Raw genomic sequence first — 51,827 nt, 5'->3', positions numbered from 1 at the left:
TCGGGGCGACCCTCCGCCTTGCGATCGCACGCACCAGACGCCGCCGGGCCTGCCCTTCGGGCAGACGACGCTACTTTCGAAACACGCCCTAGCCGCGAGGGGCTCGCCCAGGGGCTCGCCCAGGGGCTCGCCCAGGGGCTCGCCCAGGGGCCCGTCCGCCACCAGGTCGCCCGGCCGCCGTCGGTGCACGAGGCGGGCGGGTCCCGGCGCGTCTCAGTAGCCGAAGTCCTGCGTCCACCAAGGGCCGCCGGAGCCGAGGTGCACGCCGACGCCCAGGGTCTTGAAGTCGCAGTTGAGTATGTTGGCGCGGTGACCGGGGCTCTTCATCCAGGCCTCCATCACCGCCGCCGCGTCGGCCTGGCCGCGGGCTATGTTCTCGCCGCCGAGGTCGGATATGCCGGCCTTCCCGGCGCGGTCCCACGGGGTCGCGCCGTCCGGGTCGGTGTGGTCGAAGAAGCCGCGCGCCGCCATGTCCTGGCTGAACCTCTGGGCGAGGTCGGCCAGCGAACTGTTCGCGGAGACGGCGCTGCAGCCGACCTTGGCCCGTTCCTCGTTGACGAGCTTCAGCACCTCGGCCGCGGCCTGGATCTCCGCCGAGACCGTCACCGGTGACGACTTCGCCGGGGCCTTCGTGGCCACCTTGGAAGGGGTCTTCTCCGGCTTCTTCGTCGGCGTCGTGGCGCTGGGCTTCTCGGTGGTCGCCGATGCGCTCGGCGACGCCTTCGAGGCCGACGGGGAGGGCGTGGCCGAGGTCGGGGCGGAGGCCGAGGGCGGGGCGGGGCGGCCGGCGTCGCGGCTGGTCGACGTACTGTCGCGGTCGGTCTCCGCGGAGCCGGAGGTGCCGCCCTGCTCGGAGGCCGAGTTGGTGGGCGAGTCGGCGGCCTGGACCCGGTCGCCCGCGCCACCGCCTCCGCCCAGCCGGTAGCTGTCGAGGCCGGGCACCACACCCGTGGCCACCGCGACCGTGCCGAGGGCGACCGCCGCGGACATCCCGAGCAGGCCGGTCCTGACCGGCGTCACGGCCTTCCGCTTGCGACGGCGACCCGCACCGCCGCGACCACCGGCACCGTGTGCCGAGCCGCGGCCCGGCGTGAAGCCGTCGGTCGCGAAGCCGTCCGACGTGAACCCGTCCGACGTGAACCCGTCCGGAACGAATCCGTCCGAAGCGAAGACCGCGGTGTCCTCGGCGGCCGCGCGGCCTTCCTCCGGAGCGAACAGGTACTCCTGGCTCCGGGCGACCGTCTCGGCGTACGCCTCCGGGTTCAGGTAGGGCGCGATGCCCATGGTGGGGTGGTCGCCGCCGTACACGTCCCGCCGTGAGCGGCCCTCCGGGCGCGAGCCGTCGGTGTGGCCGGCCGCCGTGGCGCGGCCGGCGGCGGAGCGTCGGTGGCGTCCCATGTTCTGGCCTTCCTCGTCCAACTGGTCCGGGCGGAGTCCCCGGTCTCCCGGTGCCCGCGGGGCTCCCGTGGTCGACCGGCGCCGATGGGGCGCATGACTCCTCATGGTCGACCTGACCCACTCGAACGAGTGAGTTTCATATGAGATTCATTGGGTGGGGACGGTACCGCATGCCGCTGGGGGAGGAAGTGTCCCGAGTGACATTGCCTGGTTAGGTTGCCTCCATGAGCGAGGATGTACGGCTGGTCGCCTGGGTGCGCGGACGCGTCCAAGGTGTGGGTTTCCGCTGGTTCACGCGGGCGAAGGCGCTGGAGATCGGCGGCCTGAGTGGTTTTGCTCTCAATTTGGCCGACGGACGGGTCCAGGTGGTCGCCGAGGGCTCCCGGAAGGGCTGCGAAGAACTGCTCGACTGGCTCCAGGGCGACGACACGCCCGGCCGCGTGGACGGAGTCACAGAGATATGGGACACACCTCGCGGCGGCTACGACGGCTTCGCGATCCGCTGACGATCGCGCGCGAAACAGCCCCGCCGACACGGAGGCGAGTGCCTCCGGCAGCCGCGCCCGACAGAAAGAGGCAGGTGGTGCCGAGAATCGCTTGCGTCGGCAGGCTCCGCACGCAAGGATGATCGCCACGCCCCGAGGGTCCCTAGGAGTCGTCGCGCCGCCGTTCCGCGCCGCGCACGCAAGGGTTGCCCGCCGATACGGGGCGTGATCGTGTTGACCGTCAAACTTTTTGGTGAGACGCTGAAAGCACCCCCCGCACCTAGCTGTTTGGCATGGATGAACGGCAACACCAGCAAGATCCGGTCAACACCGCGGGTGCGAATCCCTCACGACCCACACCGCTTCGGTCGGTCACTCATTGTGGAGGACCATCCATCATGGCAAAGGCGCTTCTCGGTTACGTCGGCGGCTCCGACCCGCGACTCCTCGCCGAGATGCGACGGCTCCAGCAGCGCGTCCAGGACCTGGAAAACGAGCTCGGACGGATCCAGGCCGAGAACGACGCTCTGACGGCTGCCGCGTCTCACGACAGGTTCATGGAGAGCATCGACGCACACCAGGCGGAGCCTGCGCTCACCTGACCGCTGCACTGCTCCACAACAGCAAACGCAGTGGTCGGGCGGCTCATGAAACCGCGTCGGACCGCTAAGTCTGCAAGAGAGTCTGCAAGGGACGCTTCGGCGTCCCTTCTTTCTTCCCCCGTGCGTCCTTTCAGCGCTTTCCCGTCTGGTCTGCCCTGCGTCCTCCCGGGTGAAACCGCGGGTTCATGGAGTGAGACATCGCCGGGCGGTAAAGTCCAGCGGCGTGCACCTCAAGGCCCTGACCCTCCGAGGGTTCAAGTCGTTCGCTTCCGCGACCACACTCCGGTTCGAGCCGGGCATCACGTGTGTCGTGGGACCCAACGGCTCGGGCAAGTCCAACGTCGTGGACGCGCTCAGCTGGGTCATGGGCGAGCAGGGCGCCAAGTCGCTGCGCGGCGGCAAGATGGAGGACGTCATCTTCGCCGGCACCACCGGCCGCCCCCCGCTGGGCCGCGCCGAGGTGTCCCTCACCATCGACAACTCCGACGGTGCCCTGCCCATCGAGTACGCCGAGGTCACCATCACGCGGATCATGTTCCGCAACGGCGGCAGCGAGTACCAGATCAACGGCGACACCTGCCGGCTCCTCGACATCCAGGACCTGCTGTCCGACTCCGGGATCGGCCGCGAGATGCACGTCATCGTCGGCCAGGGCCAGCTCGACTCCGTGCTGCACGCCGACCCCATGGGCCGCCGCGCGTTCATCGAGGAGGCCGCCGGCGTCCTCAAGCACCGCAAGCGCAAGGAGAAGGCGCTCCGCAAACTGGACGCGATGCGGGCCAACCTCGCGCGCGTGCAGGATCTGACGGACGAACTGCGCAGACAGCTCAAGCCGCTGGGCCGGCAGGCCGCCGTCGCCCGCCGCGCCGCCGTCATCCAGGCCGACCTGCGCGACGCCCGCCTGCGCCTCCTCGCCGACGACCTCGTACGGCTGCGCGAGGCGCTCACCGCGGAGATCGCCGACGAGGCCGCCCTCAAGGAACGCAAGGACGCCGCCGAGCGGGAGCTGCGCGAGGCCCTCCGGCGTGAGGCCCTGCTGGAGGACGAGGTCCGGCGGCTCGCCCCCCGGCTCCAGCGGGCCCAGCAGACCTGGTACGAGCTGTCCCAGTTCGCCGAACGCGTCCGCGGCACGGTCTCGCTGGCCGACGCCCGCGTGCAGAGCGCGACCTCGGCGCCGGTCGACGAGCGGCGCGGCCGCGACCCCGAGGACCTTGAGCGCGAGGCCGCCCGCGTCCGCGAGCAGGAGGCGGAGCTGGAGGCCGCCCTCGAAGCGGCCCGGTACGCCCTCGACGACACCGTCTCCCACCGCGCCGACCTGGAGCGGGAGCTGGCGGTCGAGGAACGGCGGCTGAAGGACGTCGCCCGCGCGATCGCCGACCGGCGCGAGGGACTCGCCCGGCTGCACGGTCAGGTCAACGCCGCCCGTTCCCGCGCCGCCTCCGCCCAGGCCGAGATCGACCGCCTGGCCGCCGCCCGCGACGAGGCGCAGGAACGGGCGGTCACGGCGCAGGAGGAGTACGAGGCCCTGAAGGCGGAGGTCGACGGGCTGGACGCGGGCGATCAGGAACTGGGCGAGCGGCACGACGAGGCCAAGCGGCGGCTCGCCGAGGCCGAGACCGCCTCGACCGCCGCCCGCGAAGCGGTCACCGCGGCCGAACGCAGGCGTGCCGCCACCCAGGCCCGCCACGACACCCTCGCCATGGGCCTGCGCCGCAGGGACGGCACGGGCGCGCTCCTCGACGCGAAGGACCGCCTCACCGGCCTGCTCGGCCCCGCCGCGGAACTCCTCAGCGTCGCCCCCGGACACGAGGTCCCGCTCGCCGCGGCCCTCGGCGCCGCCGCGGACGCCGTCGCCGTCACCACCCCGTCCGCCGCAGCCGAGGCCCTCCGCCTCCTGCGCAGACAGGACGCGGGCCGGGCGGCACTCCTGCTGGCGGGCGCACCGCAGGAGCCGCCCGCAGGGCCCGCCACCGCAGATCCGGAGCGTGGCGCCGCCGAGGGACTGGTGGGTACGGAACCGTCGTCGGGCCGGGACGAGGGGCCGGGGGCGCCGGGTACCGGCACCGGCCCGGCGGAGCACCCCGGCACCGGACCCGCCGGCAGCACGCCGGCCCCGGCCGGAGCCACGGACGTCGACGCCGGCGGGGGTGCTTCCGCCGCCGTGCCGCCGGCCGCCGTCGACGGGACCGCCCGCGCCGGGGTCGTGAGGCCCACCGCGGCCGGCCACCTCCTCGCCGCCGACCTGGTCCGTGCCCCCGCCGAGCTGATGCCCGCCGTACGGCGGCTGCTGCGGGGCGTGGCCGTCGTCGGGACGCTGGAGGACGCCGAGGAACTCGTCCACGCGCGGCCCGAACTGACCGCCGTCACCGCCGAGGGGGATCTGCTCGGCGCGCACTTCGCGCAGGGCGGGTCCGCCGGGACGCCCAGTCTGCTGGAGGCGCAGGCCTCCGTCGACGAGGCCGCCGCCGAACTGGAGGAGCTGGCGGTGCGGTGCGAGGAGCTGGCCGAGGCCCAGCGGGCGGCGGGGGAGCGGCGCCGGGAGTGCGCCGCGTCGGTCGAGGAGCTGGGGGAGCGGCGGCGGGCCGCCGACCGGGAGAAGTCGGCCGTCGCCCAGCAGCTCGGGCGGCTCGCCGGGCAGGCGCGCGGTGCCGCGGGGGAGGCCGAGAGGTCCGCCGCCGCGGCCGCCCGTGCGCAGGACGCGCTCGACCGGGCCGTGACGGAGGCAGAGGAGCTCGCCGAGCGGCTGGCCGTCGCCGAGGAGATGCCGGTGGAGGAGGAGCCCGACACCTCCGTGCGGGACCGGCTCGCCGCCGACGGGGCGAACGCGCGGCAGACCGAGATGGAGGCACGCCTCCAGGTCCGCACGCACGAGGAGCGGGTCAAGGGGCTCGCCGGGCGGGCGGACTCCCTGGACCGCGCCGCGCGGGCGGAACGTGAGGCACGCGCGCGTGCCGAGCGGCGCCGGGCCCGGCTACGGCACGAGGCCGCCGTCGCGGGGGCCGTCGCCGCCGGTGCGCGGCAGTTGCTCGCGCACGTCGAGGTGTCGCTCGGCCGGGCCGAGCGGGAGCGGGTCGCCGCCGACGCCGCCAAGGCGCGCCGGGAGCAGGAGCTGGCCGCCGCGCGGACCACCGGGCGCGACCTCAAGGCGGAACTCGACAAGCTGACGGACTCGGTCCACAGGGGAGAGGTGCTCGGCGCCGAGAAGCGGCTGCGGATCGAGCAGCTGGAGACGAAGGCGCTGGAGGAGCTGGGCGTCGAGCCGGCGGGGCTGGTCTCCGAGTACGGTCCGCACCAGCCGGTGCCGCCCTCGCCGCCCGCCGAGGGCGAGGCGCTGCCGGAGGACCCCGAGGACCCGCGCAACCAGCCCCGGCCCTTCGTCCGGGCGGAGCAGGAGAAGCGGCTGAGGGCGGCCGAACGCGCGTACCAGCAGCTCGGCAAGGTGAATCCGCTCGCCCTGGAGGAGTTCGCCGCGCTGGAGGAGCGCCATCAGTTCCTCAGCGAGCAGTTGGAGGACCTGAAGAAGACGCGCGCCGACCTTCTTCAGGTGGTGAAGGAGGTCGACGAGCGCGTCGAGCAGGTCTTCACCGAGGCGTTCCGCGACACCGCCCGTGAGTTCGAAGGCGTGTTCGGCCGCCTGTTCCCGGGTGGCGAGGGACGGCTGATCCTGACCGACCCCGACAACATGCTCACCACGGGGGTGGACGTCGAGGCCCGGCCGCCCGGAAAGAAGGTCAAGCGGCTCAGCCTGCTCTCGGGCGGCGAGCGGTCGCTGACCGCGGTCGCGATGCTCGTGTCGATCTTCAAGGCCCGGCCCAGCCCCTTCTACGTCATGGACGAGGTGGAGGCGGCCCTCGACGACACCAACCTCCAGCGGCTGATCCGGATCATGCAGGAGCTCCAGGAGTCCTCGCAGCTGATCGTGATCACGCACCAGAAGCGCACGATGGAGATCGCCGACGCCCTCTACGGCGTGTCCATGCAGGGCGACGGTGTGTCGAAGGTCATCTCGCAGCGCCTTCGCTGAAACAGCGTGCGGTCTGCATCTAGTGTGACCAGCGTCTTTTCAAGTCTTCAAGAAGTAAACGCAAGCCGTAGATCATGTGGGGGAAAGCTCACAGCTGCCGAACCATTGACTTCGAAACTTGAAGGCATAGTCTCTGCAGCGTTGCTTTTGCCTTCAGGTGTGAGTGGTGTTGTTTCGCATGCCACGGGAACCCTCACCTGAAACGGCTCGCCCCCCCACGCCCGGCAGCGCTGCCGGGTGGCCCGAGGAGAACACGTGACCAGCACAGCGCAGGCACCTCAGCCAGGAGCCAGGACGGCTCACCCCGATCATCTCGGGCACGTCGTCTTCATCGCCGCGGCAGCCGCGATGGGCGGCTTCCTCTTCGGCTACGACAGCTCGGTCATCAACGGTGCCGTCGAGGCCATCCGGGGCCGCTACGACGTCGGCTCCGCGGCCCTGGCCCAGGTCATCGCCATCGCCCTGATCGGCTGTGCCATCGGCGCCGCGACCGCCGGCCGCATGGCCGACCGCATCGGCCGCATCCGCTGCATGCAGATCTCCGCCGCGCTGTTCACGATCAGCGCCGTCGGCTCGGCGCTGCCCTTCTCGCTGTGGGACCTCGCCTTCTGGCGGGTCGTCGGCGGCTTCGCCATCGGAATGGCCTCGGTCATCGGCCCGGCCTACATCGCCGAGGTCGCCCCGCCCGCCTACCGCGGCCGCCTCGGCTCCTTCCAGCAGGCCGCGATCGTCATCGGCATCGCCGTGTCGCAGCTGGTCAACTGGGGTCTGCTCAACGCCGCCGGCGGCGACCAGCGCGGCGAGATCATGGGCCTCGAGGCCTGGCAGGTCATGCTCGGCGTCATGGTGATCCCGGCCGTCCTGTACGGCCTGCTCTCCTTCGCGATCCCCGAGTCCCCGCGCTTCCTGATCTCCGTGGGCAAGCGCGACCGGGCCCGGGAGATCCTCATGGAGGTCGAGGGCGAGGACGTCGACTTCGACGCCCGGATCGCCGAGATCGAGCACGCCATGAACAGCGAGCACAGGTCCAGCTTCAAGGACCTGCTCGGCGGCTCCTTCTTCTTCAAGCCGATCGTCTGGATCGGTATCGGCCTGTCGGTCTTCCAGCAGTTCGTCGGCATCAACGTCGCGTTCTACTACTCCTCGACGCTGTGGCAGTCGGTCGGCGTCGACCCGACGGACTCGTTCTTCTACTCCTTCACCACGTCGATCATCAACATCCTCGGCACCGTGATCGCGATGATCTTCGTGGACCGCGTCGGCCGCAGGCCGCTCGCCCTCATCGGCTCCGTCGGCATGGTGATCGGCCTGGCCCTGGAGGCCTGGGCGTTCTCCTTCGACCTGGTCGACGGCAAGCTGCCCGCCACCCAGGGCTGGGTCGCCCTGATCGCCGCCCACGTCTTCGTCCTCTTCTTCGCCCTGTCGTGGGGCGTGGTCGTGTGGGTCTTCCTCGGCGAGATGTTCCCCAACAAGCTCCGCGCCGCCGCGCTCGGCGTGGCCGCCGCCGCCCAGTGGATCGCCAACTGGGCCATCACCGCGAGCTTCCCGTCCCTGGCCGACTGGAACCTCTCCGCGACCTACGTGATCTACACGGTCTTCGCCGCGCTCTCCATCCCGTTCGTCCTCAGGTACGTCAAGGAGACGAAGGGCAAGTCGCTGGAGGAGATGGGCTGAGCCTCGTACCGAGGCCCCTGGACTCGAGGAGACGGGCCAAGTCCCCGCTGCCCTTCTCCTCGACACCCGTGAGGCGTGCCGCCCCGGCTCACCCGATGAGCCGGGGCGGCACGCTCGCGCGGAACAGCCGCAGACCGCGGCGGCCCTCCTCCAGGTCATGCCGCCCGCCGGCGCGGCGGACGCAGGACGAGACCACGGCGGGCCGGACCGTCCTCCGGCTCGACCCCGACGGCCTGTGCCGGCCCGCCGCGCACTGCCGCGCCGAGGACGCGCCCGCCGAGGTCGAGGAGCGCTGTCCGCGCCTGCGGTTCCGGGCGCGATCCGCGCTGCACAAGAGCAAGCTGATCGGCTGAGGAACGGGCGGGCCGTCACCCGCCCCGGACGAGGGGGTCACGCATACTGGCGTTGTTATGGAAACCGTCATCCTTGCTGTAGTCATCGCCGTGGTCGTGCTCGTCGCGCTCGGCGGGCTCATCGTCGGCAGCCGGCGGAAGAAGCCGCTGCCGCCGCCGCCCCCGGCCGCGCCCGACATCACCGCGCCTCCGGCCGAGCCGCACGTCGGCGACGAGGCCGAGACGCCGCGCGAAGAACCACGCCGCACGATCGAGGAGGTGGACCTCGGCGGCGGCGCACCCACCGCCGTCGAGGAGCCTCCCGTTGTCGAGGCTCCCCGGATCGAGATCCCGGAGCCCACCGCGGGGCGGCTGGTCCGCCTCCGCGCCCGACTCTCCCGCTCCCAGAACGCCCTCGGTCAGGGCCTGCTCACGCTGCTCTCGCGCGAGCACCTCGACGAGGACACCTGGGAGGAGATCGAGGACACCCTCCTCACCGCCGACGTCGGCGTCATGCCCACCCAGGAGCTGGTCGAACGGCTGCGCGAGCGCGTGAAGGTGCTCGGCACCCGCACGACCGACGAACTGCGCGGCCTGCTGCGCGACGAGCTGCTCAAGCTGATCGGCACCGAGGTCGACCGCACCGTGAGGACCGAGCCCGAGGGCCGCAAGCCCGGCATCGTGATGGTCGTCGGCGTCAACGGCACCGGCAAGACCACCACCACCGGCAAGCTCGCGCGCGTGCTCGTCGCCGACGGCCGTACGGTCGTCCTGGGCGCCGCCGACACCTTCCGCGCCGCCGCCGCCGACCAGCTCCAGACCTGGGGCGAGCGCGTCGGTGCCCACACCGTGCGCGGTCCCGAGGCCGGTGATCCCGCCTCCGTCGCCTTCGACGCGGTCAAGGAGGGCAAGGAGATGGGGGTCGACGTGGTCCTCATCGACACCGCCGGCCGACTGCACACCAAGACCGGCCTCATGGACGAGCTGGGCAAGGTCAAGCGGGTCGTGGAGAAGCACGCCCCGCTCGACGAGGTGCTCCTCGTCCTCGACGCCACCACCGGGCAGAACGGCCTCGTGCAGGCCCGGGTGTTCGCCGAGGTCGTCGACATCACCGGCATCGTGCTGACCAAGCTCGACGGCACGGCCAAGGGCGGCATCGTGATCGCCGTCCAGCGCGAGCTGGGCGTGCCGGTCAAGCTCATCGGGCTCGGCGAGGGCGCGGACGACCTGGCGCCGTTCGAGCCGGAGGCGTTCGTCGACGCTCTCATCGGCGAGTGACCGGGGACCCCGACGCGGTAACCGGTGACGAAGAAGCGCCCGCCCCCCGAGGTGCAGTCGGGGGACGGGCGCTTCGCTGTGTACGCCGTGATCCTGATCCGCGCTGCCCAGCCACTTGCTCGGCCGGGCCGGGCCGGGCCGCGCCGCTCGGCCGGAGCTAGGCGCGTGACCGGTGTGCCACGTACGCCAGCGTGCCCAGCAGCAGCCGGGCCGCCGGGGGCCTGGTCGCCGAGTCCAGCGCCGGCGGGCGCAGCCAGCGCACCGGGCCGAGGCCGCCGCGGTCGGAGGGCGGCGCCGTGATGTACGTACCGGGACCGAGGCCGCGCAGGTCGAGGGAGGCCGGGTCGTCCCAGCCCATGCGGTAGAGCAGGCCGGAGAGGTCGGCGGCGGCGCCGGGGGCGACCAGGAACTGGGCGCGGCCCTCGGGGGTGGCGGTCACCGGTCCGAGCGGGAGGCCCATGCGCTCCAGGCGCACCAGCGCGCGAAGCCCGGCCGCCTCGGCCACCTCGATCACGTCAAAGGCGCGGCCGACCGGCAGCATCACGGCGGCGCCGGGGAAGTCCGCCCAGGTTCTCGTCGCGTCGTGGAGGGTGGCGCCGGCCGGCACCCGGGGCGCGAAGTCCAGGGGGTGCGCGCCGGGTCGGCGGCAGTCACCGCGGCCGCAGGAACAGGCGCCGGCCGCGGCGCGCGCGCCCGGCACCACATCCCAGCCCCACAGTCCGGTGAACTCGGCGACCGCGGTGCACTCGGACGAGCGACCGCGCCTGCGCGTGCCGGAGCGGATCTCGCGGATGCCGCCGATCGTGAAGCCCATGCCCCCTCCAACGGGTCCGGCGCGCCGATGGTTACGCAGCGGACGCACGAAGTGACTCTGCGTGCTGACGCCTTCCCGCTGCTGCCCGTTCCAGACAGCGCCTGGAGGCGTCCGGGGTGGTGTGGCGGGCGGCGCGCGCCCCTGAGTGCACCGTTCCGCCCGCCCCGACCGTCCTCTGTCAAGTGAATCGCCTGCGCGCCACCGTGAGTTCATTCGTAGGGGTGGCGAATGGTGGCGTTTCCGGGACCGCCGTGGCTGGAGGCGTGATCGTAGGACTACTTTGAGTGTGCGAGGCCCGTGGGCGCATGCCCATGCGGGTATGCCGGAGGCAAGTCGGCTTCCTGTTCGAAGGGTGAGAACCGCCGGACGGCGGGCCGTATTTACCGGCATTCTGATAAGGCTTGGCGCATCAGAGCGACAAGTGGTCTCAGGGATGGGGGCGTTCCAGTGGGCGGCAACGGCGAAGGCGGGACGGGCGCGGGGAGCGCCGTGCACGCGGACAAGCGCCCGAACGGCCTGCTCGCTTCCTGGTTCGTGCGCAGCGGCTGGTCGAAGGGCGAACTCGCCCGTCAAGTCAACCGCAGAGCACGCCAGTTGGGCGCCAATCACATCTCCACCGACACGTCACGCGTGCGCCGCTGGCTGGACGGCGAGAACCCCCGCGAGCCGATCCCCCGCATCCTGTCCGACCTGTTCTCCGAGCGGTTCGGCTGCGTCGTCTCCGTCGAGGACCTCGGCCTGCGCACCGTGCGCCAGGCACCCTCCGCGACCGGCGTCGACCTGCCCTGGACCGGCCCGCAGACGGTGGCCCTGCTCAGCGAGTTCTCGCGCAGCGACCTGATGCTGGCGCGGCGCGGCTTCCTCGGATCCTCGCTGGCCCTGTCCGCGGGCCCCACCCTCATCGAGCCCATGCAGCGCTGGCTCGTCCCCTCCCCGCCCGCCGCGTACGAGGACACCGACTCCCTCCCGACCAGCCGCGCCCGCGGCCGGCTCTCCCGGCCCGAACTGGAGCTGCTGGAGTCCACCACCGCCATGTTCCGCCAGTGGGACGCCCAGTGCGGCGGCGGACTGCGCCGCAAAGCGGTCGTCGGCCAGCTCCACGAGGTGACGGAACTCCTCCAGGAACCGCAGCCCGAGGCCACCGGCAGGAAGCTCTTCAAGGTCGCCGCAGAACTGGCCGAACTGGCCGGGTGGATGTCGTACGACGTGGGGCTCCAGCCCACCGCGCAGAAGTACTTCGTCCTCGCGCTGCACGCCGCCAAGGAGGCCGGTGACCGCCCCCTCGGCTCGTACGTGCTGTCCAGCATGAGCCGGCAGATGATCCACCTCGGCCGGCCCGAGGACGCCCTGGAGCTGATCCACCTCGCGCAGTACGGCAGCCGGGACTGCGCGAGCCCGCGCACCCAGTCGATGCTGTATGCGATGGAGGCCCGCGCCTACGCCAACATGGGCCAGCCCGGCCGGTGCAAGCGGGCCGTCAGGATGGCCGAGGACACCTTCGCCGACGCCGACGACTGGGACGAGCCCGACCCCGACTGGATCCGCTTCTTCTCCGAGGCCGAGCTGTACGGCGAGAACTCCCACTCCTACCGCGACCTGGCCTACGTGGCCGGCCGCAGCCCCGCGTACGCCTCGCTGGCCGAGCCGCTGATGCAGAAGGCCGTGGACCTCTTCGCCAAGGACGGCGAGCACCAGCGGTCCTACGCGCTCAACCTCATCGGCATGGCCACCGTGCATCTGCTGCGCCAGGAGCCCGAGCAGAGCGCCGTGCTCGCCGAGCAGGCCATGAAGGCGGCGAAAAAAGTGCGCTCCGAGCGGGTCAACACTCGTATCCGAAAGACCGTCGACACGGCCGTCCGCGACTTCGGGGACCTCACCGAGGTCGTCGATCTCACCGACCGGCTCGCCGTGGAGCTTCCGGAGACCGCGGAGGCGGTCTGAGACCCGGCGAAACCCCTGGACCCCGGCCGCGGCCGGCCTTCCCGAACCGCCCGACTCGGCTCCCCCGTGCCAGGTCATCGGAAGGCCGACCGCGGCCGGTTCGTGTTGCCCCGAAGAAGGTTGCGCCACGATAACGATCCACTCGGGGAGCATCAGCCAGTTCATCGAGGCGTAACGCGCGAGGTGCCTTCGTCACGGCGGCGAAACAACGAGGGGCGTCCACCGAAACGGCGCTGCGTCAATCTCATGGCGCATAACCGGCCCACCCCTCAATCCCGCTCTGGCTTCGCCCGCACGGGGCCGTACCAACGACGAGGAGACGCCGATGGCACCAGCCATCACGCTTGCGGCGGACGCACCCACGCTGTCGTCCGCGAACACAGGCTTCATGCTCATCTGTTCCGCCCTGGTGATGCTCATGACCCCGGGCCTGGCCTTCTTCTACGGAGGCATGGTCCGCGTCAAGAGCACCCTGAACATGCTGATGATGAGCTTCATCAGCCTGGGGATCGTCACCGTCCTGTGGGTGCTCTACGGCTTCTCCCTCGCCTTCGGCACCGACTCCGGCTCGCTCATCGGCTGGAACTCCGACTGGGTCGGCCTCAGCAACATCGGCCTGACGGAGCTGTGGGACGGCTACACCATCCCGGTCTTCGTCTTCCTGGTCTTCCAGCTGATGTTCGCCATCATCACGCCCGCCCTGATAAGCGGAGCGCTCGCGGACCGCGTGAAGTTCTCCGCCTGGGCACTGTTCATCACCTTGTGGGTCACGATCGTGTACTTCCCGGTCGCCCACTGGGTGTGGGGCGCCGGCGGCTGGGCCTTCGAGCTCGGCGTGATCGACTTCGCCGGTGGCACGGCCGTGCACATCAACGCCGGTGCCGCGGCCCTCGGCGTGATCCTGGTCATCGGCAAGCGCGTCGGCTTCAAGAAGGACCCGATGCGCCCGCACAGCCTCCCGCTGGTCATGCTCGGCGCCGGTCTGCTGTGGTTCGGCTGGTTCGGCTTCAACGCCGGTTCGTGGCTCGGCAACGACGACGGCGTCGGCGCGCTGATGTTCGTCAACACGCAGGTCGCCACCGCCGCCGCCATGCTGGCCTGGCTGATCTACGAGAAGATCCGCCACGGCGCGTTCACCACGCTGGGCGCCGCCTCCGGCGCCGTCGCCGGCCTGGTGGCCATCACGCCCTCCGGCGGTGCGGTCTCCCCGCTCGGCGCGATCGCCGTCGGCGCCATCGCCGGTGTCCTGTGCGCCATGGCCGTCGGCCTGAAGTACAAGTTCGGCTACGACGACTCGCTCGACGTGGTCGGCGTTCACCTGGTCGGCGGAGTCGCCGGCTCCCTGCTGATCGGCTTCTTCGCCAGCGGCAAGGGCCAGTCCGACGTCCAGGGCCTCTTCTACGGCGGCGGTCTCGACCAGTTCTGGAAGCAGTGCGCCGGTGTCTTCGCGGTCCTCGGCTACTCGCTGGTGGTCTCCGCCGTCCTCGCCTTCCTGCTCGACAAGACGATCGGCATGCGGGTCCCCGAGGACGACGAGGTGGCGGGCATCGACCAGGCCGAGCACGCCGAGACCGCGTACGACTTCAGCGGTGCGGGCGGCGGTGCCGCCCGGACCAACGTCACGGGCCCGGTGGCCGACACTGCCAGCAAGAAGGTGGACGCATGAAGCTCATCACCGCCGTCGTGAAGCCGCACCGGCTCGACGAGATCAAGGAAGCCCTCCAGGCCTTCGGCGTCCACGGCCTCACGGTCACCGAGGCCAGCGGTTACGGTCGTCAGCGGGGACACACCGAGGTCTACCGCGGTGCCGAGTACACGGTCGACCTCGTCCCCAAGATCCGCATCGAGGTGCTGGTCGAGGACGACGACGCCGAACAGCTGATCGACGTCATCGTCAAGTCGGCCCGCACCGGCAAGATCGGTGACGGCAAGGTCTGGTCCCTCCCGGTCGAGACCGCCGTGCGGGTCCGCACCGGCGAGCGCGGCCCGGACGCGCTCTGACAGAAGAACGGAACAGGAGCCACTGGGTGACGAGTACGGACATGCGCAAGGATGCAGAGGACTCGGGACCCAGCGGCTATGCGGCGGCCCGGCTGCGTCTCCTCACCGAGGGGGCGCGGTCCGGGCCGCCGCGCCGTTCCGCCCTCTCCGAACTGACCGACGACTGGCTGGCCGGCCTGTTCACCGCCGGCAGCGAGGAACTGCGGGGCGTCTCCCTGGTCGCCGTCGGCGGCTACGGCCGCGGCGAGCTGTCCCCACGCAGCGACCTCGACCTCCTCCTGCTGCACGACGGCGCCGAACCGCAGGCGGTCGCCGCCCTCGCCGACCGCCTCTGGTACCCCGTCTGGGACCTCGGCCTCGCCCTCGACCACTCCGTCCGCACCCCGGCCGAGGCCCGCAGGACCGCCGGCGAGGACCTCAAGGTCCAGCTCGGCCTGCTCGACGCCCGCCACCTCGCGGGCGACCTGGGACTGACGGCGGGACTGCGGACGGCCGTACTGGCCGACTGGCGCAACCAGGCGCCCAAGCGGCTGCCCGAACTCCAGGAACTGTGCGCCGAGCGCGCCGAACGCCAGGGCGAGCTGCAGTACCTGCTGGAGCCCGACCTCAAGGAGGCCCGCGGCGGCCTGCGCGACGCCACCGCGCTGCGCGCCGTCGCCGCCTCCTGGCTCGCCGACGCGCCCCGCGAGGGCCTCGACGACGCCCGGCGCAGGCTCCTCGACGTCCGCGACGCCCTGCACCTGACGACCGGCCGCGCCACCGACCGGCTGGCCCTCCAGGAACAGGACCAGGTCGCCGCCGAACTGGGCCTCCTCGACGCCGACACCCTGCTGCGCCAGGTGTACGAGGCCGCGCGCGTCATCTCGTACGCCAGCGACGTCACCTGGCGCGAGGTGGGGCGCGTGCTCAGATCGCGCTCGATGCGGCCCCGGCTGCGCGCCATACTGGGCGGCGGCAAGCCCGCGCCCGAGCGGTCGCCGCTGGCCGAAGGGGTCGTCGAGCAGGACGGCGAGGTGGTGCTCGCCCGTGCGGCACGCCCCGAACGCGACCCCGTGCTGCCCCTGCGCGCCGCGGCCGCCGCCGCCCAGGCCGGCCTCCCGCTGTCCCTGCACGCGGTACGGCGCCTCGCCGCGACCGTGCGCCCCCTTCCCACGCCCTGGCCCGCCGAGGCCCGCGAACAGCTCGTCACCCTGCTCGGTTCGGGACAGCCCACCGTCGAGGTCTGGGAGGCGCTGGAGGCCGAAGGGCTGATCACCCGGCTGTTGCCCGACTGGGAACGGGTGCGCTGCCGCCCCCAGCGCAACGCCGTGCACATCTGGACCGTCGACCGGCACCTCATCGAGACCGCCGTGCGCGCCTCCGAGTTCACCCGCCGCGTCAGCCGCCCCGACCTGCTGCTGGTCTCCGCCCTGCTGCACGACATCGGCAAGGGCTGGCCCGGCGACCACTCCGTGGCCGGCGAGATCATCGTCAAGGACGTGGCCGCCCGCATCGGCTTCGACCGCACCGACGTGGCCGTCCTGTCCACACTCGTACGCCACCACCTGCTGCTCGTGGAGACGGCCACCCGCCGCGACCTGGAGGACCCCGCCACCGTCCGCTCGGTCGCCGAGGCCGTCGGTTCCCAGGGCACCCTGGAACTGCTGCACGCCCTGACCGAGGCCGACGCGCTGGCCACCGGCCCGGCCGCCTGGTCCACCTGGCGCGGCTCGCTCGTGGCCGACCTGGTCAGACGCGTCTCGGCGGTGCTCGCCGGGGACGTCCCCGAGGAGCCCGAGGCCGCCGCGACCACCGCCGAACAGGAACGGCTCGCCATCGAGGCGGTCGCCACCGGCGGCCCCGTCCTGTCACTGCGCGCCCAGACCGAGCCCCCGGCCGACCCCGTGGACCGGCCGGCCGGTGACCCCGAGCCGCTCGGCGTGGAACTGCTCATCGCCGTACCCGACCAGCCGGGCGTGCTGCCCGCGGTGGCCGGTGTGCTCGCCATGCACCGGCTGACCGTGCGCACGGCGGAGCTGCGGGCGCTGGAGCTGCCGTCCGGCGTCGAGGGATCCGTCCTGCTGCTGAACTGGCGGGTCGCCGCGGAGTACGGCTCACTGCCCCAGGCCGCCCGGCTCCGCGCCGACCTGGTCCGCGCCCTGGACGGCTCCCTGGACATCGCGGGCCGCCTCGCGGAACGCGACGCGGCCTACCCCCGGCGCCGGGGCGTGGTCGCGCCCCCGCCGCGCGTGACCGTCGCCCCGGCGGCCTCCCACCTGGCCACCGTGATCGAGGTGCGCGCGCAGGACGCGCCGGGCCTGCTGTTCCGGATCGGGCGGGCACTGGAGGACGCGGGCGTGCGGATGCGCAGCGCGCACGTCAGCACGCTGGGCGCGAACGCGGTGGACGCGTTCTACGTCACCGGCCACGCCGGCAGCCCGCTCCCCGGCGACGAGGCGGCCTCCGTGGCACGGAAGCTGGAGGAGATGCTGCGGGGATGACCCGGGCGTCCCCGGGCGCCGGACCGGGTGTTCCCGCCAGGGCGGGGGCGCCCCGCGACGCCTGCGCGAGCGGGCCCGCACGCTCCGCCGTCCCCGCGGCGCACGACGCGCGACGCCGTTTCCGCCCGCCGGACGCGGCGGGCGGGGACGCGTGGACGCCTCGGGTGGGACGACTGTCTTGCGCGGCCGGATACCCTGGAAGACGCTCACACTGCCCCCGACTCCGAGGACCGACGCCGCCGTGTTCGATACTCTCTCCGATCGCCTCTCAGCGACCTTCAAGAATCTGCGCGGCAAGGGGCGTCTGAGCGAGGCGGACATCGACGCCACCGCGCGCGAGATCCGCATCGCCCTCCTCGAGGCCGACGTGGCGCTGCCGGTCGTGCGGACGTTCATCAAGAACGTCAAGGAGCGTGCCCTCGGCGCCGAGGTCTCCAGGGCGCTGAACCCGGCCCAGCAGGTACTGAAGATCGTCAACGACGAACTCGTCACCATCCTGGGCGGCGAGACCCGGCGCCTGCGCTTCGCCAAGACCCCGCCCACCGTGATCATGCTGGCCGGTCTCCAGGGCGCGGGCAAGACCACCCTCGCGGGCAAGCTCGGCCACTGGCTGAAGGAGCAGGGTCACTCGCCGCTGCTCGTCGCCGCCGACCTCCAGCGCCCCAACGCCGTCAACCAGCTCAGCGTCGTCGCCGAGCGGGCCGGCGTGGCCGTCTACGCGCCGCAGCCGGGCAACGGCGTCGGTGACCCGGTCCAGGTCGCCAAGGACTCCATCGACTTCGCGAAGTCCAAGGTCCACGACATCGTGATCGTGGACACCGCCGGCCGGCTCGGCATCGACGCCGAGCTGATGCAGCAGGCCGCGGACATCCGCGACGCCGTCTCGCCCGACGAGATCCTCTTCGTCGTCGACGCGATGATCGGCCAGGACGCCGTCAACACCGCCGAGGCCTTCCGCGACGGCGTCGGCTTCGACGGCGTGGTGCTCTCCAAGCTCGACGGCGACGCCCGCGGTGGTGCCGCCCTGTCGATCCGGCAGATCACCGGCAAGCCGATCATGTTCGCGTCGAACGGCGAGAAGCTCGACGACTTCGACGCGTTCCACCCGGACCGGATGGCCTCCCGCATCCTCGACATGGGTGACCTGCTCACCCTGATCGAGCAGGCGGAGAAGACGTTCAGCCAGGAAGAGGCCGAGAAGATGGCCTCCAAGCTGGCGTCCAAGAAGGGCCAGGACTTCACCCTGGACGACTTCCTGTCCCAGATGGAACAGGTCAGGAAGATGGGGTCGATCTCCAAGCTGCTCGGCATGCTGCCGGGCATGGGCCAGATCAAGGACCAGATCCAGAACATCGACGAGCGCGACGTCGACCGTACGGCCGCGATCATCAAGTCCATGACCCCGGGCGAGCGCCAGGACCCGACGATCATCAACGGCTCGCGCCGCGCCCGTATCGCCAAGGGCTCCGGTGTCGAGGTCAGCGCCGTGAAGGGCCTGGTCGAGCGGTTCTTCGAGGCCCGCAAGATGATGTCCCGCATGGCCCAGGGCGGCGGGATGCCGGGCATGCCGGGGATGCCGGGCATGGGCGGCGGTCCCGGCCGCGCCCGGAAGCAGCCCAAGAAGGCCAAGGGCAAGCAGCGCTCCGGCAACCCGATGAAGCGCAAGCAGCAGGAGCAGGAGGAGGCCGCCCGCAGGGCCGCCGGGGCCCAGGGCGGCGCCCTCGGCCTGCCGGGCCAGCAGGCCGGCCAGGACTTCGAGCTCCCCGACGAGTTCAAGAAGTTCATGGGCTGATCACGGCCGTACGGCGTCGGGGGCGCCCCTCCTCGGGAGGGCGCCCCCTTCGCATGCCCTCTCGTGCCGAGACGCGGGTGCTCCCTTCGCGTTCCCCGCGGGTGCTGACGGCCGTGGTGTGTCGTAACGTCCCGATATGACCAACGCTGCGCCGCCACGGAAGTCGCCCGACAAGCCCTGGCGCACCGAGGGCGCCCCGGAGGAGCCGCCGAAGCCGCCGTCGGGCGGACGACGGCTGCGCGGCGGCTGGTGGAGCCTGATCCTCGCCGCGCTGGTCGTCTTCCTGATCGCGCTGCTCGTGCTGTCGCTCTACAACAAGGGCGACGAGGCGACGATCTCCTACACCGAGTTCAGCAAGCAGGTCGACGCCGGCAACGTCAGCAAGATCTACGCCAAGGGCGACGCGATCCAGGGGCAGCTCAGGAAGGAGCGGGACAACCCGCAGGGCGGCGGCGGGTACACCAAGTTCCGCACCGAGCGGCCGACCTTCGCGGACGACCCGCTCTGGGACCACCTGACCGAGCACGACGTCACCGTCACCGCCGAGCCGGTCGTCCGCCAGCGCAGCCTTCTCGCCAATCTGCTGATCGCGCTCGCCCCGATGGTGCTGCTCGTCGCCGTGTGGGTGTTCATCGCCCGGCGGATGCGCTCGGGCTTCGGCGGGGCGGGCGGCATGCTGGGCCGCAAGGCGCCGCCCCGGCCGGTCGAGCTGGAGCCGGGGCAGGAACGGACGACCTTCGACGACGTGGCCGGCATCGACGAGGTCGCGGGCGAGCTGAGCGATGTCGTCGACTTCCTGAAGAACCCCGACGCCTACCGCAGGATGGGCGCCAAGATGCCCCGCGGCGTGCTGCTCGCCGGCCCGCCCGGCACCGGCAAGACGCTGCTCGCGCGGGCGGTGGCCGGGGAGGCGGGGGTGCCGTTCTTCTCCGCGTCGGCGTCCGAGTTCATCGAGATGATCGTGGGCGTCGGAGCCTCCCGGGTGCGGGAGCTGTTCGCGGAGGCCCGCAAGGTGGCCCCGTCGATCATCTTCATCGACGAGATCGACACCATCGGCCGGGCCCGCGGCGGCGGCTCGGCCATGGGCGGTCACGACGAGCGCGAGCAGACCCTCAACCAGATCCTGACCGAGATGGACGGCTTCTCCGGCTCCGAGGGCGTGATCGTCCTCGCCGCCACCAACCGCGCCGACATCCTGGACCCGGCCCTCACCCGGCCGGGCCGCTTCGACCGGATCGTTAACGTCTCGCCCCCCGACCGCGGCGGCCGTGAGGCGATCCTCGCGATCCACACCCGGGAGATCCCGCTCGCCCGGGACGTGGACCTCGCCCAGGTGGCCCGTACGACCCCGGGCATGACCGGCGCCGAGCTGGCCAACCTCGCCAACGAGGCGGCGCTGCTCGCCGTCAGACGGGGGCAGGACCAGGTGACCCGGAGCGACCTGTCGGAGGCGCTGGAGAAGGTGCAGCTCGGCGCGGAACGCTCCCTGGTGATGCCCGAGGAGGAGCGGCGCAGGACGGCGTACCACGAGAGCGGGCACGCCCTGCTGGGGATGCTCCAGCCCGGCGCCGACCCGGTCCGCAAGATCACCATCGTGCCGCGCGGCCGCGCCCTCGGCGTGACCCTGTCGACGCCGGACGCCGACCGGTACGCGTACACGGAGGAGTACCTGCGCGGCCGGGTCATCGGCGCGCTCGGCGGCATGGCGGCCGAGCACGTCGTCTACGACATGATCACGACCGGTTCCGAGAACGACCTGGAACAGGTCACCGGCATCGTGCGCGGCATGGTCGGCCGCTGGGGCATGAGCGAGCGCGTCGGCCGCATGTCGGCCCTGCCCGGCGACGCCCAGCAGGCCTACGGGCTCTCCGCCGCACCGCAGACCCTCGACGCCATCGACGACGAGATGCGGCGCGTCGTCGACGAGTGCTACGAGGAGGCCTGCCGCAAACTCCGCGACCACCGGGGCCAGTTGGACGCCCTCGCCCGGGCGCTGCTGGAGAACGAGACGCTGGACGAGGCGGACGCGTACCGCATCGCGGGCATCACCAGGCTGACCAAGGACACCGAGACGTAGCACCCGCGGCACGAGGGTCCGGCGGGTCCGGGGTCGCAGGGAGCCGGGGTCTCAGGGGACCCGGGCGATCAGGTACCGGAAGACGTTCGGCATCCACACCGTGCCGTCCGCCCGCCGGTGGGGGTGGAGCGCCTCGGTCACCTCCTTGTCCACCTGTGCCCGGTCCGTCGCGGAGATCGCCGCGTCGAACAGGCCCGTGGACACCAGGCCCTTGAGGGCGCTGTCCACGTCCGCGTACCCGAACGGGCAGGCCACCCGGCCGGAGCCGTCGGGCCGGAGGCCGGCCCGCTGGGCGACCTCCTCCAGGTCGTCGCGCAGCGCCGGGCGCCAACTCCCCGCCGCCCGCAGCGGATCGGCCAGCCTGGTGGCGACCCGCAACACGGACGAGGTCGCGCAGCGCTCCGGCGGACCCCAGCCCACCAGCACCACGGGCGCTCCGCGCTCGGCCAGCGGGGTGGCGGCCGCGAGCAGCTCGCCGAGCCCCTCCGAGTCGCCCGCGAGGCATCCGATGGGCTCGAAGGCGGTCACCAGGTTGTACGCGGGCGTCTTCGCGTCGGCCGCGTCGCCGGGGGAGCCCTCCACGAGGCGCGTGCCGCCCCCCGCGCGCGTGCCGCCCGCCTCCGGAGTCAGGCGCTGCCGGGCGAGGGCCAGCCGCTCCGGGGCCCGCGCCTCGACGCCGGTGAGGACCGCGCCTCTGGAGGCCGCCATCAGCAGGGCCAGCCCGGAACCGCAGCCGAGGCCCAGGAGACGGGTGCCGGACCCCACTCCCAGGCGCTCGTAGACGGCCTCGTAGAGCGGAACCAGCATCCGCTCCTGGATCTCGGACCAGTCACGCGCGCGTGCACCGCGGTCGATGCAGAGCGCGGGCCCCGCATGAGGCAGGTGCTCCCGCACGAGCGTAGGTGTCATGGATAAGCGCCCCAATCCGCCGAGAGTTTGCCGCAGTACCCGTTCAGGTGGCCCCCGTCAGTGCGCCCGCACTCCCTCCCGTATGCCAGGTAACTCCCCACTCGACCCCGCGTCCAGGGGTTGTGGAAGCCCGCTTGCGCGCCGCCCGCGCGTGTGGCGAGATTTCACGTCCCGGCAACGTGGACCCGTACCATCGCGCCATGGCAAAGGCCCCCGTTCTCACCCCGCGGGCGGACGACTTCCCCCGCTGGTACCAGGACCTGATCGCCAAGGCGGAACTGGCCGACAACGGACCGGTGCGCGGCACCATGGTGATCCGGCCGTACGGGTACGGGCTGTGGGAGCGGATGCAGGCGGAGATGGACGCCCGGATCAAGGAGACGGGCACCCGGAACGCGTACTTCCCACTGCTGATCCCGCAGTCCTCCCTCGCGCGCGAGGCCGACCAGGTCGAGGGCTTCGCCCCCGAGCTGGCCGTGGTGACCCGCGGCGGCGGCAAGGAGCTGGAGGAGCCCGCGGTCGTCCGGCCCACCTCCGAGACGATCGTCAACGAGTACTTCGCGAAGTGGGTGCAGAGCTACCGCGACCTGCCGCTTCTCATCAACCAGTGTGCCAACGCGGTGCGTTGGGAGCTGCGGCCCCGGTTCTTCCTGCGCACCACGGAGTTCCTGTGGCAGGAGGGCCACACCGCGCACGCCACGTACGAGGAGGCCCGGGACTTCGCCGCGCGCGTCCACCGCCGGGTCTACGAGGACTTCATGGTGAACGTCCTGGCCATGGACGTGGTGCCCGGCCGCAAGACCGCCGGGGAGCGGTTCGCCGGCGCGATCAACACCCTGACGCTCGAAGGCATGACGGGCGACGGCAAAGCCCTCCAGATGGCCACCAGCCACGAGCTGGGCCAGAACTTCGCCAAGGCCTTCAACACCTCGTTCCTGTCGAAGGACGGCGGGCAGGAGCTGGTCTGGCAGACCTCCTGGGGCTCGACGCCCCGCATGATCGGCGCCCTGGTGATGATGCACGGCGACGACCACGGGCTGCGCGTCCCGCCCCGGCTGGCCCCGGTCCAGGCCGTCGTCCTCGCGATCAAGGGCGACGAGGCGGTTCCGGCCAAGGCCCGCGAGGTCGGCGACCGCCTCAGGGCGGCCGGGATCCGCGTCCACGTCGACGACCGCACCGACATCCCGTTCGGGCGGCGCGCGGTCGACTGGGAGCTGAAGGGCGTCCCCGTCCGCGTCGAGATCGGCCCGCGCGACCTGGAGAACGGCACGGCGATGCTGGTCCGGCGCATCCCCGGGGGCAAGGAGCCGGTCGCCCTGGACGCACTGGCCGGCCTGCTGCCCGCCGTTCTGGAGGATGACCAGGCGCTGCTGCTCGGCCAGGCCCGCGAGCGCCGCGCGTCGCGCACGACGGACGTGTCCACGCTCGGAGAGGCCGTCGAGGTGGCCACCGCCGGCGGCTGGGCCCGCATTCCCTGGGCCACCCTCGGCGAGGACGGTGAGAACGCGCTGGCGGAGCACGCGGCGACCGTACGGTGTCTGGTCGCCGAGGACGGGTCGGTGCCCGAGGCCGAGGACGCGCCCGGTAACGTCGCCGTCGTCGCGCGCGCCTACTGAGTCGACGCCCTCCGCTCCGAGAGCGACCGAAACGTCTCTTGCGCCTCGGCCGGACCCTCTCTCCCCGGCCGTGGACATGACACGGAGTGAGGGGCGTACGTGGCGCTACGCACCGGCTTGGTAGGAGCTGTGAGGCTTCTCCGCAGATCAGCGCACCCGCCCTCGTCAGGACGCATCAGAGGCAACTGACGGGTACGTGCAAATTATTTGGGATGCCCCGGAATCGGAACACAGCGGCACCCCCGCTCGTTGTCATTACGTGAGCACGACACAGACACCACCTGTTCTCGCCGCAGAGCTGGCACAGGCGTGGGCCGACATTCAGCGGTACCACCCCGAGCTGCCGGACCTTGCCGCGCCAGAGTCACTGATCGGGGAGTCGTCGTCCGCCTGCGGTCACGAGCTCTCCTTCGAGCGACTGCTTCATGAGGCAGTCCATGGCATCGCCGCCGCCCGCGGAGTCCGCGACACCTCCCGCGCCGGCCGCTACCACAACCGCCGGTTCCTCGCGATCGCCGAGGAGCTGGGCCTGGACCATCCCGAGGAACCGCATCCCAGCAGCGGCTTCTCGCTGGTGGTCCTCAACCCCGAGGCCAAGCGGCGCTACCGCCCGACCATCGAGCGCCTTCAGAGGGCCCTCAAGGCCCATGTGGTCGCCACCACCGCCGAGACGACCCGTGCCTTCCGCGGCCCGGCAGCCCGGCACGGCTCCTCCGGTGGCGGCGTCCGCGTCAAGGCCGTCTGCGACTGCGGACGCAACGTCCGGGTCGTTCCGTCGGTCCTGGCCCAGGCCCCGATCGTGTGCGGCGGCTGCGGCAAGCCGTTCCGCATCCCGGAGGTCATGGGCGCGGCGTAACCGCGGGCGTGGACGCACCGGCATCTCGTGGCTGCCGGTTCGACAGGCGGCGCGGGGAGCCGTCACCCGACGGCACCCCGCGGCGCAGCGCGCACCCGACGTACGGCCGTCGCGGCGCCGGGTGCTTCCGCGGCATGCCCTGCCGCACCCGCGGCTCAGGAGGGCCCGCGAGGTGTGGCAGAATGGTCAGCTGTACTCGACAGCCGCATAGGACCCCTCTCTCCTCCGGCTGACGCGTCCATCGGGCACTCGGGTACCGCAACCCCACGCGGCAATCTCGCCGTGCCCAACCACGTCAATCCAGGAGAACTCACTCCCGTGGCAGTCAAGATCAAGCTGAAGCGTCTGGGCAAGATCCGTGCGCCTCACTACCGCATCGTCGTCGCCGACTCCCGTACCCGTCGTGACGGTCGTGCGATCGAGGAGATCGGCAAGTACCACCCGACGTACCACCCGTCGGTCATCGAGGTCGACGCCGACCGCGTGGCCTACTGGCTGGGTGTCGGCGCGCAGCCGACCGAGCCCGTGCTCGCCATCCTGAAGAAGACCGGCGACTGGCAGAAGTTCAAGGGCGAGCCCGCCCCGGCTCCGCTGCTCGTCGCCGAGCCGAAGAAGGCGCGCCCGTCGTTCGAGGCCCTCGGTGGCGAGGACACGGGCAAGGGTGAGGCCATCACCCAGAAGAAGAAGGCTGAGAAGAAGGACGAGGCCGCGGCTGAGTCCGAGTCGACCGAGGCCTGAGCAGCATGCTCGAAGAGGCGCTTGAGCACCTCGTGAAGGGCATCGTCGACAACCCTGACGATGTGCAGGTCGCCTCGCGCGACCTGCGCCGCGGGCGGGTGCTCGAGGTCCGGGTCCACCCGGACGACCTCGGCAAGGTGATCGGCCGCAACGGCCGCACCGCACGCGCCCTGCGCACTGTCGTGGGCGCCATCGGCGGCCGCGGTGTCCGCGTCGACCTCGTCGACGTCGACCACGTCCGCTGACGCATCAGCAGCACCGGCTCGGGCCGGGGAGGGCCACTGGGCCGTCCCCGGCCCGCAGTCGTTACGGCGGGCGCACACGAACGCCAGGCATGACAGGCATGACAGGTACGACAGGTACGACAGGTACGACAGGAGATCTTCGACAGTGCAGCTCGTAGTCGCACGGATCGGCCGCGCCCACGGCATCAAGGGCGAGGTCACCGTGGAGGTCCGCACCGACGAGCCGGAACTGCGGCTCGCCCCCGGCGCCGTACTGGCGACGGACCCCGCCGCCAAGGGTCCGCTCACGATCGAGACCGGCCGGGTGCACAGCGGCCGTCTCCTCCTGCGCTTCGAGGGGGTCACCGACCGCACGGCGGCCGAGGCCCTGCGCAACATCCTCCTGATCGCCGAGGTGGATCCCCGGGAGCTCCCCGAGGAGGAGGACGAGTACTACGACCACCAGCTCATGGACCTGGATGTGGTGACGAAGGACGGCGTCGAGGTCGGCCGCATCACGGAGATCTCGCACCTGCCCTCCCAGGACCTCTTCATCGTCGAGCGGGCCGACGGGAGCGAGGTGATGATCCCCTTCGTCGAGACGATCGTCGTCGAGATCGACCTGGAGGAGCAGCGGGCGGTCATCGACCCGCCACCCGGCCTGATCGACGACCGCGCCGAGATCGCCTCCGCGCGCGACGAGGACGGGACCGCCTCCGCACCGGACGAGCAGGCGCGAGAGCACGCCGACGGGACCGGGGACGGCTCCTGATGCGCCTCGACGTCGTCACGATCTTCCCCGAGTACCTCGACCCGCTGAACGTCTCCCTGGTCGGCAAGGCCCGCGCGCGTGGACAGCTGAACGTCCGGGTGCACGACCTGCGGCAGTGGACGTACGACCGCCACAACACCGTCGACGACACCCCCTACGGCGGCGGCCCCGGCATGGTCATGAAGACCGAGCCGTGGGGCGCCGCCCTCGACACCGTCCTCGCCGACGGCTACGAGCGGGGCGCGCACGCCCCCGCGCTCGTCGTCCCCACCCCGAGCGGCCGGCCCTTCACCCAGGAACTCGCCGTCGAACTCTCCGAGCGGCCCTGGCTGATCTTCACCCCGGCCCGCTACGAGGGCATCGACCGGCGCGTCATCGACGAGTACGCCACCCGGATCCCCGTCTACGAGGTCTCCATCGGCGACTACGTCCTGGCCGGCGGCGAGGCTGCCGTCCTGGTCGTCACGGAGGCCGTGGCCAGGCTGCTCCCCGGCGTGCTGGGCAACGCCGAGTCCCACCGCGACGACTCCTTCGCGCCCGGCGCCATGGCCTCCCTCCTGGAGGGCCCCGTCTACACCAAGCCGCCCGCCTGGCGGGGCCGGGAGATCCCCGAGGTGCTGCTCAGCGGCCACCACGGAAAGATCGCACGCTGGCGCCGCGACGAGGCCCTGCGGCGCACCACGGCCAACCGGCCCGACCTGATCGAACGCTGCGATCCCCGGGCCTTCGACAAGAAGGACCGCGAGATGCTCTCCATCCTGGGCTGGTCACCCGACCCCGAGGGTGAGCCGTACGGCCGATTTTGGCGCAGGACCGACGGCGTGGAAGAATAGGTCGCTGTTGTGCGCAGTCCGGCGTGCGCCCCTGCCACGGGGGGACACGACGCCCGCCCCGACGCGCACCACTCCCCTTCAGAACTCCTAGTTTCCGTTGATGACCTGTGGCATCAACGAGGAAAGCAGACGAAATGTCTCACCTGCTCGACACCGTCGACTCCGCGTCGCTGCGCAGCGACGTCCCGGCCTTCCGCCCGGGTGACACCGTCAACGTCCACGTCCGCGTCATCGAGGGCAACCGCTCCCGTGTGCAGCAGTTCAAGGGCGTGGTCATCCGCCGCCAGGGCGCCGGTGTCCGCGAGACCTTCACGGTCCGCAAGGTCTCCTTCTCCGTCGGCGTCGAGCGCACCTTCCCGGTGCACACCCCGATCGTCGAGAAGATCGAGCTGGTCACCCGCGGTGACGTGCGTCGCGCCAAGCTCTACTACCTCCGTGAGCTGCGCGGCAAGGCCGCGAAGATCAAGGAGAAGCGCGACAACTGAGCGCCTTCAGGAGTTCATGACGGGGCCGGATAGCATCTGGCTCCGATGGACACCGAAGCTCAGCCGACGGAGCGCGACCGCTCCTCCCGCCCTTCCGATCCCGGAGCGATCCCGGACCCGGAGGGACCGGAGGACCGGTCGCGTTTCGCGTTCGTGGCACGGATCACGGAATGGCTGCCGGGCGGCCGGATCAGTCTCACGTTGCTGATCTGTCTGTTGTTCCTGCTGCTCCTCAACCTCTTCGTGGTGAAACCGTTCCAGATTCCCAGCGGATCCATGGAGAACGGATTGAGGATCGGCGACCGCGTTCTCGTAAATAGGTTGGCGTACCGTTTCGGGGCCGAGCCGCGACGCGGGGACGTCGTCGTGTTCGACGGCGCCGGGTATTTCGGGGACGCCGACTACATCAAGCGCGTTGTGGGTGTGGGGGGAGACCACGTGGTCTGCTGCGACAAGGAGGGGAGGATCCAGGTGAACGGCCGGCCGGTCGACGAGTCGACGTTCCTGTATCCGGGCGACAGTCCGTCCACGGTGCCCTTCGACGTGGCCGTGCCCGAGGGCACCCTGTTCGTCCTCGGCGACCACCGCAGCGACTCCCGCGACTCCCGCGACCATCTCGGCTCCCCGGGCGGCGGCATGGTCCCCGTGGACGTCGTGATCGGCCGTGCCGACTGGATCGCCTGGCCCTTCGCCCACCTCACCCGCCTGCACCGCCCGAGCGGCTACGCGCGCGTGCCGGAGGCGAGCACCGAGCCGGACCCGGCGGGCGCCCATGGGTAACCGCGGCAAGCCCCGCGGCGCGTCCGACAGCGCCGCGGACAACCTCCTGCCCACCGGTGTCCGGCGCGCCGCCGGACCGGCCGGCGGCCGCACGCGCGCGGAGCGGCGCAAGCTCCAGCGCAAGGTCAAGCGCAAGCGCAGGCGCAGCGCCGTCCGGGAGATCCCGCTGCTCGTCGGGGTCGCCGTCCTGATCGCGCTCGTCCTGAAGACGTTCCTGGTGCAGGCCTTCGTGATTCCGTCCGGCTCCATGGAGCAGACGATCCAGATCGGCGACCGGGTCCTGGTCGACAAGTTCACCCCGTGGTTCGGCTCCAAGCCGCAGCGCGGGGACGTCGTGGTCTTCAAGGACCCCGGCGGCTGGCTGCAGGACGAGCAGACCACCACGAAGAAGGACGACCCCGTCGTCGTCAAGCAGATCAAGGAAGGGCTCACCTTCATCGGTCTGCTGCCGTCCGACGACGAGAAGGACCTCATCAAGCGGGTCGTCGGCGTGGGCGGCGACCACGTCCAGTGCTGTGACGCGCAAGGGCGGGTCACCGTCAACGGCGTTCCCCTGAACGAGGCGGACTACCTCCACCCCGCCAACGCCCCCTCGCTCACACCCTTCGACATCACCGTCCCCGAGGGACGCCTGTGGGTGATGGGCGACCACCGGGAGAACTCCGCGGACTCCCGGTCCCACCAGGACACGGACTACGGCGGCACGGTGTCCGAGGACGGGGTGGTGGGGCGCGCCATGGTGATCGCCTGGCCGCTGGGTCACTGGAACTCCCTCAAGGAACCGCAAACCTTTTCCTCCGTGACCGACTCGGCGTCCGGGGCGGCCGCGCAGTCCGACGGGTCGCATAGGGTTGCCCCCGACGATCCGAACGGAACGATCCGACTCCCGAGCCCTGCGGAACTCCCGCTCGTTATGGGAGTAGTGGGCCTGCGTCGTATGTGGGGCAGGCAGCGGCACAGAGTGAGGAGTTGGCGTGGGGGATGTGGCGGTTGGCGCACGGTCCGGGCACGACGGCGAGGAGCACCGCGGACACCCCGTGGACGAGGCCGGCCCGGCCGCGGACGGCGCTGTGACCTCCGGGAGTGACTCCCCGGCGGCCGGGGACGACGGGCCCGGGGACGGGCAGCCCCCCGTGACGGGACAGGGCTCCGGCGACGGGGCCCCCAGGGCGAAGAAGCCGCGCTCGTTCTGGAAGGAACTGCCGATCCTGATCGGCATCGCGCTCGTCCTCGCGCTGCTGATCAAGACGTTCCTCGTGCAGGCGTTCTCGATCCCCTCCGACTCGATGCAGAACACCCTCCAGGAGGGCGACCGCGTCCTGGTCGACAAGCTCACCCCGTGGTTCGGCTCCGAGCCCGAGCGCGGCGAGGTCGTCGTCTTCCACGACCCGGACGCCTGGCTCGCGGGCGAGCCCACCGCCGAGCCGAACGCGATCCAGACCTTCCTCAGCTGGATCGGCCTGATGCCGTCGGTGGAGGAGAAGGACCTGATCAAGCGGGTGATCGGAGTCGGCGGCGACACCGTCTCCTGCAACAAGACCGGCCCGCTGAGGGTCAACGGCAAGGCGCTGAACGAGCCGTACGTGTACCCGGGCAACACCCCGTGCAGCATGGACGACCAGGGCGGCCAGTTCACGGTGAAGGTCCCCAAGGGCTTCATCTGGGTGATGGGCGACCACCGCCAGAACTCGCGCGACTCCCGCTACAACCAGTCCGACGAGAACCACGGCATGGTCCCCGTCGACCAGGTCGTCGGGCGTGCCATCGTCAAGGCCTGGCCGATCAACCGCTGGGGCACGCTGCCGGTGCCGGACACCTTCGACCAGCAGGGCCTCCAGGCCGGCTCGGCGGCCTCGGCCGCCCTCACGGTCGCCCCGCAGAGCGTCGCGCTGGCCGGTGTCGTACCGGTGGCCCTCTGGCGCCGTCGGCGCGCCGGGGCGGCCGGGACCCGCTGACCCGGCCGGGCCCCTGATCTGCCAGGGTGCCGCTGATCCGCTCGGCAAACCCTTTCCCAAGCCCCGACCCCGGCCGGGGTCGAGGGGCTGACCCGGCCTCGTACCGCCGGGTAGGGTGCCGATCCATGGGTGGCGAGAGCACGACACGTACGGCCCCGCACGGCGGCGGTGGCACCAGCAGTGGCCCGGCGGGCGGGCGGACCGGACACGTGCTGTCCGGTGTGGCCGTCGCGTTGGGCCTCGCGCTGTTTCTCGGCGGATTCGGCTGGGCGGCGCTCGTCTACCGGCCGTACACCGTGCCCACCAGCTCCATGTCCCCGACCATCGCCGCCGGGGACCGCGTCCTCGCCCAGGTCGTGGACGGCGACGAGGTGCGCCGCGGGGACGTCGTCGTCTTCACCGACAAGACGTGGGTGAGCAACGCGCCCGTCGTCAAGCGGGTCGTCGCGGTCGGCGGCGACACCGTCTCCTGCTGCACCGACGGCAAGCTGACCGTCAACGGCGAGCAGATCGAGGAACCGTACCTGCCCGAGGGCAGCCTCGCCGAGATCACGGACTTCCCGACCGTGAAGGTCCCCGACGGCCGCCTCTTCCTGCTCGGCGACGAACGCCAGGGCTCCCTGGACTCCACCGCCCACCTCACCGACGCCGCCAGCGGCACGGTGTCCCGCGGGTCCGTCAAGGCCCGCGTGGACGCCGTCGTATGGCCCATGGACGGCATGCTCAAGCGCCCCACCGGCTTCGAGGCGTTGGGCACGCTCTCCGAGCCGGGGCCGCTGCGCACGATCGGCTGGCTGATCGCGGCCGGCGCGGTGCTCGTCCTCGGCGGCGGCGCCTACGGCCCGATCGCCAAGCGTGCCGCCCGGGGCCGCGCCGGCACGCGTCCGGAGTCCGCCGGTGCCCGCTGAGACGACGGACGCGGGCGTCGACTCGTACGAGGGCGGACTGCGCAGGGTCGCCCGGGTGGTCCTGCTCGACCCCGCGGACCGCATCCTGCTGCTCCACGGCCATGAGCCGGACGACCCGGCCGACGACTGGTGGTTCACGCCCGGCGGCGGCGTGGAGGGCGACGAGACCCGTGAAGAGGCCGCGCTGCGGGAACTCGCCGAGGAGACCGGCATCACCGACGTCGAACTCGGCCCGGTGCTGTGGCGGCGGAGGTGCTCCTTCCCGTTCGCGGGCCGCCGCTGGGACCAGGACGAGTGGTACTACCTGGCCCGTACGGCCGATACGTCCAAGGTGGAGCCCAGGGCGACGGCCCTCACCGAACTGGAGCGGCGGAGCGTCTCCGGAGCGCGCTGGTGGACGTGTCGGGAACTGACCCGGGCACATGAGACGGTGTATCCGACCCGACTCGCAGGGCTGCTGAGCAAACTGCTCGACGAAGGTCCCCCGGCCCGGCCCGTAACCCTTGACACGGAAATCGTCTAGCGGCTCTCGGGACTGGCGCACAATGGGGGGATCGCACGGCTGAAGGGGAACATGCCATGAGCGCCGAGGACCTCGAGAAGTACGAGACCGAGATGGAGCTGAAGCTCTACCGGGAGTACCGCGACGTCGTCGGTCTGTTCAAATACGTGATCGAGACCGAGCGGCGTTTCTACCTGACCAACGACTACGAGATGCAGGTGCACTCGGTCCAGGGTGAGGTGTTCTTCGAGGTGTCGATGGCGGACGCCTGGGTGTGGGACATGTACCGGCCGGCCCGGTTCGTGAAGCAGGTGCGGGTACTCACGTTCAAGGACGTGAACATCGAGGAGCTGAACAAGAGCGACCTGGAGCTTCCGGGCGGATGACCGCCGCTCCCGCGGGTGACGGAGTTGTCCACAGCCGCCGAGTTGTGCACCAAGATCCTTCCGGCTTCCGGTGATACGTGAACGTTGGCGCCGGAGGTGGTGCCGACATGAAGACGGATCTGGCACGAGGCGCACTCGGCAGGTACGGCGAGGACCTGGCCGCGCGGCGGCTGGCGGAGGCCGGGATGACGGTCCTGGAGCGCAACTGGCGCTGCGGCAGGACCGGTGAGATCGACATCGTCGCGCGGGACGGCGACGTGCTGGTCGTCTGCGAGGTCAAGACCCGCCGCGGCGGTGGGTTCCAGCACCCCATGGCCGGGGTGACGCCCGAGAAGGCGGAGCGGCTGCGCGGACTCGCCGAGCGATGGATCCAGACGCACGGAGGAGCCCCGCCGGGCGGCGTCCGCATCGACCTGGTCGGCGTCCTCCTGCCCCGCCGCGGGGCCGCCCTCGTCGAGCATGCGCGGGGGGTGGCCTGAGATGGGGTTCGCGCGCACCTGCTCGGTGGCGCTGGTGGGCGTCGAAGGCGTCGTCGTCGAGGTCCAGGCCGACCTGGAACCCGGAGTGGCGGCGTTCACTCTGGTGGGGCTGCCCGACAAGAGCCTCAGCGAGAGCCGGGACCGGGTCCGGGCGGCGGTGGTGAACTCGGGCGGCGAATGGCCGCAGAAGAAGCTCACGGTCGGCCTCAGCCCCGCCTCCGTGCCCAAGGCCGGCAGCGGCTTCGACCTCGCCATCGCCAGCGCCGTGCTCGGCGCGGCCGAGCGGATCGACCCGCGGGTGCTCGCCGACATCGTGATGATCGGCGAGCTGGGTCTCGACGGACGGGTCCGCCCGGTCCGCGGGATCCTTCCCGCGGTGCTGGCGGCGGCGGACGCCGGCTACGAACAGGTGGTCGTACCCGAGTGCGCCGCCGCCGAGGCCTCACTGGTCCCGGGTGTCTCCGTGCTCGGCGTGCGCAGCCTGCGCCAGCTGATCGCCGTCCTCGCCGACGAACCGGTGCCCGACGAGGAACCGGACGAGCCGGGCCGGCCCGACCCGCTCATGGCCGGCCTGCGGATGCCCGGCACCGGCACGGCCACCGGGGGGCACGGCCTCGGCGCCGCCCCGCACGACCCGGGGCACGACCTCGCGGACGTCGTGGGACAGCGCTCGGCGCGCACGGCCGTCGAGGTCTCCGCGGCGGGCGGGCACCACCTGTTCCTGGAAGGCCCGCCGGGCGCCGGCAAGACCATGCTCGCGGAGCGCATGCCGGCCATTCTGCCCCGGCTCGACCGGGAGGAGTCCCTGGAGGTCACGGCCGTCCACTCGGTCGCCGGACTGCTGCCGCCGGGCAAACCGCTGATCGACGTTCCCCCGTACTGCGCCCCGCACCACTCGGCCACCATGCAGGCGCTCGTGGGAGGCGGCCCCCACGTCGCCCGGCCCGGAGCCGTGTCGATGGCTCACCGCGGCATTCTCTTCCTGGACGAGACCCCGGAGTTCAGCACCCACGCCCTCGACGCCCTGCGGCAGCCCCTGGAAGCCGGTCACGTCGTGATCGCGCGCAGCGCCGGCGTGGTGCGGTTTCCCGCACGGTTCCTCATGGTGCTGGCGGCGAATCCGTGCCCGTGCGGCCGGTTCTCCCAGCGCGACACCCTGTGCGAATGCCCGCCCTCGGCGATCCGCCGCTACCAGGCCCGGCTCTCCGGGCCACTGCTCGACCGGGTGGACCTGCGGGTGGAGGTCGACCCGGTCAGCAGGGCCGAACTGGCCCACCGCGGCCCCGGCGGCGACTCCACGGCGACCGTCGCCGACCGGGTCCGGGCCGCACGCGAGCGCGCGGGAGCCCGGTTGGCGGGCACTCCCTGGCGGACCAACAGCGAGGTGCCGGGACGGGAGCTGCGCAGCCGGTGGCATCCCGCGACCGGTGCGATGGAGGAGGCCGAGCGGAGCCTGGAGCGGGGGGTGCTCACCGCCCGCGGGCTGGACCGCGTCCTGCGCGTCGCCTGGACCGTCGCCGACCTGGTCGGACACGACCGGCCCGACGCGGGGGACGTCGCCCTGGCCCTGCAACTGCGTACGGGGGTCCCGCGCGGCGTGCCGATGGCGCTCGGGGCGCTGACGTGACCGGCACCGAGGGGCCGGGCGGGGAGCGGCTCGCGCGGGCCTTCCTCACCCGGGTCCTCGAACCCGGCGACGAGGTCGGCGGTGGCTGGGTGCGCGAGCACGGCGCCGGGGAGGTGGTGCGGCGGCTGCGCGCCGGCCGGGAGGCCCTGCCCGGGGTGACCGGGCAGCGATGGGCCGGGCTCCTGGCGCGGGCGGCCCGGGCCGAGCCGGAACGGGACCTGGTCGTCGCCCGGGAGACCGGGGTGCGGTTCGTGTGCCCGGGAGACACCGAGTGGCCCGGCCCGCTGGACGATCTCGGGGACGCCCGGCCGCTGGGTCTGTGGGTCCGGGGCCGGCCCAGCCTGCGGATGTGGGCGCTCAGGTCGGTCGCGGTCGTCGGCGCCCGCGCCTGCACCGAGTACGGCGCGCACATGGCGGCCACCCTCGCCGCCGGACTCGCCGAGCGCGGCTGGGTGGTGGTCTCCGGCGGCGCCTACGGCGTCGACGGCGCCGTGCACCGGGGCGCGCTCGCCGCGGGCGGTGCCACCGTCGCCGTGCTCGCATGCGGGGTCGACCGGCCCTACCCGCGCGGACACACGGGACTGATCAACAGGATCGCGGAACAGGGACTGGTCGTGGGTGAGCTGCCACCGGGCGACCATCCCACGCAGAGCAGGTTCATCCTGCGCAACCGGGTCATCGCCGCGCTCACCGGCGGCACGGTGGTGGTCGAGGCGGCCCACCGCAGCGGCTCCCTCGTCACCGCGCGGGCGGCACAGCGACTGGGCCGGCACACCATGGGCGTCCCCGGCCCCGCCACCAGCGGACTCTCGGCGGGGGTGCACGAACTCCTGCGCGGAGAGGCCGTGCTGGTCACCGACGCCGCGGAGGTCGTCGAACTGGTCGGCGGCATCGGAGAACTGGCCCCGGAGCGGCGCGGCCCGGTGCTGCCCCACGACCTCCTGGAGCCGGACGCCCGGCGCGTCCTGGCCGCGCTTCCCGGCGGGCGGGCGGCGGCGGTCGACGAGATCGCCCGGGAGGGCGGCACCACCAAGGACGACGCGATCGCGAGACTGTACGAACTCAGGGCACTCGGTTACGTCGAACGACACGGCGACGACTGGAAGTTGACACGCCAGGCGATGGTCACCGTCCGAGCGGGGCGACGCTCGTGTTGACCGAGGGGGTTCGGCCGTCCGAGGGAACGCCGAAGCCCTTGGGATTGACCGCAGTTGACACGGTCCGCCGGTCACCCAGGGCGACCGCCGCGCCCCGCCGGGTCGCCCAGCGGAACGTATCTGCGTACAGCGCGGGGCATGCTGTTCGCACACCGCGACACCCCAGTCACGCTACGCTCACGAGGATTCCGGCACAGACCGGCCACTCGGCACCACCCGACACCAGACCGACGGCTCACCCAGACACTCCCGCACGCACATCACGGCAGAACGACACAAGGCGACGAATGCCCCAGCACACCTCCGGGTCCGACCGGGCGGCGATCCCCCCAGCCGCCCGTGACGGTGGCAGCGTGCGGCCGCCCGCTCCCTCGACACTCGACGAGCTGTGGCGGTCGTACAAGGCGACGGGGGACGAGCGGTTGCGGGAGCAGCTGATCCTGCACTACTCGCCGCTCGTGAAGTACGTGGCGGGCAGGGTGAGCGTGGGCCTGCCGCCCAATGTGGAGCAGGCCGACTTCGTGTCCTCGGGGGTGTTCGGGCTGATCGACGCGATCGAGAAGTTCGACATCGAACGGGAGATCAAGTTCGAGACGTACGCGATCACCCGGATCCGGGGCGCGATGATCGACGAACTGCGCGCGCTGGACTGGATCCCCCGGTCGGTGCGGCAGAAGGCACGGAACGTGGAGCGGGCCTACGCCACCCTGGAGGCACGGCTCAGACGGACTCCGTCGGAGGTCGAGGTGGCCGCCGAGCTGGGCATCGCGGTGGACGACCTGCACTCCGTGTTCAGCCAGTTGTCGCTGGCCAACGTGGTGGCCCTGGAGGAGCTGCTGCATGTCGGCGGCGAGGGCGGGGACGGCCTCAGCTTCATGGACACCCTGGAGGACACCACCGCGGACAACCCCGTGGAGGTGGCCGAGGACCGTGAGCTGCGGCGATTTCTGGCGCGGGCCATCAACACCCTGCCCGAGCGGGAGAAGACGGTCGTGACGCTGTACTACTACGAAGGGCTGACCCTCGCCGAGATCGGCAACGTGCTGGGGGTCACCGAGAGTCGGGTCAGCCAGATCCACACCAAATCCGTGCTCCAGCTGCGCGCGAAACTGGCCAGTTTCGGCCGTTGACCCGACCGGACCGAGGCGGTGCGGCGACGGGCGGTGGCCCCACGGCTGTGGCGCGGGCCGCGCGGGGTCGTGCGGGTGGAGCCACTCCCCATGCGGGTGCGGCGTCCGTAGAGTGGTCGACGTGCCAAGGATTCGAGCGGCCTCCGTGGCCGAGCACCGGTCGATGCAGCGAGCCGCCCTGCTGGACGCGGCCCGTTCGCTGTTGTCCGAGGGCGGTACGGAGGCGCTGACCTTCCCCGCTCTCGCCGAGCGGACGGGGCTCGCGCGCTCCTCCGTGTACGAGTACTTCCGGTCGCGGGCCGCCGTGGTCGAGGAGCTGTGCGAGGTCGACTTCCCCGTCTGGGCGGCCGAGGTCGAGTCGGCGATGGCCGCCGCGGAAGGGCCGGAGGCCAAGGTCGAGGCGTACGTGCGCCGGCAGCTGTCGCTGGTCGGGGACCGGCGGCACCGGGCCGTCGTGGCGATCTCGGCGAGCGAGCTGGACGCGGGGGCGCGGGAGAAGATCCGGGCCGCGCACGGGGGCCTCGTGGCGATGATCGTCGAAGCGCTGGCGGAGCTGGGCCACGCGGAACCGCGGTTGGCGGCCATGTTGGTCCAGGGTGTCGTGGACGCGGCCGTGCGCAGGCTCGAGCTGGGCGTGGAGGAGGCCTTTGTGGTGACGGAGGCGGCGGTGGGGATGGTGGCGCGAGGGGTTCGGGGGTAGACCCGCGCCGCGGGTTCACTCGGTGCTGGTGCTGGTGCTCGGTGCCCGCTGCTTGCTGCCTGGTGCCCGCCGTCGGTGGTGGGGGTGAGCAGGGCCGCCCGGCGACCGCGGGGTGCCCTCCCCCGGTGGCCGGGAGCCGCCCCGGACGGCACGGTCGCCGCGGGTCACCGGGCTACGGCAGCGGTACGCCCAGGACGGGCAGCAGCCGCGCCGGGGCCCGCGCGCTCAGCCACGCCGGGAGCAGGGACAGCGGGTTCAGATAGGCCTTGTCCCTGCGTAGGCCCCAGTGCAGGCACGGGATGGCGCAGTGGGAGGACGTGGCGGCGAGGGTGCCGACCGGCTGGGCCGGGGTGATCTCGTCGCCCTCGGAGACCGAGGGGCGCACCGGCGTGTAGGTCGTGCGCAGGGGCGGGGTACCCGTGCCGGTCAGTTCCAGTGAGACCACGCCCCTGCCCGCCACCTGGCCCGCGAACAGGACCCGGCCCGCCGCCACCGCCCGGACCGGGGCGCCGACGGGGGCCGCCAGGTCGACACCGCGGTGGCCGCGGGCGTACGGGGTGGCCGGGGGGTCCCAGCCGCGTACCACCACGGGGCGGGCGCCCACCGGCCAGGACCGGGCGATCGCCGGAACAGGAACAGGAACCGGCTCCGGGGCCGGGGCCGGGGTCTGTACCGGAGGAGGGTCCGAGGCCGGTGCCGGAGGCGGGTCCGGAGCCGGAGCCCGGACCGGAACCGGAGCCCGGACCGGCTCGGGCGCGGCGCCGGCCGCCGAGGCCGTCGCGGAGAGCAGGAGGACCGGCAGCAGGGTCAGGAGTCGCTTGACGTGCATGGGAGTACGGTCTCCGCCCGCAGGCCGACGGCGCCCGGACCTGTGGACCACTCCCCGGTTGTGGACAGCGGCGTCACCCGGTACCCCGCAAGTCCCGTACACTTCTTCTGGCGATCCGGGTCACCGGGTCGACTTCGCACGCCCCGGTACCGGGGTCCCGGCAGTGGTCGGATTCCGGTATCTGCGCCCCTCGGTCCTTCGTGGCTCGGCGCATCGCGGGCGTCAGGCGCGGGAGCCGTCCGGTCCCCGCGGCACAACCGAGAAAAACAAGGAGAACGGCCATGGCCGTCGTCACGATGCGGGAGCTGCTGGAGAGCGGCGTCCACTTCGGTCACCAGACCCGTCGCTGGAACCCGAAGATGAAGCGCTTCATCTTCACCGAGCGCAACGGCATCTACATCATCGACCTGCTCCAGTCGCTGTCGTACATCGACCGCGCCTACGAGTTCGTCAAGGAGACCGTCGCCCACGGCGGCACGGTCATGTTCGTCGGCACGAAGAAGCAGGCGCAGGAGGCCATCGCCGAGCAGGCCACCCGCGTCGGCATGCCCTACGTCAACCAGCGCTGGCTGGGCGGCATGCTCACCAACTTCTCGACCGTCTACAAGCGTCTGCAGCGCCTCAAGGAGCTCGAGCAGATCGACTTCGAGGACGTCGCCGCGTCGGGTCTGACGAAGAAGGAGCTCCTGGTCCTCTCGCGTGAGAAGGCCAAGCTCGAGAAGACCCTCGGTGGTATCCGCGAGATGTCCAAGGTTCCCAGCGCCGTCTGGATCGTGGACACCAAGAAGGAGCACATCGCGGTCGGCGAGGCCCGGAAGCTCAACATCCCGGTCGTCGCCATCCTCGACACCAACTGCGACCCCGACGAGGTCGACTACAAGATCCCGGGCAACGACGACGCGATCCGCTCCGTCACCCTGCTCACCCGCGTGATCGCCGACGCCGTGGCCGAGGGCCTCATCTCCCGCTCCGGTGTCGCCACCGAGGGCAAGGGCGAGAAGGCCGCCGGCGAGCCGCTGGCCGAGTGGGAGCGCGACCTGCTCGAGGGCGAGAAGAAGGCGGACGCCGAGACCGCCGAGACCGCCGAGAACACGGACGAGGCCGCCGAGAAGCCGGCCGAGGCCGCTGCCGAGGCGCCCGCCGCCGAGGAGGCCCCGGCCGCGGAGGCTCCGGCCGCCGAGGCCCCGGCCGCCGAGGGCGAGCAGGCCTGACCCGTCGGGACGTGCGACGGCGGGAGCGGTGACATCGAGTCCGCTCCCGCCGTTCACCCATAGGTCAGCGGTGGGGCGCGGCCCCACGGTTCCGTGTGGGCCACAGACCCCGTAGATCTCCGATCTTCCAGACTTCGAGAAAGACTCACAGACTCATGGCGAACTACACCGCCGCCGACGTCAAGAAGCTCCGCGAGCTCACCGGCGCCGGCATGATGGACTGCAAGAAGGCGCTGGACGAGGCCGAGGGCAACGTCGACAAGGCCGTCGAGGCGCTCCGCATCAAGGGCCAGAAGGGCGTCGCCAAGCGCGAGGGCCGCTCCGCCGAGAACGGCGCCGTGGTCTCCGTCATCGCCGACGACAACTCCTCCGGCGTCCTGGTCGAGCTGAAGTGCGAGACGGACTTCGTCGCCAAGGGCGAGAAGTTCCAGGCCGTCGCCAACGCGATCGCCGAGCACGTCGCCAAGACCTCCCCGGCCGACATCGAGGCGCTGCTCGCCTCCGAGATCGAGCCCGGCAAGACCGTCCAGGCGTTCGTGGACGAGGCCAACGCCAACCTGGGCGAGAAGATCGTCCTGGACCGCTTCGCGCAGTTCGCGGACGGCTACGTCTCGGTCTACATGCACCGCACGATGCCCGACCTGCCCCCGCAGATCGGTGTCCTCGTCGAGCTGGACAAGCCCAACGCCGAGGTCGCCAAGGGCATCGCCCAGCACATCGCCGCCTTCGCGCCGAAGTACCTCTCCAAGGAGGACGTGCCGGCCGAGGTCGTCGAGTCGGAGCGTCGTATCGCCGAGGAGACCACCCGCGCCGAGGGCAAGCCCGAGGCCGCGATCGCCAAGATCGTCGAGGGTCGCCTCAACGGCTTCTTCAAGGACGCCACGGTCCTCGGTCAGCCGTACGCTCTGGACAACAAGAAGTCCGTGCAGAAGGTCCTGGACGAGGCCGGTGTCACCCTGAAGCGCTTCGCGCGCATCAAGGTCGGCATCTGAGTCCGTACCGCGACGGACGCCCGGCCCCGGTAGGGTCGGCAGCAGTCGTCCGTGGACGCCGTCACCTGGCGTGTGGCGGACGACAGCAGATCTGACGAGGAGGCCATTGCCGCGCACGGGTTGCGAACACCCCACCGGCAGTGGCCTTCTTCGTATGTGCACCACGTGAAAGAGGCGGGATCTCCCATGACCACCAAGGCCCAGAAGAGCGACGACGGCAAAGTGAGCGGCCGGTTTCTGCTGAAGCTGTCCGGAGAGGCTTTCGCCGGTGGCGGCAGCCTGGGTGTCGACCCCGACGTGGTGCACAAGATCGCCCGCGAGATCGCAGCCGTCGTGCGCGACGGGGCGGAGATCGCGGTGGTCATCGGCGGCGGCAACTTCTTCCGTGGCGCCGAACTCCAGGTACGCGGCATGGACCGGGCCCGTTCGGACTACATGGGCATGCTCGGCACGGTCATGAACTGCCTCGCCCTCCAGGACTTCCTGGAGAAGGAGGGCATCGACAGCCGCGTCCAGACCGCCATCACCATGGGCCAGGTCGCCGAGCCGTACATCCCGCTGCGCGCCGTGCGCCACCTGGAGAAGGGCCGCGTGGTCATCTTCGGCGCCGGTATGGGCATGCCGTACTTCTCCACCGACACCACCGCCGCCCAGCGCGCCCTGGAGATCGACGCCGAGGCCCTCCTCATGGGCAAGAACGGCGTGGACGGCGTCTACGACTCCGACCCGAAAACCAACCCGGAGGCCGTCAAGTTCGACGCCCTCGGCTACGGCGAGGTCATCACCCGCGATCTGAAGGTCGCCGACGCCACCGCCATCACGCTGTGCCGCGACAACAAGCTCCCGATCCTGGTCTTCGAGCTTCTGGCGGAGGGCAATATCGCGCGGGCCGTCAAGGGTGAGAAGATCGGCACGCTGGTGAGTGAGCAAGGCAGCCGGGCCTGACCGGGGAGAACTCCCGAGTCCGACCCGTAGGAACCCCGGTTCGTACGACAAAGCCTGACCGGGCGACGGACCCTGGCCGGGGGATGGACAATGTCCTGCCGGTCGGGAACCGTGCAGGAAGAAGACGCGACGCAGCCGGCCGCCGCCTCCGCAAGGAACCGCAGCCGGGCCTACTCAAGACACGCAGGAGCAAGTGGTGATCGAAGAGACCCTCCTCGAGGCCGAGGAGAAGATGGAGAAGGCCGTCGTGGTCGCCAAGGAGGACTTCGCCGCGATCCGCACCGGCCGTGCGCACCCGGCGATGTTCAACAAGATCGTGGCCGACTACTACGGCGCGCCGACGCCGATCAACCAGCTGGCTTCGTTCTCCGTGCCGGAGCCGCGCATGGCGGTCGTGACCCCGTTCGACAAGAGCGCGCTGCGCAACATCGAGCAGGCGATCCGCGACTCGGACCTCGGCGTCAACCCGAGCAACGACGGCAACATCATCCGGGTGGTGTTCCCCGAGCTGACCGAGGAGCGCCGCCGCGACTACATCAAGGTCGCCAAGGGCAAGGGCGAGGACGCCAAGGTGTCCATCCGCGCCGTGCGCCGCAAGGCCAAGGACGCCATCGACAAGCTCGTCAAGGACGGCGAGGTCGGGGAGGACGAGGGCCGCCGTGCGGAGAAGGAACTCGACGACACCACCGCGAAGTACGTCGCGCAGGTGGACGAGCTCCTGAAGCACAAGGAAGCGGAGCTGCTCGAGGTCTGATGAACGACTCTTCCTGGGGCGCTCCGCCACGTGCCGGTTCACAGGCCGGGTACTGGGGGCCCAACGATCACGGGGCCGTCCCGCACGGACCTGTCCAGGGGGCTGCCGCGGCGGGTCCCGCGTACGATGCGCCTGAGGCGCAGCAGACTCGCCCCATGCCCATCGTCCCCGACGTACCCGCTCATGGCGGAAACCAGGATGACGACCGGGGGGCCGCTCGGCTGGGCGGCCCCTTGTTCCGAGACGAGACGTTCCGAGACGGGACGTCCCACGGCGGGACGTTCCGCGACGAGACGTCCCCTGTGGGGACGTTCCGTGACGAGACCCCGTCGGCGCTGCCCCCTGCGGCGGTGCCGCAGAATCCGGAGCCCATGCCCGACGCACCGCAGCCGGCACCCGTCCCGCAGAAGAAGAGCGCGGGCCGTGACCTGACTGCGGCCATAGGCGTCGGTGTCGGACTCGGTGCGGTGATCGTCGCGTCGCTGTTCGTGGTCAAGGCCGTGTTCGTCGGCGTGGTCGCGGTCGCCGTCGTCGTCGGCCTGTGGGAACTGACCAGCCGCCTCCAGGAGCGCAAGGGCATCAAGGCGCCGCTGGTGCCGCTCGCGGTCGGCGGCGCCGCCATGGTCGTCGCCGGGTACGTCCGGGGCGCCGAGGGCGCCTGGGTCGCCATGGCCCTGACCGCGCTGGCGGTCCTGGTCTGGCGGATGACGGAACCGCCGGAGGGCTACCTCAGGGACGTCACGGCCGGCGTCTTCGCGGCCTTCTACGTCCCGTTCCTGGCCACGTTCGTCGCCATGATGCTCACCGCGGACGACGGAGCGCGCCGCGTCCTGACGTTCCTGCTCCTGACCGTCGTCAGCGACACCGGGGCGTACGCCGTCGGCTGGCGCTTCGGCAAGCGCAAGCTCGCTCCGCGCATCAGCCCCGGCAAGACCCGCGAGGGCCTGCTCGGCGCGGTGTCCTTCGCGATGGTCGTGGGCGCGCTGTGCATGCAGTTCCTGATCGAGGACGGCGCCTGGTGGCAGGGTCTGCTGCTCGGCCTGGCGGTCGCGGCCAGCGCGACGCTCGGCGACCTCGGCGAGTCCATGATCAAGCGGGACCTCGGCATCAAGGACATGGGCACGCTGCTCCCCGGCCACGGCGGCATCATGGACCGGCTGGACTCCCTGCTGCCCACCGCGCCGGTGGTGTGGCTGCTGCTGGTGCTGTTCGTGGGCTCCGGCTGAGCGGTATCCCGCCCCGCGCCCGGAACGAGCCCCCGTCCCCCGAGGACGGGGGCTCGTCGCATGAGCCGACCGGGGCATCCGAGTGGATCTGCGACACTGGAAGGGTTATGCCTGCACCCGGAGAACTCACTTTCGTCGCCCCCCGCGGAGCCAAGAAGCCGCCGCGGCATCTTGCCGACCTCTCGCCCGCCGAGCGGAAGGAGGCGGTGGCGGGGATCGGTGAGAAGCCGTTTCGTGCGAAACAGCTGTCCCAGCACTACTTCGCGCGGTTCGCGCACGATCCGGCCGAGTGGACCGACATCCCCGCCGGGGCCCGCGAGAAGCTGCGCGAGGCGCTGCTGCCCGAGCTGATGACGGTCGTGCGGCATCTGTCCACGGACCAGGGGACCACCCGCAAGACGCTGTGGCGGCTGTTCGACGGCACGCTCGTGGAGTCGGTGCTGATGCGGTACCCGGACCGGGTCACCATGTGCATCAGTTCGCAGGCCGGCTGCGGGATGAACTGCCCCTTCTGCGCGACCGGGCAGGCCGGGCTGGACCGGAACCTGTCCACCGCCGAGATCGTCCACCAGATCGTGGACGGGATGCGGGCGCTGCGCGACGGGGAGGTCCCCGGAGGGCCGGCCCGGTTGTCCAACATCGTGTTCATGGGCATGGGCGAGCCGCTCGCCAACTACAAGCGGGTCGTCGGCGCGATCCGTGCCCTCACCGACCCCGCGCCCGACGGGCTGGGGCTCTCGCAGCGCGGGATCACCGTGTCGACGGTCGGGCTGGTGCCGGCCATCAACCGGTTCTCCGACGAGGGCTTCAAGTGCCGGCTCGCGATCTCGCTGCACGCCCCCGACGACGAGCTGCGCGACACCCTCGTCCCCGTGAACACGCGGTGGAAGGTGCGCGAGGTGCTCGACGCCGGGTTCGAGTACGCCGAGAAGTCCGGACGCCGGCTGTCCATCGAATACGCGCTGATCCGCGACATCAACGACCAGGCCTGGCGGGGCGACCGGCTCGGGCGCATGCTCAAGGGCCGGCCCGTGCATGTGAACCTGATCCCGCTGAACCCGACGCCGGGCTCCAAGTGGACCGCCTCCCGGCCCGAGGACGAGAAGGCGTTCGTCGAGGCCATCGCGGCGCACGGGGTACCCGTCACCGTCCGGGACACCCGCGGTCAGGAGATCGACGGGGCGTGTGGTCAGCTCGCCGCCACCGAGCGGTAGTCTGGCCGACGTCAGCACTGTCTTGTTTTCGGACAGTGCGACGAACCAGACATCTTCATATTCCGACAGGGGAGCGCCACAGCGCTGAGAGTGCGGCAACCGGGCCGCAGACCCTCTGAACCTCGCCCAGGTCATTCTGGGTAGGAAGTTCGGTCATCACTCGAGCTGTTGCGCCCTGCCCGGGAGCCCCCTCGCGGGTCCCCGGGCAGGGCCGCGTCTCTTCCTGGTCACCTCCAGGAGGAATACCAGTGCACACCAGGACGCTCATGGCCGCGGCCGTCGGCCTCGGCCTCGTCACGCTGTCCGCCTGCGGATCGTCGGACGACGGCGGATCCGCGCAGGGCGGGAGCAAGACCGTCACCCTTGTCAGCCACGACTCGTGGGTCGTCTCCAAGAGCGTGCTCGCCGACTTCGAGAAGCGGTCCGGCTACCGGGTGAAGGTCCTCAAGGACGGCGACGCCGGGCAGGCCGTCAACAAGGCGATCCTCACCAAGGACAACCCCCAGGGCGACGTCTTCTTCGGCGTCGACAACACCCTGCTCTCCCGCGCGCTCGACAACGGCCTCTTCCAGCCGTACGAGGCGCAGGGGCTCGACCAGGTCGACGGCCAGTACCAGCTGGACGCCGGCAAGCACCGGGTCACGCCCGTCGACCACGGCGACATCTGCGTCAACTACGACAAGAAGTACTTCGCCGACCACAAGCTGGCGCCGCCCGCCACCTTCGACGACCTGGCGAAGCCGGAGTACAAGAACCTCCTCGTCACCGAGAACGCCTCCACCTCCTCGCCGGGCCTCGGTTTCCTGCTGGGCACCGCGGCGAAGTACGGCGACGAGGGCTGGCCGGACTACTGGAAGAAGCTCAAGGCCAACGGCGTGAAGGTCGTCGACGGCTGGGAGCAGGCCTACAACGAGGAGTTCTCCGGGTCGGCCGGCGGCAGGAAGACCGGGGCGGACCGGCCGCTCGTCGTCTCCTACGCCTCCTCGCCGCCCGCCGAGGTGATCTACGGCGACCCGAAGCCGACGACCGCGCCGACCGGCGTCGCGACCGGCACCTGCTTCCGGCAGATCGAGTTCGCCGGACTGCTGAGCAACGCGAAGAACAGCGAGGGCGGCAAGGCGCTGCTCGACTTCCTGATCTCGAAGGAGTTCCAGGAGGACATGCCGCTCAACATGTTCGTCTACCCGGTGGCGAAGGGCGCGGCCGTGCCCGCCGAGTTCACCGAGTACGGTCCGGCCGCCGAGGATCCCGAGACGATGGACCCGGCGAAGATCGCCGCGGACCGCGACCAGTGGGTCAAGTCGTGGACCTCGCTCGTACTGAAGTAGGGCGGCGAGCGGCCGTCCGCCGCCGGCGCACCGGGAGCGCGGCGCGGCTCGGGCTCATGGCCCTGCCCGTCGCGTTCTTCGGGCTGTTCTTCGCCTACCCGGTCGCCGCGATCACCGCGCGGGGACTGCACTCCGGCGGCGGCTGGCACTTCGGGCGCCTGTTCGACGTGCTCGGGCAGCCCGACATCCGGCACGTCCTGTGGTTCACCACCTGGCAGGCGCTCGCCTCCACCGTGCTGACCCTGCTGATCGCGCTGCCCGCCGCCTACGTCTTCGCCCGGTTCTCCTTCCCCGGCAAGCAGGTCCTGCGGGCCGTCGTGACCGTCCCGTTCGTCCTGCCGACCGTCGTCGTCGGCACGGCGTTCCTGGCGCTGGTCGGGCGCGGCGGTCTCCTCGACGACCTGTGGGGCGTACGGCTGGACACCACGGTGTGGGCGATCCTGCTGGCCCACGTCTTCTTCAACTACGCCGTGGTCGTGCGCACGGTCGGCGGGCTGTGGGCGCAGCTCGACCCGCGGCAGGAGGAGGCCGCGCGCATGCTGGGCGCCTCGCCGCTGCGGGCCTGGCGGCAGGTCACCCTGCCGGCCCTCGCGCCGGCCGTGGCCGCCGCCGCGCTCATGGTGTTCCTCTTCACCTTCACCTCCTTCGGTGTGGTGCAGATCCTCGGCGGGCCGACGTTCTCCACGCTGGAGGTCGAGATCTACCGGCAGACCTCGGAGATCTTCGACCTGTCGACGGCCGCCGTCCTCACGATCGTCCAGTTCGGCGCCGTCGGCGCCGTCCTCGCCGTGCACGCCTGGACCGTACGGCGTCGGGAGAGCGCGCTGCGGCTCGTGGACGCGGCGGGGACGGCACGGCGACCGCGCGGGGCGGGGCAGTGGGCGTTGCTCGCCGGGGTGCTCGGCACGGTCGCGCTGCTGCTCGTGCTGCCGCCGGCCGTGCTGGTGCAGCGTTCCCTCGACGCCCCCGACTTCGCCTATTACCGGGCGCTGACCAGTGACGACGGCAATGTGTTCCTGGTGCCGCCGATCGAGGCGGTCGGGAACTCGCTGGAGTACGCCCTCGCCGCCACCGCGATCGCGGTGACGATCGGCGGGCTGGCGGCGGCGGCCCTGACCCGGCGGGACGCCGGGCGCCTGGTCCGCGGGTTCGACGCGCTGCTGATGCTGCCGCTGGGCGTCTCCGCGGTGACCGTCGGCTTCGGGTTCCTGATCGCGCTCGACGAACCTCCGCTGAACCTGCGGGCCACCTGGATCCTGGTACCGCTCGCGCAGGCGCTGGTCGGCGTGCCCTTCGTCGTGCGGACCATGTTGCCGGTGCTGCGGGCCGTGGACGAGCGGCTGCGGGAGGCCGCGGCCGTGCTCGGGGCGTCACCGTGGCGGGTGTGGCGGGAGGTGGACCTGCCGATGGTGCGGCGGGCGCTGCTGGTCGCGGCCGGGTTCGCCTTCGCCGTGTCGCTGGGGGAGTTCGGCGCGACGGTGTTCATCGCGCGGCCCGACAACCCGACCCTGCCGGTCGCCGTGGCACGGCTGCTGGGGCGGGCCGGCGAGCTGAACTACGGCCAGGCCATGGCCCTCTCGACGATTCTGATGCTGGTGTGCGCGATCGCCATGCTGGTGCTCGAGCGGCTGCGCACCGACCGTACCGGGGAGTTCTGATGCTGAGGCTCGAAGGCGTGACCGTGCGGTTCGGGGACCGGGCGGTGCTGGACGCCGTCGATCTCACCGTGGTCGAGCACGAGGTGGTGTGTGTGCTCGGGCCCAGCGGCAGCGGCAAGTCGACGCTGCTGCGGGCGGTGGCCGGGCTGCAACCGCTGGACGCCGGACGGGTGGTGCTGGACGGACGGGACCAGACGGGTGTGCCCGCGCACCGGCGCGGGCTGGGGCTGATGTTCCAGGACCATCAGCTGTTCCCGCAGCGGGACGTCGGCGGCAACGTGGCCTTCGGACTGCGCATGCGCGGCGCCGACCGGGGACGACAGCGCGAACGGGTGGGGGAGTTGCTCGATCTGGTCGGGCTGCCGGACGCGGCCGGGCGGGCCGTCGCCGCGCTCTCCGGCGGTGAGCAGCAGCGGGTGGCGCTGGCCCGCGCGCTCGCGCCCAGCCCGCGGCTGCTGATGCTGGACGAACCGCTCGGACAGCTCGACCGGTCGCTGCGGGAGCGGTTGGTCGTCGAACTGCGTGAAATCTTCGGCAGGTTGGGCACCACGGTGCTCGCCGTCACCCACGACCAGGGCGAGGCGTTCGCGCTGGCCGACCGTGTCGTGGTGATGCGGGACGGGCGGATCGCCCAGTCCGGCACGCCACTTCAGGTGTGGCAGCGGCCGGCGGACGCGTTCGTGGCCCGCTTCCTCGGCTTCGACAACGTGGTGGAGGCGGGCGTCACCGGGGAGGCCGCGGACACCCCGTGGGGCAAGGTGCCGGTGCCGGCCGGTTCCCCGCAGGGCACCCGCACGCTGCTGGTGCGGCCGGCCGGGGTGCGGCTGGTCGACGCCGGGCAGGGTCTGCCCTGCACGGTCGCCGCCCGCACCTTCAAGGGCACCCACGTCACCGTCCACCTCCAGCCGCAGGACGCCCCGCGCCTGGAGGCCGCCTGCGCGCTGCGGCTGGCGCCGGAGACCGGGGACATGGTCGGGGTGGAGTTCGACGCGACCGAAATCGTCGTGCTCGACTGATCGTCCCGCCCGTACGGTGTGGCGCATGAGCCTTCTCGCGCATGACCGGTACTGCGACGAAATCGCCCACCAGGTAGGGCAGTTGAGGTCCATCGTGACCTCCGGTGCCGATCTGTCGGCCACCGTGCCGACCTGCCCCGACTGGTCCTTGGAGCAGCTCGTCCGGCACACGGGCGGGGCCCTGCGCTGGGTGGAGCTGCTGGTGCGGACCCGGGCGCAGGAGAACGTCAGGGACGAGCAGGTCCCCGCGCACGGCGGTCCGCAGGCCCGGGCCGACCCGGCCGCGCTGGACGCCTGGCTCGCGGAGACCGGTGAGGGCGTCGTCGCCGCACTGCGGGAGGCCGGGCCCGACACCGGGGTGTGGGGCTGGGCGGGGGAGGGCGACACCCGGTTCTGGGCCCGCCGGATGACCCACGAGATCACCGTGCACCGTGCCGACGCCGCGCTCACCGCCGGGCTGCCCTACGAGGTGGCGCCGGAGATCGCCGCCGACGCGCTGGACGAGTGGCTGTACCTCGTGGAGTGGGTGCAGCGGAACCTGCCGCACCGGGCGTCCGCCGAGCTGTGCGCCGCGGAACACCGGGGCCGCAGCATCCATCTGCACGCCACCGACGCGCCGACGGGGCTGGACGCCGAGCGAAGCGGGAGGGGGGTCCCCTCGTCCGAAGGGTGGGGGAGGTGGGTGGAGCTGACCGAGCGCGGGATCGTCCTGCGGCGGGGACACGGGAAGGCGTCCGTGGCGCTGCGCGGCCCGCTCACCTCGGTCCTGCTCGCCTTCTACCGCCGACTGCCCCTGGACGCGCCGGAGCTGGAGATCCTCGGCGACCGTGAGCTGCTGGAGTTCTGGCTGGAGAGGACGGCCTTCGGCTGAACCGGCGAGTGGCCCGCCCCGGCCCCGTCCATCGGCCCGGGGCGGGCCACTCGGGCGGTCAGCGGTTGCCGGTTCCCTTGCGGCGCATGCCGAAGAAGACCGCGCCGCCGCCGACGAGGACCAGGACGGCCGCGACGCCGACGATCAGGCCGGTGCGGGAACTGGCGCCGGTCTCGGCGAGGTTGGACTCCTGGGCGGCGGGCGACGGGGCGTTGCTCGCGGTGTCGGCGGGCGTGCCGCTGTCGCTCCCGGAGGCCGACGGGGTGGGAGTTCCCGACTTCGCCGGGGGTGAGGCGGTGTCGGAGGGGGGCGTCGACGGGGTCGAGGGGGTCGACGGCGTGGTGGGGGTGGTCGGGGTGGTGGGCGTGGCGTCCGCCTGGCAGGCCTTGGCCGGAGTGGTCAGGTTGGGCGCGATGTCGGCGTCGAGCAGGGTCTTCCCGCCCCTGGCGGCCGCGACGCGGACGCGGTACTCGGCGCCCGGCTCCCAGGCCTCGGCGAAGGTGACGGTGACGCCCTTCTTCGAACCCTCGATCGTCTGCTCGCCGATCTTCTTCAGGTCGGCGTTGTTGTTCTGGAGGAAGACCTTGACGACGGCCGTGGTGCCCGACGGATCCGTGTCGGTGACGGTGATGACGCCCTTCGGTCCGTCGCAGGACGCGGTCGCGGAGAACTGGTCGATGCCGGGGGAGCCGGTGGCCAGCGCGGAGCCGGAGGCGCCGAGGACAAGGGCGGCCGAGGCGCCGACGAGAGCGGACACGCGCACCGGACGGGCGGCGGTACGGCGGGATGGGGACACGTTTGTCCTTTACGTGATGTGCAACTGCGGGGAGCGGAGGGGGAGATGCCGCCCTCGATGTGGTGGCGACGGCCTCCCCGGGGGTCCCACAGGTCTATAAGCGTTCCATAAGGAGTGTCAATGCGTCGATGGTTCCGGCCCCTTGGCTTTGCCCGATCATCAACCGCCGAGATGTTTCAGCGCGTCGGGAGCCTGCTCGATCCGGTCGACCTGGGCGGTACGGCCGCCCGTCGACCGCTCCTTCGCCGGCTTCCGCAGCAGCGGCCGGGCCGGCAGCCGCTCCGTCCGGTGCGCCCGGTCCACGAGAGCCATCGGCGTCGGCCCGCCCCGCGACTCGTGGTGGTCGGGCGTCGCGTTGTCGAAGACCTCCCGTACGGTCCCGGCGGCGCCCGGCAGGAACACGACGCCGGCGGTGCAGCGGGCTGTCGGGGAAGGGGGACGGAGTGCCCCGGGTGCGGACCGCCTCGTCGAACTCGGTGGGGGACTCGCTCTCACGGCCGTGTGTGCCGTGGTACGGCGGGGCGGGTGTCGGGTGCACCCGCCCCGCCGGGCGTGCCCCGTCGGGGCGGGTCAGCCCTGGACCGCCGACGGGTCCATCCAGACGACCTCCCAGGTGTGGCCGTCGAGGTCGTCGAAGGAACGCCCGTACATGAAGCCGAGGTCCTGCGTCTCGTTGGCCGGCGAACCGCCCGCCGCCAGGGCGCGGTCGACCAGTTCGTCCACCTTCTCGCGGCTCTCGGCGCTCAGCGCGATCATGACCTGGCTGGTCCTGGTGGCGTCCGCGATCTCCTTCTTGGTGAACGTCGAGTAGAACGGCTTGGTGAGCAGCATCGCCATGATGGTGTCGCTGATCACCACGGAGGCCGCGTTCTCGTTGCTGAACTGCGGGTCGATCGAGTAACCCAGGTCCGTGAAGAACTTCTTGGAGGCGTCCAGGTCGTTCACGGGCAGGTTGACGAAGACCATCTGCTGGTAGGCCGGGGTGCTCATCGGGGTGTCTCCCATCGGGTCGTGCCGCTCGTGCTGCTCGCGTGCGGTGTCGTGCGTGCTCTTCCGGTGGTGAGGACCCGGGGGCCGTGCGGAAGTCATCGGTGGCCGAAGATTTTTTTCCGCGCGGATCCCCGGACGCTCCGCACGGGGCCTCAGGGGGTCAGCGGGAGGGCGGCGAGGGCCGCAACGGCCAGCGTGAGCGGGACGAACAGCGCGGCCAGGGCACCGGCCCGGAGCGCCGCAGCGCTGCGCAGCACGGTGGACGGGGCGCCGAGGCGGAGCAGGGCGGCCGTCGTGCCGGCGCGGGCCTGGCGGGCCTCGACGGCGGCCGTGAGGAGCGTGGCGAGGGCGCAGCCGGCGACCAGGGCCCCGCCGAGGGTGGTGAGCGGGCCGAAGGGCGGGTCGGCGGGGTCGTGCAGCGCGGCCATGGTGTACGCGCCGGAGGCGACCGCGCACAGGACGCCCAGAGGGGCGCCGATGCGGGACGCCTCCTCCATCAGCCCGCGGCCGGCGAGGAGGCGGAGGGCGCCGGGGCGGGCCGACTGGAGGACGCGGCCGCAGAGGTGGGTGAGGCTGGGGCCGGCCACGGCCAGGCCGATCGCGGTGAGCGTCCAGCCGAGCAGGACCGCAGCGGGGCCGGTGGGGCCGCCGGGGAGGGTGAGCTGGTGGCCGGGGGTGCGGCCGGCGTACGCCTCGACGGCGAGGCCGGCGGCGAGGAGGGCCGCGCCCCAGGGGAGGCCGGTGGGGTCGGGGCGCGGGGGGTCGTGCGGGGGGTGGCCGGGGGCATGGGCCGGGGTTTCCCGGGCTTCGCCGTCCCCGTCCGGGGCGGCCGTGGCCACGGTGCGCCGGGGGTCGACGTCCGGGGCCGGAGCGGTCACGGTGCGACCGGGGTGCCGGGGGTCGCCGTCGCCGTCCGGGGTCGGCGCGGTCACGGCTTGACGGGCCTGCCTCGCGCCGAACCTGCCGTACGCGCCGAACGTCTCCTGGGCGCCCGCGGAGGTGGTGAAGCGGCGGAGGGCCAGGCCCGCGCCCCGGGCGGTTC

47 protein-coding genes, 1 pseudogene and 1 riboswitch (1 of these 49 only partly in view) are annotated in these 51,827 nt (G+C 71.9%); of the genes and pseudogenes, 40 read left to right on the top strand and 8 right to left on the bottom strand.

What is annotated here, in order from left to right:
* Nucleotides 1-213: 213 nt before the first annotated feature.
* Entirely contained in the window at nt 214-1,398 is a 1,185-nt protein-coding gene (locus tag AB0N31_RS20870; RefSeq protein WP_366059861.1) for a CAP domain-containing protein, read from the bottom strand.
* Between the two features lie 224 nt (nt 1,399-1,622).
* On the opposite strand from AB0N31_RS20870, the gene AB0N31_RS20865 reads away from it, so the two are divergent.
* From AB0N31_RS20865 to ftsY, 6 genes are all read left to right on the top strand, one after another.
* Entirely contained in the window at nt 1,623-1,904 is a 282-nt protein-coding gene (locus AB0N31_RS20865) for an acylphosphatase (protein WP_366059860.1), read from the top strand.
* A gap of 377 nt (nt 1,905-2,281) precedes the next feature.
* Nucleotides 2,282-2,485, top strand: a complete 204-nt coding sequence (locus tag AB0N31_RS20860) for a hypothetical protein (RefSeq protein WP_073491170.1) — start codon at nt 2,282-2,284, stop codon at nt 2,483-2,485.
* 223 nt (nt 2,486-2,708) lie between these two features.
* Entirely contained in the window at nt 2,709-6,509 is a 3,801-nt protein-coding gene (locus AB0N31_RS20855; protein ID WP_366059859.1) for an AAA family ATPase, read from the top strand.
* 255 nt (nt 6,510-6,764) lie between these two features.
* A complete protein-coding gene (locus tag AB0N31_RS20850; protein ID WP_366059858.1) occupies nt 6,765-8,183 on the top strand; it encodes a sugar porter family MFS transporter in 1,419 nt (472 codons plus the stop codon).
* A gap of 95 nt (nt 8,184-8,278) precedes the next feature.
* Nucleotides 8,279-8,536: a hypothetical protein gene (locus AB0N31_RS20845; protein WP_366059857.1), complete on the top strand. Its 258-nt coding sequence runs from the start codon at nt 8,279-8,281 to the stop codon at nt 8,534-8,536.
* 57 nt (nt 8,537-8,593) lie between these two features.
* Nucleotides 8,594-9,793: a signal recognition particle-docking protein FtsY gene (gene ftsY, locus AB0N31_RS20840; RefSeq protein WP_366059856.1), complete on the top strand. Its 1,200-nt coding sequence runs from the start codon at nt 8,594-8,596 to the stop codon at nt 9,791-9,793.
* 157 nt (nt 9,794-9,950) lie between these two features.
* On the opposite strand, the gene AB0N31_RS20835 is transcribed toward ftsY, so the two are convergent.
* Nucleotides 9,951-10,607 (bottom strand): bifunctional DNA primase/polymerase, encoded by a 657-nt coding sequence (locus AB0N31_RS20835; protein ID WP_366059855.1) that lies wholly within the window; start codon nt 10,605-10,607, stop codon nt 9,951-9,953.
* A 447-nt stretch (nt 10,608-11,054) separates the two neighbouring features.
* Here AB0N31_RS20835 and AB0N31_RS20830 point away from each other — a divergent pair, with 447 nt between their 5' ends.
* The 6 genes from AB0N31_RS20830 to ftsH all read left to right on the top strand — a co-directional run bounded on the left by AB0N31_RS20830 (nt 11,055) and on the right by ftsH (nt 20,898).
* On the top strand, nt 11,055-12,548 hold the full coding sequence (locus tag AB0N31_RS20830; protein ID WP_366059854.1) for a hypothetical protein: 1,494 nt from the start codon (nt 11,055-11,057) through the stop codon (nt 12,546-12,548).
* Between the two features lie 325 nt (nt 12,549-12,873).
* Nucleotides 12,874-14,214, top strand: coding sequence for an ammonium transporter (locus AB0N31_RS20825; RefSeq protein ID WP_366059853.1), 1,341 nt, complete (start codon nt 12,874-12,876; stop codon nt 14,212-14,214).
* Nucleotides 14,211-14,549, top strand: a complete 339-nt coding sequence (locus AB0N31_RS20820; protein WP_366059852.1) for a P-II family nitrogen regulator — start codon at nt 14,211-14,213, stop codon at nt 14,547-14,549. The genes AB0N31_RS20825 and AB0N31_RS20820 overlap by 4 nt, the downstream gene beginning before the upstream one ends.
* A gap of 26 nt (nt 14,550-14,575) precedes the next feature.
* On the top strand, nt 14,576-17,029 hold the full coding sequence (locus AB0N31_RS20815; RefSeq protein WP_366059851.1) for a [protein-PII] uridylyltransferase: 2,454 nt from the start codon (nt 14,576-14,578) through the stop codon (nt 17,027-17,029).
* Between the two features lie 241 nt (nt 17,030-17,270).
* Nucleotides 17,271-18,821 carry a signal recognition particle protein gene (ffh, locus tag AB0N31_RS20810; protein WP_366059850.1) on the top strand — a complete coding sequence of 517 codons (1,551 nt, stop codon included), beginning with the start codon at nt 17,271-17,273 and terminating at the stop codon, nt 18,819-18,821.
* Between the two features lie 136 nt (nt 18,822-18,957).
* A complete protein-coding gene (gene ftsH / locus AB0N31_RS20805) occupies nt 18,958-20,898 on the top strand; it encodes an ATP-dependent zinc metalloprotease FtsH (RefSeq protein ID WP_366059849.1) in 1,941 nt (646 codons plus the stop codon).
* A 51-nt stretch (nt 20,899-20,949) separates the two neighbouring features.
* Here the strand turns inward: ftsH and AB0N31_RS20800 are convergent, their stop codons facing one another.
* Nucleotides 20,950-21,807, bottom strand: a complete 858-nt coding sequence (locus AB0N31_RS20800; RefSeq protein ID WP_366059848.1) for an SAM-dependent methyltransferase — start codon at nt 21,805-21,807, stop codon at nt 20,950-20,952.
* A 200-nt stretch (nt 21,808-22,007) separates the two neighbouring features.
* Here AB0N31_RS20800 and proS point away from each other — a divergent pair, with 200 nt between their 5' ends.
* The 18 genes from proS (at nt 22,008) to AB0N31_RS20710 (ending at nt 36,955) form a co-directional block, all read left to right on the top strand.
* Nucleotides 22,008-23,423: a proline--tRNA ligase gene (proS, locus tag AB0N31_RS20795; protein WP_366059847.1), complete on the top strand. Its 1,416-nt coding sequence runs from the start codon at nt 22,008-22,010 to the stop codon at nt 23,421-23,423.
* A 259-nt stretch (nt 23,424-23,682) separates the two neighbouring features.
* Nucleotides 23,683-24,279 (top strand): hypothetical protein, encoded by a 597-nt coding sequence (locus AB0N31_RS20790; protein ID WP_366059846.1) that lies wholly within the window; start codon nt 23,683-23,685, stop codon nt 24,277-24,279.
* Nucleotides 24,280-24,597: 318 nt separating this feature from the next.
* Nucleotides 24,598-25,017 carry a 30S ribosomal protein S16 gene (gene rpsP / locus AB0N31_RS20785; protein WP_363092124.1) on the top strand — a complete coding sequence of 140 codons (420 nt, stop codon included), beginning with the start codon at nt 24,598-24,600 and terminating at the stop codon, nt 25,015-25,017.
* Between the two features lie 5 nt (nt 25,018-25,022).
* Nucleotides 25,023-25,262 (top strand): RNA-binding protein, encoded by a 240-nt coding sequence (locus AB0N31_RS20780; RefSeq protein WP_005479813.1) that lies wholly within the window; start codon nt 25,023-25,025, stop codon nt 25,260-25,262.
* A 145-nt stretch (nt 25,263-25,407) separates the two neighbouring features.
* Complete coding sequence (gene rimM, locus AB0N31_RS20775; protein ID WP_366059845.1) at nt 25,408-26,013, top strand: ribosome maturation factor RimM; 606 nt, start codon at nt 25,408-25,410, stop codon at nt 26,011-26,013.
* Nucleotides 26,013-26,846, top strand: coding sequence for a tRNA (guanosine(37)-N1)-methyltransferase TrmD (trmD, locus tag AB0N31_RS20770; protein ID WP_366059844.1), 834 nt, complete (start codon nt 26,013-26,015; stop codon nt 26,844-26,846). Before rimM ends, trmD begins: the two co-directional genes overlap by 1 nt.
* A 134-nt stretch (nt 26,847-26,980) precedes the next feature.
* Nucleotides 26,981-27,331, top strand: a complete 351-nt coding sequence (gene rplS, locus AB0N31_RS20765) for a 50S ribosomal protein L19 (RefSeq protein ID WP_010353847.1) — start codon at nt 26,981-26,983, stop codon at nt 27,329-27,331.
* A gap of 45 nt (nt 27,332-27,376) precedes the next feature.
* Nucleotides 27,377-28,111: a signal peptidase I gene (lepB, locus tag AB0N31_RS20760; protein ID WP_366059843.1), complete on the top strand. Its 735-nt coding sequence runs from the start codon at nt 27,377-27,379 to the stop codon at nt 28,109-28,111.
* Nucleotides 28,104-29,198, top strand: coding sequence for a signal peptidase I (gene lepB, locus AB0N31_RS20755; RefSeq protein WP_366059842.1), 1,095 nt, complete (start codon nt 28,104-28,106; stop codon nt 29,196-29,198). Before lepB (AB0N31_RS20760) ends, lepB (AB0N31_RS20755) begins: the two co-directional genes overlap by 8 nt.
* A complete protein-coding gene (lepB, locus tag AB0N31_RS20750) occupies nt 29,086-30,066 on the top strand; it encodes a signal peptidase I (RefSeq protein WP_366059841.1) in 981 nt (326 codons plus the stop codon). The genes lepB (AB0N31_RS20755) and lepB (AB0N31_RS20750) overlap by 113 nt, the downstream gene beginning before the upstream one ends.
* A 125-nt stretch (nt 30,067-30,191) precedes the next feature.
* Nucleotides 30,192-30,974 carry a signal peptidase I gene (gene lepB, locus AB0N31_RS20745; RefSeq protein WP_366059840.1) on the top strand — a complete coding sequence of 261 codons (783 nt, stop codon included), beginning with the start codon at nt 30,192-30,194 and terminating at the stop codon, nt 30,972-30,974.
* A complete protein-coding gene (locus AB0N31_RS20740; RefSeq protein ID WP_366059839.1) occupies nt 30,964-31,497 on the top strand; it encodes an NUDIX hydrolase in 534 nt (177 codons plus the stop codon). The genes lepB (AB0N31_RS20745) and AB0N31_RS20740 overlap by 11 nt, the downstream gene beginning before the upstream one ends.
* Before the next feature lie 56 nt (nt 31,498-31,553).
* On the top strand, nt 31,554-31,862 hold the full coding sequence (locus AB0N31_RS20735; RefSeq protein ID WP_003965949.1) for a DUF2469 domain-containing protein: 309 nt from the start codon (nt 31,554-31,556) through the stop codon (nt 31,860-31,862).
* Nucleotides 31,863-31,939: 77 nt separating this feature from the next.
* Nucleotides 31,940-32,341 carry a YraN family protein gene (locus AB0N31_RS20730; RefSeq protein WP_366059838.1) on the top strand — a complete coding sequence of 134 codons (402 nt, stop codon included), beginning with the start codon at nt 31,940-31,942 and terminating at the stop codon, nt 32,339-32,341.
* 1 nt (nt 32,342) lies between these two features.
* On the top strand, nt 32,343-33,968 hold the full coding sequence (locus tag AB0N31_RS20725; RefSeq protein ID WP_366059837.1) for a YifB family Mg chelatase-like AAA ATPase: 1,626 nt from the start codon (nt 32,343-32,345) through the stop codon (nt 33,966-33,968).
* A complete protein-coding gene (gene dprA / locus AB0N31_RS20720; protein ID WP_366059836.1) occupies nt 33,965-35,125 on the top strand; it encodes a DNA-processing protein DprA in 1,161 nt (386 codons plus the stop codon). Before AB0N31_RS20725 ends, dprA begins: the two co-directional genes overlap by 4 nt.
* Before the next feature lie 287 nt (nt 35,126-35,412).
* The gene (whiG, locus tag AB0N31_RS20715) at nt 35,413-36,255 is read left to right on the top strand and encodes an RNA polymerase sigma factor WhiG (RefSeq protein ID WP_366059835.1); all 843 of its coding nucleotides are present in this window, start codon (nt 35,413-35,415) and stop codon (nt 36,253-36,255) included.
* 145 nt (nt 36,256-36,400) lie between these two features.
* On the top strand, nt 36,401-36,955 hold the full coding sequence (locus tag AB0N31_RS20710) for a helix-turn-helix domain-containing protein (protein ID WP_366059865.1): 555 nt from the start codon (nt 36,401-36,403) through the stop codon (nt 36,953-36,955).
* Between the two features lie 172 nt (nt 36,956-37,127).
* On the opposite strand, the gene AB0N31_RS20705 is transcribed toward AB0N31_RS20710, so the two are convergent.
* Nucleotides 37,128-37,784, bottom strand: coding sequence for a M23 family metallopeptidase (locus AB0N31_RS20705; protein WP_366059834.1), 657 nt, complete (start codon nt 37,782-37,784; stop codon nt 37,128-37,130).
* Between the two features lie 281 nt (nt 37,785-38,065).
* On the opposite strand from AB0N31_RS20705, the gene rpsB reads away from it, so the two are divergent.
* The 10 genes from rpsB (at nt 38,066) to AB0N31_RS20655 (ending at nt 48,999) form a co-directional block, all read left to right on the top strand.
* Complete coding sequence (gene rpsB, locus AB0N31_RS20700; protein WP_366059833.1) at nt 38,066-38,995, top strand: 30S ribosomal protein S2; 930 nt, start codon at nt 38,066-38,068, stop codon at nt 38,993-38,995.
* A gap of 155 nt (nt 38,996-39,150) precedes the next feature.
* Nucleotides 39,151-39,987 carry a translation elongation factor Ts gene (tsf, locus tag AB0N31_RS20695; protein WP_366059832.1) on the top strand — a complete coding sequence of 279 codons (837 nt, stop codon included), beginning with the start codon at nt 39,151-39,153 and terminating at the stop codon, nt 39,985-39,987.
* Nucleotides 39,988-40,173: 186 nt separating this feature from the next.
* Entirely contained in the window at nt 40,174-40,932 is a 759-nt protein-coding gene (gene pyrH, locus AB0N31_RS20690; protein WP_366059831.1) for a UMP kinase, read from the top strand.
* Nucleotides 40,933-41,128: 196 nt separating this feature from the next.
* A complete protein-coding gene (frr, locus tag AB0N31_RS20685) occupies nt 41,129-41,686 on the top strand; it encodes a ribosome recycling factor (RefSeq protein WP_327318142.1) in 558 nt (185 codons plus the stop codon).
* A complete protein-coding gene (locus AB0N31_RS20680; RefSeq protein WP_366059830.1) occupies nt 41,686-42,912 on the top strand; it encodes a phosphatidate cytidylyltransferase in 1,227 nt (408 codons plus the stop codon). Before frr ends, AB0N31_RS20680 begins: the two co-directional genes overlap by 1 nt.
* Before the next feature lie 107 nt (nt 42,913-43,019).
* Nucleotides 43,020-44,126 carry a 23S rRNA (adenine(2503)-C(2))-methyltransferase RlmN gene (gene rlmN, locus AB0N31_RS20675; protein WP_366059829.1) on the top strand — a complete coding sequence of 369 codons (1,107 nt, stop codon included), beginning with the start codon at nt 43,020-43,022 and terminating at the stop codon, nt 44,124-44,126.
* 57 nt (nt 44,127-44,183) lie between these two features.
* Nucleotides 44,184-44,291: riboswitch (TPP riboswitch) on the top strand.
* A gap of 101 nt (nt 44,292-44,392) precedes the next feature.
* On the top strand, nt 44,393-45,454 hold the full coding sequence (locus AB0N31_RS20670) for a thiamine ABC transporter substrate-binding protein (RefSeq protein ID WP_366059864.1): 1,062 nt from the start codon (nt 44,393-44,395) through the stop codon (nt 45,452-45,454).
* Between the two features lie 56 nt (nt 45,455-45,510).
* On the top strand, nt 45,511-47,112 hold the full coding sequence (locus AB0N31_RS20665) for an iron ABC transporter permease (protein WP_366059828.1): 1,602 nt from the start codon (nt 45,511-45,513) through the stop codon (nt 47,110-47,112).
* Nucleotides 47,112-48,128, top strand: a complete 1,017-nt coding sequence (locus AB0N31_RS20660; RefSeq protein ID WP_366059827.1) for an ABC transporter ATP-binding protein — start codon at nt 47,112-47,114, stop codon at nt 48,126-48,128. The genes AB0N31_RS20665 and AB0N31_RS20660 overlap by 1 nt, the downstream gene beginning before the upstream one ends.
* A 25-nt stretch (nt 48,129-48,153) precedes the next feature.
* Nucleotides 48,154-48,999: a maleylpyruvate isomerase family mycothiol-dependent enzyme gene (locus AB0N31_RS20655; protein ID WP_366059826.1), complete on the top strand. Its 846-nt coding sequence runs from the start codon at nt 48,154-48,156 to the stop codon at nt 48,997-48,999.
* Between the two features lie 58 nt (nt 49,000-49,057).
* Here AB0N31_RS20655 and AB0N31_RS20650 read toward each other — a convergent pair whose 3' ends face one another.
* From AB0N31_RS20650 to AB0N31_RS20635, 4 genes and pseudogenes are all read right to left on the bottom strand, one after another.
* Nucleotides 49,058-49,795: an LAETG motif-containing sortase-dependent surface protein gene (locus AB0N31_RS20650; RefSeq protein WP_366059825.1), complete on the bottom strand. Its 738-nt coding sequence runs from the start codon at nt 49,793-49,795 to the stop codon at nt 49,058-49,060.
* Nucleotides 49,796-49,954: 159 nt separating this feature from the next.
* Nucleotides 49,955-50,218: pseudogene (locus AB0N31_RS20645) on the bottom strand (Rossmann fold nucleotide-binding protein); the annotation flags it as partial.
* A 147-nt stretch (nt 50,219-50,365) separates the two neighbouring features.
* The gene (locus AB0N31_RS20640; protein ID WP_366059824.1) at nt 50,366-50,785 is read right to left on the bottom strand and encodes a VOC family protein; all 420 of its coding nucleotides are present in this window, start codon (nt 50,783-50,785) and stop codon (nt 50,366-50,368) included.
* Nucleotides 50,786-50,937: 152 nt separating this feature from the next.
* Nucleotides 50,938-51,827, bottom strand: the 3' portion of a protein-coding gene (locus tag AB0N31_RS20635) for a hypothetical protein (protein ID WP_366059823.1). It continues 523 nt past the right edge of the window; only the last 890 of its 1,413 coding nucleotides appear in the window; its start codon lies beyond the right edge, outside the window — the gene reads right to left on this strand; the stop codon is at nt 50,938-50,940.

Origin of the sequence: Streptomyces sp. NPDC051051 (genome assembly GCF_040682975.1) — a bacterium.
Classification (GTDB): Bacteria; Actinomycetota; Actinomycetes; order Streptomycetales; family Streptomycetaceae; genus Streptomyces.
Note: the sequence above shows the minus strand (reverse complement) of the source record. Positions and strands in the feature narration are given on the sequence as shown.

Excerpts from the sequence above, each read along its gene's own strand:
- AB0N31_RS20870 (WP_366059861.1), bottom strand. The coding sequence starts at position 1,398 with ATGGGACGCCACCGACGCTCCGCCGCCGGCCGCGCCACGGCGGCCGGC.
- AB0N31_RS20865 (WP_366059860.1), top strand. The coding sequence starts at position 1,623 with ATGAGCGAGGATGTACGGCTGGTCGCCTGGGTGCGCGGACGCGTCCAA.
- AB0N31_RS20860 (WP_073491170.1), top strand. The coding sequence starts at position 2,282 with ATGGCAAAGGCGCTTCTCGGTTACGTCGGCGGCTCCGACCCGCGACTC.
- AB0N31_RS20845 (WP_366059857.1), top strand. The coding sequence starts at position 8,279 with ATGAGCCGGGGCGGCACGCTCGCGCGGAACAGCCGCAGACCGCGGCGG.
- ftsY (WP_366059856.1), top strand. The coding sequence starts at position 8,594 with ATGGAAACCGTCATCCTTGCTGTAGTCATCGCCGTGGTCGTGCTCGTC.
- AB0N31_RS20835 (WP_366059855.1), bottom strand. The coding sequence starts at position 10,607 with ATGGGCTTCACGATCGGCGGCATCCGCGAGATCCGCTCCGGCACGCGC.
- AB0N31_RS20825 (WP_366059853.1), top strand. The coding sequence starts at position 12,874 with ATGGCACCAGCCATCACGCTTGCGGCGGACGCACCCACGCTGTCGTCC.
- AB0N31_RS20820 (WP_366059852.1), top strand. The coding sequence starts at position 14,211 with ATGAAGCTCATCACCGCCGTCGTGAAGCCGCACCGGCTCGACGAGATC.
- ftsH (WP_366059849.1), top strand. The coding sequence starts at position 18,958 with ATGACCAACGCTGCGCCGCCACGGAAGTCGCCCGACAAGCCCTGGCGC.
- AB0N31_RS20800 (WP_366059848.1), bottom strand. The coding sequence starts at position 21,807 with ATGACACCTACGCTCGTGCGGGAGCACCTGCCTCATGCGGGGCCCGCG.
- proS (WP_366059847.1), top strand. The coding sequence starts at position 22,008 with ATGGCAAAGGCCCCCGTTCTCACCCCGCGGGCGGACGACTTCCCCCGC.
- AB0N31_RS20780 (WP_005479813.1), top strand. The coding sequence starts at position 25,023 with ATGCTCGAAGAGGCGCTTGAGCACCTCGTGAAGGGCATCGTCGACAAC.
- trmD (WP_366059844.1), top strand. The coding sequence starts at position 26,013 with ATGCGCCTCGACGTCGTCACGATCTTCCCCGAGTACCTCGACCCGCTG.
- rplS (WP_010353847.1), top strand. The coding sequence starts at position 26,981 with ATGTCTCACCTGCTCGACACCGTCGACTCCGCGTCGCTGCGCAGCGAC.
- lepB (WP_366059843.1), top strand. The coding sequence starts at position 27,377 with ATGGACACCGAAGCTCAGCCGACGGAGCGCGACCGCTCCTCCCGCCCT.
- lepB (WP_366059842.1), top strand. The coding sequence starts at position 28,104 with ATGGGTAACCGCGGCAAGCCCCGCGGCGCGTCCGACAGCGCCGCGGAC.
- lepB (WP_366059840.1), top strand. The coding sequence starts at position 30,192 with ATGGGTGGCGAGAGCACGACACGTACGGCCCCGCACGGCGGCGGTGGC.
- AB0N31_RS20735 (WP_003965949.1), top strand. The coding sequence starts at position 31,554 with ATGAGCGCCGAGGACCTCGAGAAGTACGAGACCGAGATGGAGCTGAAG.
- AB0N31_RS20725 (WP_366059837.1), top strand. The coding sequence starts at position 32,343 with ATGGGGTTCGCGCGCACCTGCTCGGTGGCGCTGGTGGGCGTCGAAGGC.
- whiG (WP_366059835.1), top strand. The coding sequence starts at position 35,413 with ATGCCCCAGCACACCTCCGGGTCCGACCGGGCGGCGATCCCCCCAGCC.
- AB0N31_RS20705 (WP_366059834.1), bottom strand. The coding sequence starts at position 37,784 with ATGCACGTCAAGCGACTCCTGACCCTGCTGCCGGTCCTCCTGCTCTCC.
- rpsB (WP_366059833.1), top strand. The coding sequence starts at position 38,066 with ATGGCCGTCGTCACGATGCGGGAGCTGCTGGAGAGCGGCGTCCACTTC.
- tsf (WP_366059832.1), top strand. The coding sequence starts at position 39,151 with ATGGCGAACTACACCGCCGCCGACGTCAAGAAGCTCCGCGAGCTCACC.
- pyrH (WP_366059831.1), top strand. The coding sequence starts at position 40,174 with ATGACCACCAAGGCCCAGAAGAGCGACGACGGCAAAGTGAGCGGCCGG.
- AB0N31_RS20680 (WP_366059830.1), top strand. The coding sequence starts at position 41,686 with ATGAACGACTCTTCCTGGGGCGCTCCGCCACGTGCCGGTTCACAGGCC.
- rlmN (WP_366059829.1), top strand. The coding sequence starts at position 43,020 with ATGCCTGCACCCGGAGAACTCACTTTCGTCGCCCCCCGCGGAGCCAAG.
- AB0N31_RS20670 (WP_366059864.1), top strand. The coding sequence starts at position 44,393 with ATGGCCGCGGCCGTCGGCCTCGGCCTCGTCACGCTGTCCGCCTGCGGA.
- AB0N31_RS20665 (WP_366059828.1), top strand. The coding sequence starts at position 45,511 with ATGGCCCTGCCCGTCGCGTTCTTCGGGCTGTTCTTCGCCTACCCGGTC.
- AB0N31_RS20660 (WP_366059827.1), top strand. The coding sequence starts at position 47,112 with ATGCTGAGGCTCGAAGGCGTGACCGTGCGGTTCGGGGACCGGGCGGTG.
- AB0N31_RS20655 (WP_366059826.1), top strand. The coding sequence starts at position 48,154 with ATGAGCCTTCTCGCGCATGACCGGTACTGCGACGAAATCGCCCACCAG.
- AB0N31_RS20640 (WP_366059824.1), bottom strand. The coding sequence starts at position 50,785 with ATGAGCACCCCGGCCTACCAGCAGATGGTCTTCGTCAACCTGCCCGTG.